Genomic DNA, 56,648 nt, shown 5'->3' on the forward strand with positions numbered 1-56,648 from the left:
GGCAACGATTGCGCAAGAATGGATGTGTGTCAGGCTGTGCTACATCACAGGTCGGCGCACAATTCGCGTCGATTCCGACAGCGCGTAGTTCAGCGGCGATAATCCGATAGCGCAGCCAAAACGCCCGCGCCGCATCCTGCGCCGTTTCTGCCTGATCCAATGGCGGCAACCATTCGCGCCAATGCGGGCTGCGCATCCGCTGTACGCGTCCGCCCTCTTGATCAATCAGGACAAGAGCATCGCGACCCACGGTATCCCGCAGGTCATTCGTCAGACGTCGAAGTTGGTCTGGCGTGTCGATATTGCGGGCAAAGAGGATAAAGGCCCAAGGGTCCGCATCCTTGAAAAACCCGCGTTCCCAATCCGTTACCTCGCCCCCCTCAGGTGCGAGGATAAACGCCCCATGCGCCACTTAGCGCACCACGACAGGTACGCAGTCTGTGCCTTCAGCGGTCAGAGCCGCACAGAACCGACGAGCATCCGACAGGTCAGCAAAGTTCATCGCCCGCAGGCGGAAGAACGTCCGACCACCACGTTCGGCCTGTTGGATCACGCGGTCTTTGTTCGCCATGAAATCAGGGAAACGGTCGTTAAAACGGACCCACTCGCGGGCTGCAATCTCAACCGAGTCATAAGCACCAAGCTGAACAAGGTTCGTGCCAACGGGGATCGCAGTGGTGGTCACAGTCGCATCCGTCGCCACAGTGCGCGGTGCAGCAACAGGTGCCGCCGCTGCCGCGGCCAGCGCCGCCGCAATTGGGTTCAGACCTTCGGGACGTGCCATCGGACGCGGTGACCGCGACACACCGGGGACAGAGGCAGGAATGATGTCAGCGATTACCGCAGAGGATACGCCATTGATCGCAGTTTCAACGGGCGGCACGGCAGATGTATCGACAGCTTCCATCGGTGTCGCACCCGCAGCCAATTGATCTGCCATCGCGAGGATGTCGTCAGCACTCAACGGTTGGATACCGCTGGCAGAGAGGTCAGTCACAGCAACGCTTGGTACACCAACAGCGTCAGCTTCGGGCGCAGGTGCGCGGGTATCGACACCGTCAGGGATCACTTCGCCCGCTTCGGCGGTGGGCATAATAACCAAATCTTCGGCAGGGAGTGCCGCCATCTGCGGCGCAAGCATCAGGGTTTCTGCATCCTCGGGCGCAGCGGCACCACCCAGTGCAGCAACAGCATTGACCGATAGACCAACATGATCAGCGATATCACCACCGGGATTGCTGGGCGCGGTGCGCATCGCACCTTCCATCGCCCGCACCACAGGAACACCCGTCACATCGCGCATCACGAGCTTGTAGCCCCATACACCAATACCAATAACGAGACCGAGGGACACCAATCCCCCAGCGACGTTCACGAGTTTACCCGTATCGAGTGCACGCCCGTTTTGCGGGGCGTTCATGTCTGAGTACGCTGCCATCGTTGCCTCATCGCCGTCGGGTTTCCGTCTGCCCCGACGATCCATTTTGGTTGCCTGCTTTGCCGACAATCGGACGCTTTAGCGCATCTCTTCTGCCGGTTTGACGCCCAAAATACCCAATCCGTGCGATATGACAACCGCTACGGACTTGATCAGTGCGATTTTCGCTTGGGATGTTGCAACATCGCCCTCTTGGAAGAACCGCAATGAGGTATCTTCGTTGCCCTTGTTCCACAGGCCGTGGAAGTCAGAAGCCAGTTCATAGAGGTAAAACGCGATCCGGTGCGGCTCATGACCTTTGGCTGCGATTTCAACGAGACGCGGCCATTCAGCGAGCTTTTTGATCAGCGTCACCTCAGCCTCGTGGCCAATCTTGGTCAGGTCAGCACCCTGAAGCGCGGCGTCTGACACATCAACGCCCGCCTCGGTCGCTTTCCGCACAACAGAGTTAATCCGCGCGTTGGCGTATTGAACGTAGAACACTGGGTTGTCTTTCGACTGTTCCAGCACCTTATCAAAGTCAAAGTCCAACGGCGCGTCGTTCTTGCGGGTCAGCATGTGGAAACGGGTCACGTCAGCGCCCGCTTGTTCAACCACGTCGCGCAGGGTCACAAAGGTCCCTGCCCGTTTCGACATCTTGAACGGCTCGCCGTTTTTGAAGAGCTTCACCAACTGGATGAGTTTGATGTCCAGCGGCACGCGATTGCCAGAGAGCGCCGCAACAGCCGCCTTCATCCGTTTCACATAGCCACCATGGTCGGCACCAAAGACGTCGATCAACTGATCAAAGCCGCGCTGCACCTTGTCGTAGTGATAGGCGATATCGGGTGCGAAATAGGTCCACGCGCCGTCCGATTTCTTAACCGGACGATCAACGTCGTCGCCAAAGTCGGACGATTTAAAGAGGGTCTGTTCGCGCGGCTCCCAATCCTCGGGCAGTTTGCCCTTGGGGGGGTCCAGAACGCCTTCATAGATCAGGCCATCACCGCGCAACTGATCAATCGCGCCTTCGATTTTGCCTGTGCCGTAGAGCGCCTTTTCGGACGAGAACACATCCATTTTCACGCCGAGCAGAGCAAGGTCGTCGCGGATCATGTCCATCATCGCGGCGGTCGCGAATTCACGGATATCGGCGAGCCACACTTCTTCGGGCTGACCGAGCAGGCTGTCGCCGTATTTCTCTTTCAGCGCCTGACCAACGGGGATCAGGTAGTCACCGGGGTAAAGACCTTCGGCGATATGCGGCTCTTGGCCGTTCGCCTCGCGGTAACGTTCAAAGGCAGAGCGCGCTAGAACATCGACCTGTGCACCACCGTCGTTGATGTAATATTCGCGGGTCACGTCGTAGCCCGCATAGGCCAAGAGCGACGCTAGCGCGTCACCAAACACCGCGCCACGAGTGTGACCGACGTGCATTGGACCTGTTGGGTTGGCCGACACGTATTCGACGTTTACCTTAATGCCCTTACCCAAAGCCGACTGACCATAGGTCGCATCGGTCAGAGCCGCCGACACAATCTGCGGCCAAACCGCAGCCGCCAGACGCATGTTCAGGAACCCCGGACCAGCCACATCAGCACTCTCGATCCGCGGATCCGCGAGCAGCTTTTCAACAAGAGCCGTCGCAATCTCGCGTGGGTTCTTACCAGCAGGTTTTGCCAATACCATCGCGGCGTTCGTCGCCATGTCCCCATGCAGCGCATCACGCGGCGGTTCGACCGCAACGTTGGCAAAGTCGAGACCAGCAGGCAGCACGCCGTCGGTCACGAGGGTATCGAGGCAATCAATGACAAGCGCACGGATATCGGAAAACAGGTTCATTTTATCGTCTTTCTCGGGTTCGAGGCGGGTTTACCACGCAATGCGCTAAGGTCAACGGTCAAGCGATCTTACCACTTGCCAACCCTATCCAGTAGAGCGATGATTCAGCATGATACGTTTTACTGTTTCGCTCATTGCTTTTGTTGGTTTAATCACCCTCGGGTTAGTGTCCTACATCAGGATCGAACTCGCGTTCCCCGGGATTATGGCCTTTACTCGCTGGATTGGCGAACCCGATGTAAAAGCTGCCTATGAGAATATCAGCCACGTCCACGGGCTCTTTGCGACAACGCTCTTCCTTCTGTCGGCTTCATTCCTTGCCTTCTCCGCAGGTATGCGCGGCGCACCGCTCGGCAAACTGTGGGGCAATACGGCGCTTATCATCGCGCTCATTCAATTGCTGCTCGCGCTGTGGGAAACAGGGGCGATGCTATGGCCTACTAGTTTCCCGATTTATCCGCTTCGTCTGGAACATTATGCAGAGATCAAAGACTTCTCCGCTGGGGCCATGTTCCTCTCCGAAGATTACTTTCGGATGACGGCTCTCACACTCACCATCCTCGCGAGCGCCTCTAACGTCTGCACATCGAAACCCTACAAGCTCGGCTCGGCCCTCCTTGCGGTCATTACCCTAATGACCTTTGGTCTCTTTAACTTCTTCCGTTTGCACACGGGCGCTGACATTGGATTGTCGCTCTTTATCGTGCCCGAGGTCATTCTTTTGGCAATCCTCGCGATTGTCATGATCGACCCGATGCGTCCTGACGAACCACACCTGACTGTCGGCATCGGGTTGGTTCTGATCACAGGCATGGCCTTTGACCTCGTGTCGACTCTGGCGGACGATATGTACCTCGGGCGCAGCTATTATTTCATCGCCAACAACCATCTTGCTCAGCACGGTCTGATGCTCTTTGCGTTTTTTGCCGCTTGGTTTCGATGGAAGCTACCTCAGGGTCCGCAGTGGTGCCTGTGGGTCCACTCTGGCGCACTCGGATCTGCACTCTTGCTGACCTACCTCCCGATGATGACCATTGGGCAACGAGGCGGGATGCGGCACATGCCAGACTCCACCGATGAGTTCCCCGTTCTCCATCTCACGTCGAGCATTGGGTCCGCGGTTCTGGTCGTGGTGATCCTCTTGGGCCTTTTTGCCCCGCGCCTGTTTAGTTCACGCAGGTAAATCGTCGGGCAGGTTCGGGCGCACTTTGGATGCTTCGCTCTCTAGACTACCGGGCGGCAACATTGAGATGATCTGCACATCTGGCGCACCCTTGATCTGATCATCGCGGCGAATGAACCTAATATCCCCCGACGCACTGACCCGCGCGATCAACACCGCATCAGGCCGCTTTTCGCGCCAATGATCGGCAGTGAATTCTTCGGTCAAACGGGTGACACGGAACAGCCACCCGTCGCGCATCATCGTCTCTAGATCGCGCATGGTCTTTTCAGGGCCAAAGGGTTTGCCGCCCAAACTATTGGGTAAGGCGTGCCGCGAACTGTCGCTCTTTTCGCGCTGCACCTGATAGACCCGATCCCGCCCGAATTCAGGGCCAAGGTCGGTCGCGACAAGGGTGTTATACGCATCGTTGTCGGTCGCCGCGATGATCGTCTGATAGCCCACCCATTCCAAACGATCCTCTGCAGCCTCTGACAGGATATCACCTGTAAACGTGGGCACGCCAGCGGATCGCGCATGACGTAAATGGATGTGGTTAGGGTCAGTGATCAGCGCCCGCACATCTGCCTTTTTCAACGCCTCAGCAAGCCCCGTCGCCCAACGCGATCCGCCCGCGATAATAACCCCCGGACGTTCGCCGCCCGTCAGCCCAAGGAACCGCGCAAAAGGCGCTAGCGTAAAGCCGTGAAGAACCACGCTCGTCGCGACGAGGACAAAGGCGAGCGGTGCAACCACCGCGCCATCCTCAACCCCGATCTGCGCAAGGCGATCCCCGAACAGCCCCGCGACCGCGACCAGCACCACGCCACGCGGTCCAGTGAAGGCGACCAACACACGTTCCCGCCACGGCACATCCGTGAAGGCTAATGAGGTAAGCACGGCCACAGGTCGCGCGATCAAAATTACCGCCACTACAAACAGCCCCGCATGCCAATCAAGCCGCCCAAGCGCCGCAAAGTCGAGGTTCGCCGCGAGCAGGATAAAGACGCCCGACACCAGTAGAACCGTCGCGTGCTCTTTGAAACGGCGCAGCTCAACGTAAGACGGCAGTTTGGCATTGGCGATCCAGATACCCATGATCGTGACCGTCAACAGCCCGCTTTCGTGAAGAACCGTGTCTGCGATCGCAAAAACGGCCAACAGCACGGTAAAGATCACGGGGACCTTCATGTATTCGGGCACCCACGCCCGTTTAAACGATTTCGACACGCCCCAGCCTGCCAAGAGGCCCAAGGCCGTGGCTATCCCAATGCCCGTGATGAACTCGAATGTCGCGGCCCCGCCGTCCGATGCGGTCCGCGCAACCACGACGACTTCGAACGCGAGAACGGCGGCCAATGCGCCGATGGGGTCGTTTAGGATCGCTTCCCACTGGAGGAGGTTCGCAGGCCGTTTCGACAGTCGTGCCTGCCGCAGTAAAGGCGCGATGACGGTGGGGCCAGTAACGATCATGATCCCGCCAAAAACGGCAGAGGTTTCCCACGACAGTCCCGCCGCATAATGCAAGGCCGCCGCAGAAGTGATCCAGCCCATTGGCGCACCGACAAAAACCAGTCGCCGCACACCTTTGGCCGCGTCCGACAGAGAGTGGCGTTCTAACGTCAAACCGCCTTCGAACAAGATAATTGCAACCGCAATCGCGATCATGGGTGAGAGGAGCGCGCCAATATCGCGGGACGGATCAAAGATGCCCAATACGGGGCCGACGATGATCCCAGCGAGCAGCATCAGAACAATTGCTGGCATTCGTAGCCGCCACGCCAACCATTGTGATCCGACCCCCAAGGCGCCAACGAGTGCGAACGCCATCACTGGGGCCATCTGCCCCACTGTCCCTTCAACCGACATTTGTAACGCGCGTCCTCTCGATTATATCCGATCCGGTCAGACGCGCATGTTCCTGAATGGCAAAGCGGTCTGTCATACCTGAGATATAGTCGCAGACGATGCGGGCAAGGTCCGTCTCTGAACCGACATTCTCTAAATCCTTCCGCCATTGCTTCGGCAGATGGGTCGGGTCCGCCATAAAGAGCGGGAACAAATCCTTGACGGCGGCGGTGACATGGCGGCGCATTTCAACCACGCTTGGGTGGCGATACATGCGTGTAAACAGAAACTTACGGATCACTTTTAAATCTTCCCACAGGGCGGGAGAGAACTGAATCATCATCCGTCCAGCATGGCGCACGTCCTCGACCGAATGAGCATCGAGTTCTGCCAGATTGCGCTGACTGACCGCGATCACGTCCTCGACCAAAATGCCAAAGAAACGGCGCAGGGCTTCGTGACGGCGGCGGTAATAGTTGAGGCCCGGATACTTTTTATCGACCTCTGCCCAGCAGTCATGAAGGATCGGAAGGTCCGCCAATTCATCGGTGCTGAACAGCTCTGCCCGCAGACCATCGTGCAAGTCATGGTTGTTGTAGGCAATGTCATCTGACAGCGCCGCAACCTGCGCCTCAGCGCTCGCATGGGTGTGGAGTTCGAGGTCATGCAGCGCGTTATATTGCTGGAGCGCCCACGGAACGTCGCCCTCAACAGGCCCGTTGTGTTTCGCGATCCCCTCAAGCGTTTCCCAAGTCAGGTTCAGACCGTCCCATTCCGCATAGTGACGTTCCAGACTTGTAACGATCCGAATGGCCTGCGCGTTATGGTCAAACCCACCGTAGGGGGCCATTAACTCGTGCAGCGCATCCTCGCCCGTGTGACCGAACGGCGGGTGGCCGAGATCATGCGCGAGCGCGACCGCCTCTGTCAGCTCCTGGTTCAGACCCAAGGTGCCCGCGATCGTCCGTCCGACCTGCGCCACCTCGATTGAGTGGGTCAAACGGGTGCGGAAATAATCGCCTTCGTGTTCGATAAAGACCTGCGTCTTGTGTTTCAGCCGCCGAAACGCGCTCGCATGGATGATGCGGTCACGGTCCCGCTGGAACGGGGAGCGGAAATGGCTCTCTTCTTCGGGGTAAAGACGTCCGCGTGTTTTCGTCGGATCTGTCGCAAAAGGCGCACTCATGTGATCTGCCCTGCCTTGTTGTGTCTGCCTAGGATCTCTATATTTGAAACACGCTGCAACTTATAGGCCTGAAAATGCTCAACCTCCCGCCCAACGTGACCCAACGTGCCTTTGAACGACTGGCCGAAATCGGCGCGGCTGATCAGGGCAAGGCCCTGCGCATCGCGGTTGAAGGCGGCGGCTGTTCTGGGTTTCAATATCAGATCGAATTGGATGAACCTGCGGCGGATGACCTGATCCTTGAGGGGGCTGGTGAAAAAGTCGTGATCGACCCGACGTCGTTGCCGTTCCTCGCTGGTGCCACCATCGACTTTACCGAAGAACTGATCGGTGCCCGCTTTGCCATCGACAACCCCAATGCGGCCTCGTCGTGTGGCTGCGGAACCTCGTTTTCCATGTGACAAAGCCCTTGCGCCTGAAGGCTCTAGCGGGGACAACAGGCGCAACGCAGGAGGCAGCCCATGAAAATCGCGACGTTCAATATCAACGGGATCAAAGCGCGTTTTGAACGGCTGACTGAATGGCTGGAAGAGAGCAAACCCGACGTTGCGATCTTGCAAGAGATAAAATCAGTCGACGAAAACTTCCCCCGCGAACATTTTGAGGACATGGGCTACCGCGTTGAAACCCATGGACAAAAGAGCTTTAACGGCGTCGCGATCCTGTCCCGCCTCCCGCTCGAGGATGTGACCCGCGGTCTGCCCGGCGATGACAGCGACGAACAGGCCCGCTGGATCGAGGCGACCGTGATTGGCGACAAAGAAGCCGTCCGTATTTGTGGCCTCTACCTGCCCAACGGTAACCCCGCACCAGGTCCCAAATTCGACTACAAACTCGCATGGATGGAACGCCTCTACGCCCGTGCGCAAGCACTGATGGCGGATGAGATGCCCGCGTTCATGGCGGGTGATTACAACATCATCCCGCAGGCCGAGGACGCAAAGCGCCCAGAGGCATGGACCGAAGACGCGCTCTACCGCCCAGAGAGCCGCGCCGCGTTTCGCCGTATCCTGAACCTCGGCTTTACCGAAGCCTTCCGCGCCCGCACCATTGGCGGCGGCCACTATAGTTTCTGGGATTATCAGGCGGGTGCATGGAACCGCGATGACGGCATCCGCATTGACCACTTCTTGATGACACCGCAGTGCGCAGACCTCATGGTCGATTGCTACATTCAGAAAGACGAACGGGCCAAGGATAAACCCAGCGACCACGTTCCTGTCTGGCTCGAATTGGACGCCTAAGCCGTCACATCGTAGTTATAGAGCCAGTCATACCGCCCCAAAAACAGGTTCGGTGTGAGTTGCGCCATAGTCCGCAGACCCGCATGAGCCACGCGGCGTTTGATCCCTGTAAGGTGGTAGTTCACCGCATTGCGGTTCGCCGCCTCAATCGCACGATTGACCCGCGACCGCCGTTCCGCTTGATACGCCTTGAGGCCGAAATGAACGGACGGATCATCGTCCAGACAACGCGCCATGACAAAGGCATCCTCTAGCGCAAGGTTTGCACCCTGCGCCATGAACGGCAACGTCGGATGCGCAGCATCGCCTAATATCGCACGACTGTGATCGTGCCAGACCTTGGCCACGGGATGACGGAACAGACCCCAGCGACGTACGGTCTGCATCTGGTCAAAGAGATCAAAGAGACTCTGGTGACAATCGGAAAAAACCTCGCGCAGCACGTCAGGTTCGTCAAAGAAGTTCCAGCCCTCAGCGGCCCATTCCTTGCGCTCTTGCACGGCGACGATATTCATGCGGCCGCCCACCAGTGGATAGGTCACGACGTGTTTGCCCGCTCCCATCCAGATCTTTACCTCGGGCTGGGATGACGGCAACTTGACCACAGACCGCCACGCGACCTGCCCGGTGAAAAACGGCTTATCCTCACCGTTCAGGATCGGACGCACCACGGAATGAAGACCATCGGCACCGACGATCAGATCGCCCTCTGCTGTATCGCCGTTGGAAAACCGAACATGGGTCTCACCAACCTCGACCGCCTTAGCGTCCAAGGTGATTTTGACTTTAGCCCGTTCGCAGCCTTCGGCCAAAAGGTCCAACAAATCAGCACGGTGGAAAAATCGATAGGGCTGACCGGGGAGTCGCGAGAGATCAAACCGCCCGATCACCTCGCCGGTCATCGCATCCATCGGCAATAAGGCTGAGGCGGAAATGCTGCGCTGATCGGCAATCGCGCCCAGACCCAAGGCCGCGAGAACAGCGCCGCCATTGGGCGTGATCTGCAACCCTGCGCCCACTTCGCGCAATTCGTCGGCCTGTTCGAAAACCTGAACCTCTGCCCCCGTGCGGGCAAAGCAAAGGGCGGCCGCGAGACCCGCGATGCCGCCCCCAATGATAACGACCCGCCGGCCGGAATTTGCGCCGGTGGTCATGCCTTAGTCGTCGCGGTGAACTTTTTCGCGGCGCTCGTGGCGTTCTTGTGCTTCGAGCGTCATGGTCGCGATCGGACGCGCATCCAGACGTTTGAGGCTGATCGGTTCGCCGGTCATTTCACAGTAGCCGTATTCGCCGTTGTCAATCCGACGGATCGCAGCGTCGATTTTCGACACCAGCTTGCGCTCACGGTCACGGGTGCGCAGTTCCAGCGCACGGTCGGTTTCTTCAGACGCGCGGTCAGCAATGTCTGGAATGTTCCGTGTGCCCTCTTTCATGCCAGTGATCGTGTCACGGCTTTCTTCGAGGATATCGTTTTTCCACGCAATCAATTTACGACGAAAATACTCGAGCTGACGCTCGTTCATAAACGGTTCGTCCTCGGCGGGACGGTAATCTTCCGGAAGAAAATTCTCGGCTTTCATCGAACTACCCTTAATCGCGCTGTCGGCCGTCGTGTTGGGTTCATCGGCCATCAGCCACTCCCTCTAACTCGCGCCCTCCTTTACTCTCTCAGTACAGGAGTGTCACGCCCGAAAATGGTAATTTCGTCAATGGTTGCAGGTCGTTTTCGTCGTGATACTGTCACACGACTTTGAAGGGACGGACGACAATGCAGTTCAACGGAACCGATTCTTATGTGGCTGGCGACGATCTTAAGGTTGCGGTGAATGCCGCGGTCACGCTGGAACGTCCGCTCTTGGTCAAGGGGGAACCGGGAACGGGTAAAACGGAACTGGCTCGTCAGGTCGCTGCGGCGCTAGGTCTGCGGATGATCGAATGGAACATCAAATCGACCACCAAGGCGCAACAGGGTCTTTATGAATATGACGCGGTAAGCCGTCTACGGGACAGCCAGTTGGGCGACGAACGTGTTCACGATGTGAAGAACTACATCAAAAAAGGTAAGCTCTGGCAGGCGTTTGAGGCCGATGAAAAGGTCGTCCTTTTGATTGATGAGGTCGATAAGGCCGACATCGAATTTCCGAACGACCTGTTGCAAGAACTCGATCGGATGGAGTTCCATGTCTATGAGACGGGCGAAACGATCCGCGCCACCAACCGCCCGATCGTCATCATCACCTCGAACAATGAAAAGGAACTGCCCGACGCGTTTCTGCGCCGTTGTTTCTTTCACTACATTCGTTTCCCCGATGCCGACACGCTGCGCCAGATCATCGCGGTCCATCACCCCAATATCAAAGCCGACCTTTTGTCGACAGCCCTCACCCGCTTCTTTGAAGTGCGCGAAACCCCTGGGTTGAAAAAGAAGCCATCAACCTCTGAAGTGCTCGACTGGCTGAAACTCCTCCTCGCCGAAGACCTCAGCGCCGAGGATCTGCGACAGGATTCGGGCAATGCGCTGCCGAAACTGCACGGCGCGCTGCTGAAAAATGAACAGGACGTTCATCTTTTCGAACGACTCGCCTTTATGGCGCGTCGGGCGCGCTAAGGCCTCGATTCAACATCTAGCGGCACGATTGTTGCCACGCACTACGATAGTGGCGCGGCTGCGACACGATTTCGCCAAATTGGTAAACAATTGCCATTTTTCGCGTGATTTGTGGCAGCACGACGCCTTTTAGTTGTCGTGTTGCGTGAGGCTCGCCTTGGTAAAACCCCTTTGCGATCTGAATGCGGCCCCACTCCTTCGGCAGGTTAGGGTTGTGGGTAAATTGAGGAGAGCACTTTGACCAAGGCAAAAATGCCGGTCGAATGCCGCCAGTCCCCCCCCGCAATGGTTGCGGATCGGGCTAGGCTGTGGACCGTTAAAGATCACCAGACCGCGCAATCGCGCCTGTCTGGACTGTTACAAACAATTGGCGCCACCCTACTGGGCGCCAATGCGACCTGTCTGCCCAAAGGAGGCCTGCTATGAGAGCTGCCTACCTTATGGCCGTGACAACGCTAACCGCCTGCACACCGATGCCGCAGACGTTTGAACCGACCCGTGCGCTGAGCATGGAGGATCACCTGCCGCCGATGCGGACCTTTGCGAATAACAACGTCTCTTTGCCGACCCGCCCGAACAGCGAACTGCTGCGCGATTTCCTCGACCTCTCGTTCCGGATGGAGAGCGGTCGCCCGATTGCGACGCTCACACGGTTCGAAGGCCCAATTTCGGTGCGTGTCACTGGCCCCGCCAATGCGACCCTCGTCACCGATTTGCGCGCGCTTTTGGCGCGGATGCAAAACGAGGCGGGCATCGACATTTTCCTCACAGGTGCGCCAGAGGCCGCCATCACAATCCAAGCCATTCCTCGGGCCGAGCTAACCCGCGCCGTCCCACGCGCCGCTTGTTTCGTGGTGCCCCGCGTATCGAGTTGGGAAGAGTTCAAACAAGTGCGCCGCACGCCGCAAGTCGATTGGACCACTCTGGAACGCCGTGACCGCGCGACCGTCTTTGTACCTGCTGATGTGGCCCCACAGGAAATCCGCGACTGCCTGCACGAAGAACTAGCCCAAGCCATCGGCCCGCTCAACGATCTCTACCGCCTGCCGGATTCGATCTTTAACGACGATAACATGCATGCGGTGCTGACCAGCTTTGATATGCTGATGCTCAAGGCCTATTATTCGCCCGAACTGCGCAACGGCATGACCCGCGGTGAAGTCGCCGCGCGCCTGCCCGCTATTCTGGCTCGGTTGAACCCCGCCGGTGAACGCAGCGACGGTCGGCCCGTCAACGACACGTCCCGCGATTGGATTGACGCGATGGAAACGGCGCTGTCCTCTGGAACACCCGCTGGTGGACGAACCGCCGCGGCAGAGCGCGCTGTGAACCTTGCGCGCAGCTATGGATGGTCGAACACCCGCGAAGGCTTTGCCAATTTCGTTTATGGTCGCCTGCAAGTCGGGCGCGACCCTGCCCTCGCCCGTGCCGCGTTCGAGGCAGCAGACCGCGCCTATCGCGCCAGCGCCGAAACCCGTTTGCAACGCGCCCATGTGGCGGTGCAGCTCGCGGCGTTCTCTCTTTCTGAAGGGGACAACATCCAGACCCTGCAGATCACGAACGAAGCGATCCCTATTGCCGCCGCCCATGAAAACGCGGCCCTACTTGCGACTCTCATGATGTTCAAAGCAGAAGCTCTGGACAACCTCGGTCGTGCGTCAGAGGCGTCCCAAACCCGCATGGACAGTCTTGCGTGGGCGCGGTATGGATTTGGCTCTGATCAAAATGTCAGGACCCGATTGCGCGAGGTTGCCGCACTCGATCCAAGATAAGGAGAAACGCCCCATGCTTATCCCCATTTTCGGCCTGCTTCTCGGTGCCATTTTCGGGGGCCTACGGGCAAAGCTACGGGGCGGATCCGCCCTCGACATCCTGCAATGGGCTGCGGTTTATGCGCTGATCCTCGGCACGATCGCGCTGTTCATCATGATCGGGATCGACCGCAGCTATCGGCCATAATCGATGTTTCTGCCGTTTTTCGAAACCCTTCGGAAAGGCGGCGTGCCGGTCTCGTTGCGGGAGTTTCTGTCGTTCCTCGACGGGCTTGCCGCAGGGATCGCCACATATGACGTGGATGCGTTTTACTACCTCGCCCGAGCTGCGCTGGTAAAAGACGAACGCCACCTCGACAAATTCGACCGCGCTTTTGCAGCCAGTTTTGAAGGGCTAGAGAGCATCAGTTTCGACGATATGGTCGAGGCGATGGACCTTCCCGAAGAGTGGCTCCGCAAGCTCGCGGAAAAGACGCTGAGCGAAGAGGAAAAAGCCGAAATCCAATCGCTCGGTGGGTTTGAAAAGCTGATGGAGACGCTGAAACAGCGGCTCGAAGAACAAAAAGGCCGCCATCAGGGTGGATCGAAGTGGGTCGGCACAGCGGGCACGTCGCCCTTTGGAGCCTATGGCTACAACCCCGAAGGCGTCCGTATTGGTCAGGACAAATCACGCCACCAACGCGCCGTAAAAGTCTGGGACAAAAGAGAATTCAAGAACCTCGACGATAGCGTCGAACTTGGCACCCGCAACATTAAGGTTGCTCTGAAACGTCTGCGCAAATGGGCGCGTGATGGGGCGGCGGATGAATTGGACCTTGATGGTACGATCCGCGCCACGGCAGAGCACGGCTATCTCGACGTGCAGACCCGTCCCGAACGACGCAACGCGGTGAAGGTGCTGCTGTTCTTTGACATCGGCGGCTCAATGGACCCGCATATCAAGGTGGTCGAAGAACTCTTCAGCGCCGCACGGAGCGAGTTCAAACACCTCGAACATTTCTATTTCCATAACTGTCTCTACGAAGGCGTTTGGCGCGACAATGCCCGCCGTTGGAATGCGCAAACGCCGACATGGGACGTTCTGCACACCTATGGTCCCGACTACAAATGCATCTTTGTCGGTGACGCCTCGATGTCCCCCTATGAAATCGCCTATCGCGGCGGGGCCAATGAACATTGGAACGAAGAGGCAGGACAGGTTTGGCTCGAACGGGCGCGGAATCAGTGGCCCAATCACCTGTGGATCAACCCTGTTCCGGAACGGCTTTGGGGATATACTCAGTCCATCGGAATGATCCGCGACATATTTGGTGCTGACCGCATGGTGCCAATGACGCTCGAAGGGATCGAACGCGGCATGAAGGCGCTGGGATGAGCAGGCTAAACCGTTTCTTTACCAAACACCGCATTGCCATTGTGGGCTTTGCGCTGGCTGTCGTTTTGCTGGGGTTTTTCCTCGTCAAATTCGTGCTCGACATGCTGTTTTGGAATGATCCCGCCCATCGACGCGTTGATCCTGCGGAATGGATGACACCTGGTTTCATAGCGCACAGTTGGCATGTGGATAGCCGCGACCTTGCCACCGCCATCGGGATTACCGAAAAACCCGAAGGCCGACCAACGCTCGAAGATATAGCGGAGATGCGCGGTGTCCCCGTGGCCCAAATCATCGCCGAAGTTCAGGCCTTTTTGGCGGAGAACGCGCGGTGACCGAATGGGTTTTGGGGCAAGTCGCGGTTTATGGTGCGTGGATCTTGTTCATTGTAACCTTCCTGTCGTGCCTCGCCCTACCGATCCCAGCCTCTCTTGCGATGATGGCGGGTGGCGCGTTTGTCGGCGCGGGTGATCTGAGCTACCTCGCGGTCTCCTCTGCGGCCTTTGGTGGCGCGATGGTGGGTGATCAGACGGGCTATATCATCGGCAAACATGGTGGCCGCCACATCCGCCATAAGATCACCAGCCACCCGAAACGCGCGAAGCTGTTTCAACAGGCCCAAGATCTCACCCACAAACATGGCGGCATAGCGATTTTCCTTAGCCGTTGGGCGCTCAGCCCGCTGGGGCCATATGCCAATGTCGCGGGCGGGATCGTGGGGATGAACCGTCTGCGGTTCACCATCTGGGGCGCCGCAGGCGAGGCTGTTTGGGTTTTCATCTACATCACCCTCGGCCTCTTGTTCGCGGATCAGATCATCTATGCGGCAGAAGTTGCCTCTGACCTCTCGGGCCTTCTGGTCGCGCTCGTCCTCACGTTAGGCATTGGCCATTGGCTGTGGAAACGCTGGCGCGATCATCATCGACATGGTTAGGCTTGTCGCGGCGCGTGAGGCTCCCATATTTACACCATGCGCTATCTGATTTTCGTCCTCCCGATCCTCTATGCCCTCGCTATGTGGCATTTCTCGTCGTGGCGTCTGCGGCGCGAGCTGGATGCGAAATCGACGGAGCTCGCCGATCCTGCGCTGAAACCTGTAACCGATAGGTTGGCCAAGGCTCTCGATATTCCAAGGGTGCGGGTCTTTGTCTACGAAATCCCCCAGATCAACGGTCTGGCCGCCCCTGACGGACGGATTTTCATCACCCGTGGGTTCCTGCAAAAGTTCCGCACAGGTGAGGTCACGGGCGAAGAGATCGCCAGTGTGATCGCCCATGAAATGGGTCACGTGGCCTTGGGCCATTCGCGCCGCAGGATGATAGATTTCAGTGGACAGAACGCACTGCGGATGCTGCTGATGGGGATCCTCGGTCGGTTTATTCCCGTGATCGGGCCGTGGCTCGTCAATACGCTCCTGTCGCTCTTAGCCGCGAAACTGTCCCGCCGTGATGAATACGAGGCCGACGCCTATGCGACCGCGCTCTTGCTCAAGGCGGGGATCGGGGCCGACCCACAGATCAGCCTGTTTCAGAAACTCGAACGGCTCTCTGGTGGCCACGCGAACCAAATCCCTGCATGGCTATTGAGCCATCCAAAGGCTGAAGAACGCATTGCCGCCATCCGCGACAACACGGCAAAGTGGGCCTAATCCAGCGCTTTCCCCAAACGGGGCAACCGCGCTTTTTTCATCAAGGACCGCATGGTCCAATCCTCTGCTGACAATCGCCGCGCCTCTGCCAGAACGGCATCTGCTGCCGCTTGGACTTGTGCGGGATGATCGAGCCAGAGGGAATAAAGGAACCCGTCAGGGTCCAAACGCGACAACCCCTCTTCGGCCAATACATGTTTCGGGAAATCTTTGGCGTTGATCGTCAAGATCGCATCACACGACCCCGCAATCGCAGAGGCCAGCACATGAATGTCATTCTCGTCCGAGAGCCACAGCCGTTGTTCGACATGGGGCGCGACAGGGACAATCGCCCGTGGGAACCGTGCGGACAACAGCGCGATCTCGCCCCGCGCAATGGCCTCTGCCCCTTCGCCGAGCTTGGGCGTTGCGCGTGCCCATTCTTCGAGGATGCGATCCGACCAGCGGGGTTCAAACAGCCCCTGCGCCGCGACGCCCAGCACCACTTCCCGCATGACCGTGGGAAACAGAACGCAGGCGTCGATCAGAACTCTCACAGGCGGAAAAAGACGGATTTCAGATATCCGCTCTCTGCGAGTTGCGGCATCATCGGGTGATCGGCACCTGCATAGCCTGTGTGGATGATCTGCGCAGAGCGCCCTGCCCGACCGATCCCACGTGCCGAGGCATTGCGGAATTTCGACAAGTCCGCTGCGTGCGAACAGGAACAGAGCGCAAGGTATCCGCCCTCACGCACGAGAGGCGCAGCGAGACGCGCCACACGTTCATAAGCCCGCAAGCCAGCCTCAAGCGACTGTTTCGACGGGGCAAAGGCAGGTGGATCACAGACGACCACGTCAAAGGTTTCGCCTTCTTCGGCCAAGGCCGCTAGCACGTCAAACGCATCGCCCTTGCGGGTTGCGAATTTCGACGACACACCCATCGCCTCTGCGCCTTGTTCGGCGAGCGATAGCGCCGCAGCTGATCCATCAATCGCCAGCGCACTCTCTGCGCCGCCAGCAAGTGCAGCGAGCGAGAACCCACCGACGTGCGAAAACACGTCGAGCACTTTAGCGCCCTTGCAAAGACCAGCATTGAACGCATGGTTCGGGCGTTGGTCATAGAACAGGCCCGTTTTCTGGCCGCCCATAACGTCTGCCATATAGATCGCACCGTTCATCGGCACGGGGATCGGCGCTGTTGGGGCGTCACCCGCAACGACCTTCATTTCCTCAGGCAGACCTTCGAGGCCGCGTGCACGACCAGAGCCGTTCATGATCACGGTCTTAATGCCAACGACCTCTTGGAGAGCCGCTGTAAACTCAGGCACCAAACGATCAGCCCAAGCTGCGTTCGGCTGCATCACAACAGTATCACCGAAACAGTCGATCACAACGCCAGGGAACCCGTCAGCCTCAGCATGAACCAAACGATAGAACGGTTCCGCAAAAACACGTTCGCGATGGTCGAGCGCCTTTTTCAGGCGCGCCGCAATCCAAGCCTGATCAATCACCGCCGATGTATCACGATCAAGCATCCGCGCGATAATGCGCGAGTCTGGATTAAACGCCACAAGGCCGAGCGGTTGCCGTTCGGCATCCTGCAATTCGGCAATAGCGCCCGCCTCGATCGCCTTGGTGCGGCGGTCGGTGACGAGGTCGTTAGAGTAAACCCACGGGAAGCCAAAGCGGATCGCTCTGGCGTCAGCTTTGGGCATGAGGCGCACAATAGGCAAAGAGGACGGCATATTCATGCCGCCCTCCTACTCTGTTTCGTTTGCCTCGGAAAGGCTGTTAGTGCGTCAGAACCTGTGCAAGCGCGCCAACAAGGTAGTCCTTAACGAACATCCGCTCGGAATAGCCGCGGGCATCCATCGCCAGCACATCATCAGGGTGCGGGCTATCTAGGACGAGGCGCACATTGCGCGGACCTTCGATCACGTCACCTGTATTGGCATTGCGCACTACAAGGACAAAGTTGATGTCGTAGTCGCCCTGATAAGAATAACGGGTACGCTGGGTCAGGCCATGGAACCGCGTCAGCGTCATTTCAGCAACAACAGGCACCTGACCACGCAGACGTTCCGCACCATCTCGAGCGGCCTCTTCGAAAAGAACGCGGAGTTGTTCGTGACGCGTGCCGCCAATATCCCCACGCCACACGATGTCGGCTACAGGCTTAATCGAATTTGCCTCAGAGACGGAAAGTGTCTCGGGCACAATGATCTGAACGTTCCGCACGGTGTAGCTCGGCAAAGCCTGCTCACCCACAGACGGCAACGGCGCCTCTAGCGTTGCATTTCGGGTTACACCATTGTCACTCACACACCCAGCAACAAAGAACACCAGTGCAGTTGCCAATACTGTTTTCAAAAGTCGCATCTTCAGTCCCTTCGGCAGCCATTCGGCCACTCTTCTACCATTAAGGTTTGATTAACTATCCATTCGAATAGCGGCACAACTGTGGCGGGAGTGGTCTGATTTCGTGAAACTTCGCTTTCACGGCACCGATGGGTTTTCTGTTGTCATGATAGTTGTTAGCGTTAACATATTGTGCTAAACGGCCCGTCGAGAGAGAGACCGCAGGAGAATCCAATGTCCCTTCACCGGACGCTAGTCGAGGTAACCGACCGTATCCGCGCGCGCAGTGAAAACACGCGCAGCACCTATCTGGACCACATGTCAGCCGCTGCTGCCCAAGGGCCGCGCCGTGCCCACCTCGCCTGCGGAAACCAAGCTCACGCCTATGCTGCGATGGGTGAAGACAAGGCAGCGCTCGTTGACGACCGCGCCCCGAACCTCGGCATTATTACTGCTTACAACGATATGCTCTCGGCGCATCAGCCGTATGAAACCTACCCCGCCATGATCCGCGATATCGCCCGCAAGGTCGGCGCGACGGCGCAGGTCGCGGGCGGTGTGCCTGCGATGTGCGATGGCGTGACCCAAGGCCAAACGGGAATGGAGTTGTCGCTCTTTTCCCGCGACGTGATCGCGCTGGCTGCTGGCGTTGGCCTATCGCACAACACCTTTGATGCCGCGCTTTACCTTGGCGTCTGCGATAAAATCGTGCCCGGCCTCGTGATGGCTGCGGCGACTTTTGGCTATCTCCCTGCGGTGTTCATCCCCGCTGGACCGATGACCTCTGGCCTGCCGAACGACGAAAAGGCCAAGGTCCGCCAGAAATTCGCAACAGGTGAAGTGGGCCGTGACAAACTGATGGAGGCTGAAATGGCCTCTTACCACGGTCCGGGCACCTGCACCTTCTACGGCACCGCGAACACCAACCAAATGTTGATGGAGTTCATGGGCCTCCACCTCCCCGGTTCGTCTTTCGTGAACCCGAACACGCCATTGCGTGATGCACTCACTGTTGCGGGCGTTGAACGTGCGGCGCAGATTACATCGCTGGGCAACGAATTTACGCCCGCCTGTGACGTGCTGGATGAACGCGCCTTTGTGAACGGTATCGTGGGTCTGATGGCAACGGGTGGGTCAACGAACCTCGTTCTGCACCTGCCTGCGATGGCCCGTGCGGCGGGGATCATCCTCGACCTCGAAGATTTCGCTCAACTGTCCGAAGCGGTTCCGCTCTTGGCAAAGGTCTATCCAAACGGCCTCGCTGACGTGAACCACTTCCACGCGACGGGCGGTCTTCAGTTCATGATCTCCGAGCTGCTGAACGCTGGTCTGTTGCATGACGACGTGACCACGATCGCGGGCAAGGGACTTGAGCGCTATACCCAAGAACCGAAATTGGCAGACGGTCGCGTGCAATATGCTGAAGGCCCCAAGGAGACGCTGAACGACAAAATCCTCCGCCCTGTGGCAGAGCCGTTTAACGCGCATGGTGGGTTGCAGCAACTCACAGGCAATCTTGGCCGTGGGGTGATCAAAGTTTCTGCCGTCGCCGAGGACCGCCAAATCATCGAAGCCCCTTGCCGCGTGTTCCACGAACAGGCCGACGTGAAAAAAGCCTTTCAGAACGGCGAGTTCACGGGGGACACGGTGGTTGTGGTTCGCTTCCAAGGGCCGTCCTCGAACGGGATGCCTGAATTGCACTCGCTGACGCCGACCCTCTCGGTTCTGCAAGACCGTGGGTATAAAATGGCACTGGTGACCGATGGCCGTATGTCGGGCGCGTCGGGCAAAGTGCCTGCCGCGATCCACGTTTCGCCTGAGGCCGCGAACGGTGGTCCGCTCGCCTATCTGCAAGACGGTGACATTGTTCGCCTCGACGCAAAGGCTGGCACGCTCGAGGTGATCGGCGTGGACCTGTCCACTCGCACTGCCGCTACGCCTGACCTTTCGGCAAATGGCAACGGCGTTGGCCGCGAACTCTTTGACGTTTTCCGCCGCAATGTCGGCCTCGCTTCTGACGGTGCTGCGGTCGTCCTCTGACCGCGCCCATTCATTCAACAGGATTAAACATATGACCCCTGAAGCTGCATCCATCGAAGCCCGCAAAATCTGCGAACTGGCCCCCGTTGTTCCCGTTCTCGTCGTGGACGACGCAAGTACCGCTGCGGATCTCGCTCGCGCCCTCGTCGCGGGTGGTCTGCCTGCGCTCGAAGTGACACTGCGCACGCCTTCTGCCCTTGATGTCATCCGCGAGATGGCAACCGTTCAGGGTGGCGTTGTTGGTGCGGGCACCCTCCTCACCGCGAAAGACGTCGAAGCGGCCAAGGCTGCGGGCGCGACCTTTGGCGTGTCGCCGGGTGTGACCGACGAACTGCTGGACGCGTGCGAGGCTAACGACCTGCCGCTCCTCCCAGGGACCGCAACCCCGTCGGATGTGATGAAGCTCTATGCGCGCGGCTATACCGTAATGAAGTTCTTCCCAGCCGAGGCAAACGGCGGCGCCCCTGCGCTCAAGGCGATTGGCGCACCGATCCCGCAGGTCAAATTCTGCCCCACTGGTGGCATCAGCATGAAGAACGTCAACGACTACCTGTCGCTATCCAACGTGCTGTGCTGCGGTGGATCGTGGGTCGCACCTGCGAACCTCGTCAAAGCTGGCGATTGGGCTGGGATCGAGGCATTGGCCAAAGAGGCCGCCGCGCTCGCCCGTTAATCCCTATTGGGTGATAACCCGAGCAGACCGTCCGCCGCGCCGCGCCGGGCGGTCTGTTTTTTCCAGAGCCGCCTTGAGCGTCACCGTCATCGGGTGATCTGCTGGCTCGTCCGCGTGCCGCTCTAGCAGCTGACGCACGAAATCATCGGTGTCCTCTTCGACAGGCACCTTGAGAACCCAGCCAAGGAAAATCGTCCGGCAATCGTCGGCACCAATGCCGTCGATGTTATAGGACTCGCGAATAACGCCTACAGGGTCGAGTTTGTCTTTTGACATGGTCCATCTAATCCAACAAACGGGTGATAACCGCATCCGCCTCTGCCGCGGCTGCCTCCATCGTCTGAAGTAAGCTGTCGGTGTCCGCACATCCGGTCTCCCGCAAGATAAAGCGCCGACCGCCTTCGCCAAGGTCTTCGGGATGTAAAACACCCCCCGTGAGAAGTCGAGCCGCTGCCTGCAGTTGCCAAAATAGCGCGGCAGAACGTGTTAGGGCCGCTTCATCCGCGGCATCCAGCCATCCAGAGGCGACACCAGCCGCGATCTGTTCGGTCACGGTGCGTGCTGCACTCCCCGCTCGCAAGGCCGCTGTTTGGGCGCAAAGTTCCACATCCTGCAACCGTCCCGCCCCAATTTTTGCATCCCAATCACCCTGAGGCGCTTTGGCCTCGGCGATGCGACGGCGCATATCGGCCACATCGGTCAATACCGTCTGGCCCGTCGATTTTTCGTTGAGCACCGCGAGGCGGAGTGCCTCGACCTCTGCGCCCAGTTCCATGTTCCCCGCAACAGGTCGCGCCCGCGTCAGCGCGAGGTGTTCCCATGTCCACGCCTCTGTCCGCTGATAATTGTCGAACGAGGTGATCGACGTCGCGACAGGCCCCTGCCGCCCTGATGGGCGAAGCCGCATGTCGACCTCGTAGAGCCGCCCGTCTGTCATCGGTGCAGTCACAGCGGTCAAGAGCGCTTGGGTCAGGCGGGCGTAATAGGGGCGCGTCGCAAGAGGGCGCCGCCCGTCGGACATCTCAACGCCCTGATCATCGTAGATCATAATCAGGTCGAGGTCTGATCCCGCATTGAGCCGCGCAGCCCCGAGCGATCCCATGCCAAGGACCACAGCCCCCCGCCCCGGAGGAGTGCCATGTTTCGCGCTGAACTCTGCGACGACCAGCGGCCAAAGCCCCGCGATCACGGCCTCAGCCAGTTCGGCGTATTGGCGCCCGCTTTCTTGGGCATCAATCAAGCCGCGCAGATGATGCACGCCAACGCGGAAGTGCCATTCCTTCATGAACCGCCGCGCCATATTCAGCTGCGCCTCATAATCGGGTGCCTCGGACATTGCACGGGCGAGCAACCGCGACAGTTCTTCTACTCCCGGCCAAGGGGCAAAGAACGACCCGCCGATCACCATGTCGAACACGTCAGAGTTCCGCGACAGATATTGCGCCAGCGCAGGCGCCGTCGAACAAATGTCCACGATCAATTGGGTCAGCGACGGGTTCGCATCAAAGAGCGAAAACAGCTGAACGCCCGCAGGCAATCCGCGCAAGAACCCGTCGAATTGCAACAGCGCCTCATCGGGCTTTGCCGCCTCTTTCAAGCGACCGAAAATCTCTGGCTTCAGACGTTTAAAAATATCGACCGCGCGTTCTGACCGGAACGCAGGGTAGCCGCGCCACTGGGCTTCCATCTCTGCGCCAAAATCGTCCTCGGGATTTGCCGCCTGACCCGGGGCAAAGAACCCTTCGGTCAGGGTGTGCACCTCTTCGCACCGTTGGGTCAGTTCGGCCCGCAAGTCTGCAACGTCGCGATCCATAAAGGCCGCGAGCCGCGCCCAACCTTCTGCCGAATTTGGCAAAGCATGGGTCTGCTGGTCGTTGATCATCTGAACGCGGTGTTCGACCTCACGATGGAAACGATAATGATCATAGAGCGTTACAGCGTCTTGCTCAGGCACCCACCCCGCTGCCGCAAGCCGTTCCAGCCCGCGCCGTGTTTCGCGCACCCGCAACTTCGGATCACGTCCACCCGCAATCAATTGGCGAGTCTGGGTGAAGAACTCGATCTCTCTGATCCCGCCACGACCGAGTTTGATGTTATGCCCATCAAGGTTCAGCGCCCCATGTAGCCCCTTATGGTCACGGATTTTCAGCCGCATGTCATGGGCATCCTGAATTGCCGCAAAATCGAGGTGCTTGCGCCAGACAAACGGGCGCAGGGTTTCAAGAAACTTCGCCCCGCCTTCAAGATCGCCTGCGGCTGGACGCGCCTTAATGTAAGCGGCACGTTCCCACGTCCGACCGACGGACTCATAATAATGCTCAGCCGCGATCATCGGGATACAGACGGGCGTGACGCTGGCATCGGGACGTAAACGCAGGTCGGTGCGGAACACGTAACCTTCAGCGGTGTTATCCGACAAAAGCGTGGTCATCTTGCGCGTCACACGGATAAAGGCCGCCCGCGCGTCATGGTAATTGCTGTCATCGAAACGCTCTTCGTCAAAGAGCATAATCAGGTCGATGTCAGAGGAATAGTTCAACTCTCCCGCGCCGCCCTTGCCCATCGCCAAAGCAACCATACCGCCCGCCGTTTCAGCGGCCTCATTAGTTAGGCCAGGGATTTTCCCGCGCCCAATCTCATGCGCTACGAGGGTCTTTAGACACACATCGACAGAGGCATCCGCGAAATCAGAAAGCGCTTGGGTGACCGTTTCCAGCGGCCATACCCCACCCAAATCAGCCAAACCCGTCAGCAGAGCCACGCGCCGTTTCGCTTGCCTCAGGCCAGAAGACAGTTGATCAACCGAAAGTGCTGCGACCTCGGTCAAGACACCCTTAAACGCCGCCTCGGGGTCGTCAAAGGCAGGCACGATCCACGCCGCTTCTTTCTTCATCAGGTCGAGCAAATAGGGGCTGCACCCGCCTGCCCCTTTGACCAAGGGCACCAGCCCCGCTGGGGTGTCGGGCAAATAGCCGATAGCGTCCTCTGCACGATCAGGATCAAATGGACGGGGGGTGCGGGTCAGTCGGGATTCGAAGGTCATGGGCACACTGTCATAGGCCATTGAATTTTCGTCAATTCCCCATTCAACTGCCTTGATCAGAGGCAAAGCGGAGAAAGTGATGAGCAAGAGCCTGAAACGTGTGACCAAAGCGCTCCATGACGCGGGTCTCAACATCACGCCCGTCGAATTGGGCGAAGCCCGCACCGCCGCCCAAGCCGCAGAGGCCGCTGGCTGCACCATCGACCAGATTGCCAAATCGATCATCTTTCAGGGTGAAACCTCGGGCGAGGCGATCTTGTTCCTGACCGCAGGAGGGAACCAAGTCTGCGCGGATAAGGCCACCGCACTTGCAGGCGAACCTTTGGGGCGTGCCGATGCAAACCTCGTGCGGGCGCAGACAGGCTTTGCCATTGGCGGTGTGTCCCCTGTCGGCCACCTAAACCCGATCCGTGCGTTTTTCGATCCGCGCCTGTCGGAATTCACCGAAATTTGGGCCGCAGCGGGCACCCCGCGCCATATCTTTCCCATCGCCCCTGCCGATCTTTTGCGGATCACAGGCGCAAATTCTGCCGATTTCACGAAATAATTTCTGAACGGGATCAATCCCTTAATCGCACAACCGGAAATAAATGTGAAAATCTTTAACATAGACCCTTGAAGGTGGGGTTGGGCATTCCGATATCGGTGATGTGAAACGGATTAACATCACCCCCGAAACGGAGCCCTTCAATGTCTGATACCTTTACGACCCCTCACCCGACCGCACCGAAAGGTGGCTGGTTCTCGCGGGCCGAAACTTGGCTCGACGAACGCGGCAAAGGCGCTTGGATAGCTGCTATGGTCCTTGGCTTTATCTTTTTCTGGCCGGTCGGCCTCGCCCTTCTTGCATATATGATCTGGAGCAAACGCATGTTCAGTGGAAAATGTTCTAACCGCCGCAAGGCACACTCTCCCTTTGGTTCGCACGCGGCCTACCGCACCTCTGGCAACTCCGCGTTCGACGCTTACAAAAACGAAACGCTGCGCCGCCTTGAAGAGGAACAGCAGGACTTTGAGGCCTTCCTTGAGCGTCTGCGCGAAGCCAAAGACAAATCGGAATTTGATCAATTCATGGATGACCGTGCGCGTGCCGCTCGTGCGCCCAAAGAAGAAGACGAAACCGTCTAATCCAATTACCCTCGGGTGGCCGCTCCCCTCGGCCACCCACCCTCTGACCATGAAAGCGATACAATGACCTACGGCCTTCCTGATCCTCAGATGCGCGCCGATTTCTACGACGGTGTCACCGCCAAGCGCGCGATTGCGTGGGTGATCGACACGGCACTGATCCTCGGCACGGCAATCGTTCTGATACCCTTTACGGCTTTCACCGCCCTGTTCTTTTTCCCTGTGTTTTTGTTTGTGGTGGGGTTCATCTATCGCTGGTCAACCCTGTCGGGCGCGGGCGCCACGTGGGGGATGCGGATGATGGGCGTCGAATTGCGTGACAGCGACGGCCACCGCTTGGACAGTCGCACCGCGTTTTGGCACACCGTTGGCTATACCGTCTCGATCGCAGTCTTCCCACTGCAGCTCGTTTCGGTGCTGATGATGCTCCTCTCTGAACGGAACCAAGGTCTGACAGATCACATTCTAGGCACTGCCGCTATAAACAGAATGCTTTAGTCGTCGTAGAGACTTGGACAAACAGCGCGAGGTTGCTAACCTCGCGCAAATTCTTTGCGATCCGAGTATTAATGCGCCACACGCTCCCGATAGCGCCCCAGTTTTATGTGACGGCCCCGCAGCCCTGTCCGTATCTCGACGGACGGATGGAGCGGAAGCTGTTCACTGCACTTCAGGGCGACGGCGCGACAAAGCTCAACGATGCACTGTCCAAACAGGGCTTTCGTCGGTCGCAAAACGTGCTCTACCGCCCATCTTGCTCCGACTGTTCGGCCTGCATGTCCGCCCGCATCAGGGTTGCGGATTTTGCACCATCCAAAAGCCAGCGCCGCGTGATCAAACGCAATAGGTCCCTCGCCCGCCGTGCGACCAGCCCTTGGGCAACCGAAGAACAGTTCGATCTGTTCCGCACCTACCTCGACAGTCGTCACGCCACGGGCGGCATGGCGGACATGGACCTCTTTGAATTTGCAGCCATGGTTGAGGAAACGCCAATCCGCACGCGGCTCATCGAATATACCGATGTCACGGACGACGATCGCGCCCTGCGCGCCGTCTGCCTGACCGACATCCTCGATGACGGGCTGAGCATGGTTTATTCCTTCTTTGACCCAGAGCTAGAGCGTCAATCGCTCGGCACCTATCTCGTGCTTGATCATATCGAAATCGCCCGCGAAATGGGTCTTCCTTATGTCTACTTGGGCTATTGGGTGCCCGGCAGCCCTAAGATGGGTTATAAATCGAACTATTCCGCGCTCGAGATTTTTTATCAGGGCGCATGGCAGGACATCGGCAATCCCGACGATTACGAGGCAACGACCCATCCGCTCTCGATCGATCCGATTGCGGAACAGGTGTCACGTATTCAACTGCCCGATAGCAAAACGGTGCGCTGATCACGCACCGCTCTTTTAGTTTGACTGTCGCCTAGATTATCCGACCGCAATCGGCTCTAGGATATCCCCGAACAAGAAGTCAGAGGCTGAAAGGTCATCTGCGTTCATGTTTTCCATACGGATCATCAGGTCGCCATATTCAATGATCGCGGCGCTTTCGTCTTGGGACAGCATAAGGTCGCCGAATGAGCCGCCAAGGATCTGCACCTTATCCTCACCGATGGTAAAGTCGCCGATCACGTCCGACCCGTCACCATCCGCAAAGTCAAAGATGTCATTGCCCGCATCACCAAACAGCGCGTCGTCGTCGATGCCACCTTGGATAAAGTCGTCACCGACCCCGCCGTGGATCGTATCGCTGTCATCGCCGCCGTAGATGGTATCGTTGCCGCCACCGCCATAGATGTCATCGTCATCGTTATCGGGGGCCAGATCAGGTGTTTCACCTGCATCAGCGATCTCGAGGATTTGCACCTCATCAGGGCCTTGGCCGCCATAGATCACGTCGTCACCAGAGCCGCCGTTGATATAGTCGGCGCCTTCACCCCCGATGATCATGTCCTTGCCAAAGTTGCCGTAGAGCGTGTCGTTGTCAAAGCCGCCGTCAATGCTGTCGTCGCCCTTACCGCCCCAAACTTGGTCCGCGTCATCGCCCGTGATGATCGTGTCAGCGCCGTTGCCGCCCCAGACCGTATCCATATCGTCTGTTGGATCGGTGTCTGCGGTGAACACACCTTCATAGGCCATGTCTGGCGTGCCGCTCACAGTACCAAGGGCGATATCGGCAACCACGACCTCGGTCGCCAGATTGCCCGAAGTGTCAATCACATCATTGCCTGCGCCGCCCGTCACAACATCGCTGCCATTGCCGCCGTTGATGGTGTCATCATCCGCACCGCCGTGCAGTTTGTCGTCACCGTCGCCACCGTAGATCAAATCGTCGCCCGAATTACCGAGCACCACGTCATCACCAGCATCACCGTAGAGCACGTCATTGCCCATGGCACCCCAAATGCTGTCGTCGCCCGTGCCGCCGCTGACCGTATCGTCGCCGCGACCACCATAGAGCGCGTCATCACCAAGGTTGCCGTTGATCGTATCATTGCCAGCCCCGCCCGAGACGTTATCCGCCCCAGCACCGCCGCGCATGATATCGTTGCCAGCGCCGCCCTTCAGCAGGTCGCCGCCTTCGCCGCCAAAGACCTTATCGTCACCGAAGCCGCCGTAGATCGAATCTTGACCGTTGTTGCCGTTCAGTTCGTCATTGCCGCCTTGGCCATAGATAATATCGTTGCCCACACCGCCCGAGACGAAATCATCGCCCGTGCCACCGCGCACAGTGTCAGCCCCCGCGCCCGCGTCGATCACATCGTCGCCATTAAAGCCGCGCAGGTCGTCATTACCGCCATACCCGTTGATCTGATCGGCAACCGCGCTGCCGTTGATCGTTTCGCCATCTTCGGTGCCATCGAAAACCGCGAGGTCCGCATCGACGTTGACGCTAAAGTCGTCAATCGGGGTGACGGCGATATCCGTTAGGTCTTCGCCATCGACGGTCAGCTCCAATTTCACCAGACCATCGGTTGATTCATATTCGAGCGTCACAACGCCCGTGTCGGAATAGACATAGAGCGTATCGCCCGTCTGGGTCGGCCCAATACCGACGATCTCTTGGGTGCCTTGCGGGATGACGTTGTCATCGGCATCGACCAGCGCAACGAACAAATCGGTCGCCCCATCGGTAGCAAGTGACGGTTCTTCCCAGATAAAAACGCTCGTCCCTGCCGCGTTTCCAATATCAACCGCGGGGACCAAATAGGTCACACCAACTGCGGTAACGGCCTGACGTGCAGCAATCAGATCATTAATCAAAGTCATTCTAAAATCCCCCACGATTAAACAACCATAGGGACCATGCCTCATTTTCGACACAATCGTAAAGAAATTCCTAACGCGGTGGCTCTGCCGCCCTCACAAATCATGTGAATAACTCGGATTGGCCTGAACTGAGAAACAATCTCGCCCAAAGCCCTGCGATTTAACGGCCCGTTAACCAGTTCACGCCCCAAGCGGTCCCTTATCGATTCGACCCCACCCGCGACAAATTGAAAGAAAGTTGCGAAAAATGCCCGCCTCACGACATTTTCTCTATGAGACAGGTTGACCTCGCTTTTCCGGCGTGCATAAGGTTCGCGCACGCAATCGAAAGGCCCGAGGGATGAAAAACCTTCTAGTAGTGGTGGGAAAATGGCGCATGGGCCGGTAACGGTTTTACCATAACGGTTCCCCATGCGCCCCCGAAAATCTCGGGGGCTTTTTTGTATGAAAACGACGTTAAAAGTAACGACGACGCAGGATAAGGAAGAACGAAGATGTCTCGTCAGATGACCGGCGCTAAAATGGTTGTTCAAGCTCTGAAAGATCAGGGTGTGGACACGATATTCGGTTACCCCGGCGGCGCCGTGCTACCGATCTATGACGAAATTTTCCAACAGAGCGACATCACCCACGTTCTGGTCCGTCACGAACAGGCTGCGATCCACGCCGCCGAAGGGTATGCGCGCTCGACCGGTAAGGTTGGCGTTGCCCTCGTGACCTCTGGTCCGGGTGCGACCAACGCCGTAACGGGTCTGACCGACGCACTGATGGACTCGATCCCGATCGTTGTTTTCTCGGGTCAGGTTCCGACCTTTATGATTGGTTCGGATGCGTTCCAAGAGGCCGACACCGTTGGCATCACCCGCCCCTGCACCAAACACAACTGGCTGGTCAAAGACACCGCTCAGCTGTCGGGCACCATCCACGAGGCGTTCCACATTGCGTCCTCGGGTCGTCCGGGTCCGGTTCTGATCGACATCCCGAAGGATGTTCAATTCGCGACCGCCGAATACACCGAAAAGACCAAACGCAAATCACACTACCAGCCACAGGTTAAGGGTTCCATCGAGGGCATCAATGACCTCGTGAAGCTGATGGAGAAATCCAAGCGCCCGATCTTCTACACTGGTGGCGGCGTGATCAACTCTGGCCCAGCGGCCTCCCAACTGCTGCGCGAATTGGTTGAGGCCACTGGCTTCCCGATCACCTCGACCCTGATGGGTCTGGGCGCTTATCCTGCGTCTGGCGACAAATGGCTCGGTATGCTGGGTATGCACGGCCTCTATGAAGCCAACATGGCGATGCACGACTGTGATCTGATGATCAACATCGGCGCACGTTTCGACGACCGTATCACGGGCCGCATTGATGCTTTCTCGCCAAAGTCGAAAAAGGTTCACATCGATATCGATCCGTCCTCGATCAACAAGGTCATCCACGTTGACCTCGGCATCGTTGGCGATGTTGCCCATGTCCTTGAGGACATCCTGAAAGTCTGGAAATCCCGTGGCCGCGTGACCGAAAAAGAAGGTCTGGCGAAATGGTGGACCCAGATCAACGAATGGCGCAAAATCGACTGCCTCGCCTACACGGGCTCTGAAAAGACGATCAAACCGCAATATGCGCTGCAACGTCTCGAAGAACTGACCAAAGGCATGGATCGTTACATCACGACCGAGGTTGGCCAGCACCAGATGTGGGCCGCACAGTTCCTCGGCTTTGAAGATCCGAACCGTTGGATGACCTCGGGCGGTCTGGGCACGATGGGCTACGGTTTCCCTGCGTCGATCGGCGTTCAGATGGCACACCGCGATGCTCTCGTTATCAACGTCGCGGGCGAAGCGTCGTGGCTGATGAACATGCAAGAAATGGGCACCGCGATGCAGTATCGCCTGCCTGTTAAACAGTTCATTCTCAACAACGAACGCCTCGGCATGGTCCGTCAGTGGCAAGAACTGCTGCACGGCGAACGCTATTCGTCGTCGTGGTCTGAATCCCTGCCCGACTTCGTCAAACTCGCCGAAGCGTTCGGCGCCAAAGGCATCATCTGCAAAGACCCCGCTGACCTCGACGACGCGATCATGGAGATGATCAAACACGACGGTCCTGTGATCTTTGACTGCCTTGTTGAGAAACACGAGAACTGCTTCCCGATGATCCCATCGGGCAAACCGCACAACGAAATGCTGCTTGCTGCAGATGCTGCGGCGTTCGCCAGCGGCGCAACCCTAGTTTAAGGAGGACTGACGATGTCTGCACTACGGATCAAAAAAGGCTCCTCCTCTCACTCGGCTTATGACCTACGCTCAACCTATGGCGACACCGTTGAACGCCATACCCTTGCGGTCACTGTAATGAACGAACCGGGCGTCCTTGCCCGTGTGATCGGCCTGTTTTCGGGTCGCGGCTACAACATAGAGAGCCTCACCGTCGCCGAAGTCGACCACGAAGGTCACAAGTCGCGCATCACTATCGTCACCTCTGGCACGCCGCAGGTGATCGTTCAGATCAAAGCCCAACTGGGTCGCATCATCCCCGTGCTTGAGGTTCATGACCTCACCGCCGAAGGACCGAGCGTTGAGCGTGAACTGGGCCTCTTTAAGGTCGCAGGCAAAGGCGAGCAGCGTGTTGAGGCGCTCCGTCTTGCCGATATCTTCCGCGCCAGCGTGGTCGACACAACCCTGCAGAGCTTTGTGTTCGAACTCACTGGCACGCCCGAGAAAATCGACGCCTTTGCTGACCTGATGCGTCCCTTGGGTCTGGTCGAGGTGGCCCGCACGGGCGTTGCAGCCCTCTCGCGCGGCGATCACTAAATTCAGAAAGGGCGGGATCATATCCCGCCCTTTTTTGACGCTGAGGGACAATACGTCCTTTCTGCTTGAACCTACGGCCAAGCCCCTGCACTGTGCCCGCAATACGCGAACAAGAGGCAGTCATGGCACCCCGTAAAATCATCATCGACACCGACCCCGGCCAAGACGACGCAGTCGCCATTCTTTTGGCCCTTGGCAGCCCTGATGACATCGACCTACTCGGCATCACCGCCGTTGCAGGCAATGTGCCTCTGCCCCTCACGCAAAAAAACGCGCGGATCGTCTGTGAACTCGCAGGTCGTCCTGACGTTAAGGTCTATGCGGGCTGCGATGCGCCAATGAAACGCAAGCTGGTCACGGCAGAACATGTGCACGGCAAAACGGGACTCGACGGTCCGCAATTGCCTGATCCGACCATGCCGCTGCAGGACCAGCACGCCGTTGATTTCATTATCGAAACCCTGCGCAATGAACCCGAGGGCACGGTCACGCTCTGCCCTATCGGGCCACTAACGAATATCGCGACTGCCTTTGAACGCGCCCCCGATATTATCCCGCGCGTGCAGGAAATCGTCCTCATGGGCGGTGCTTATTTTGAGGTGGGCAACATCACACCCGCCGCAGAGTTCAACATCTACGTTGATCCCGAAGCCGCCCAGATCGTGTTTCAATCAGGCGTCCCCCTCGTCGTCATGCCTTTGGACGTGACGCATAAGGCGCTGACCACGAAATCCCGCATCGATGCCTTCCGCAATATGGGCACCCATGTCGGCACGATGGTTGCGGAATGGACCGACTTCTTTGAACGCTTCGATATGGAGAAATACGGCTCCGAAGGTGCGCCACTCCACGATCCCTGCACCATCGCCTATCTGATTGATCCACATCTGTTTTCTGGCCGCTACATCAACGTTGAAATTGAAACGCAGTCCGAATTAACGCTCGGTATGACCGTGGCTGATTGGTGGCGCGTAACGAGCCGCAAACCGAATGCGTTGTTCATCGGTGATCTTCACGCCGAAGGCTTCTACCGTCTGCTGACAGATCGGATTTCACGCCTATGACCACCTCTATCACGCTCGCGGGTCCCGACGCGCTCGACCGTGTGCTTTCGCTCGTCGAACGCAACCATGCCGAAATCGGTATCCCATCAGATGACGAAGGTCGTCGCCGCGCCATCACCCCATTGCTGAACGGTTCGCCCCACGGTGCGATCTGGCTCATCGGACCGCAACGTGCGCCCTTAGGCTATGTGCTGGTGACCTTTGGCTGGTCGATCGCGCTTGGCGGGATGGAAGGCTGGGTCGATGAGACGTTTATCCGTCAGTCCGTGCGCCGCCGTGGCATCGGAACCGAGGTGCTCCATGCCGTCGCGGTCGCCTTGGGTCAAGGTGGCGTCAAAGCCCTGCATGCTCGTCTGCCTTCGCCCGATCCATCGCTGATCGCCTTTTGCGAACGGGTTGGTTTCCGCCAGCGCGACGGGCTGTTGGTGCTGACCGATACGCTCTGATCTGGTTATCGTAGCCCCGCGCACCATATAAACCTCATGCAGCTTTTCGCCTTTGATAACAGCTACGCACGGCTCCCCGCGCAGCTTTACACCCGCCAGACCGCGACACCCGTTCGTGCGCCTCAGTTCTTTGCCCTGAACGACGCGCTCGCCCGTGATCTTGGCGCCGACCCCAAAGCCCTCCGCGCCAACGTCGATGTCTTTGCGGGCAACGCGGTGCCCGATGGTGCCGACCCGATCGCCCAAGCCTACGGCGGCCACCAATTCGGCCAATGGAACCCAGGGCTTGGTGACGGTCGCGCGCTCCTCTTGGGCGAGGTTTTCTGCGACAAAGGCCGCTTTGACCTCCAACTCAAAGGATCAGGCCGCAGCCCCTATTCCCGCGCTGGCGATGGCCGCGCTGGCCTCGGCCCTGTGATCCGCGAATATCTTGTGTCAGAGGCAATGAACGCGCTTGGCGTGCCGACCACCCGCGCCCTCGCCGCTGTGACAACAGGCGAACAAATCCTCCGCGAAGGCCCCGTCCCCGGCGCGATCCTCACCCGCGTCGCCTCTAGCCATATCCGCGTTGGCACCTTCCAACTCCAAGCCTTTCGCGGCGACGAGCAGGCGTTACGCGCGCTCTACGATCACACCCTTGCCCGCCATTTCCCCACCGCTGAAACGGTCGAGGATGTCGTCACCCAAATGATGGAGCGTCAGGCGGACCTCATCGCCCGCTGGGCGTCGCTCGGCTTTATCCATGGGGTGATGAATACCGACAATATGACCGTATCTGGCGAAACCATCGACTACGGTCCTTGCACGTTTATGGACGCCTACCACCCAGCGACAGTGCTATCATCCATAGACCGCATAGGGCGCTATGCCTATGCCAACCAGCCGCATATCGCCATCTGGAACATCGCCCAATTCGCATCGAGCCTCGTCCCCATGGCCCCCGATCAAGACGCCACTGTCGAGCGTTTGAACGCTATGATGGGTGACTTCGCTGACCTCTACCGCAGCGCATGGATCCGCCATTTCGCCCCGAAACTCGGCCTTACCGCATCGGATCAGGCAGAACCCCTCGCCCAACGGTTCCTCAAGATGATGGAGGATACAGGCGCGGACTTCACCCTCACCTTCGCCAACCTCGACCAACCGCTCAACCATAAGGACTATGCCGATTGGCGCACCGATTGGATGACCGCAAAACCCGACCTCGCCCTCGCCGCGCAAACGAACCCGCAGGTCATCCCACGCCTCCACCGCATCGAAGAAGTCATTCGCGAAGCAACAGAGGGCAACCGCGCGCCCTTTGACGCGATGCTCTCTGCCGTCACCGCACCATTCACTGAGAACCCCGATTTCGCTCGTGCCCCCGAACCGCACGAACGGGTCACGGCCACCTTCTGCGGCACCTAAGGCTCCTTTGTGCCCCAAATATCCCGGGGGTCTGGGGGCAGCGCCCCCAGCGCATCAAATCGAGACCGCCGACAGCAACTGCTCCCGCGCCAAACTCGCTTTCCCCTCGTTCAGCACGACATCGCCACGGTTGAGCGCATAGAATTCATCCGCGAGGTTAAAGGCGAAGTCGAAATACTGTTCGACCAGAACCACTGCAATCTCACCCTCATCGCGCAACTGGGCGATCACGCGGCCGATCTGCTGAATGATATTGGGCTGAATGCCTTCGGTTGGCTCGTCCAAGAGCAACACGCGAGGTCGTGTGATCAGTGCACGCGCGATTGCCAACTGCTGTTGCTGCCCGCCAGAGAGGTCGCCGCCACGGCGATGCAGGAACTCTTTGAGGATCGGGAAAAGCTGGAAAATTTTATCGGGCACGCCGCGTTCAGACCGATCAAGGCAGGCAAACCCGCTTTCCAGATTTTCCTGCACGGTCATCAGTGGGAATACTTCGCGGCCCTGCGGGACATAGGCGATCCTTGCCCGTGCGGCACCAAATGCGGTCAGGTGCGGCAGGTCTTTACCGTCTAACCGAATAGCCCCTTTGTCATAGGGATGACGCCCCGCAATCGCCTTGAGGAGCGAGGTTTTTCCAACGCCATTGGTCCCCATGACCGCTGTCACCTGTCCCGGCTTTGCGGCCATGGTGATGCCGTTCAAAATCTGGCTTTGCCCGTATTTCAGTGTGAGATTTTCAATTTCGAGCATCTTAGCGTCCCAGATAAACTTCAATCACGTCAGGGTTTTGGGTCACGTGATCGAGCGAGCCTTCGGCCAAAACCGATCCTTCGTGGAGCACGGTTACCTTGCAGTTCAGGCGACGCACGAACTCCATATCATGTTCGACAACGACAACGGCGCGGGTCTTCGCCGCCCGAACAAGGAGGTCGGTCGTTTGTTCCCGCTCCGCAGGCGTCATCCCTGCCGCGGGTTCATCGACCAAGAGCAAACGTGGATCTTGGGCCAAGAGCATCCCGATTTCCAACCATTGTTTCTGACCGTGTGATAGCTCTCCTGCAACACGGGTTAGCTGATCACTCAGCCCGATTTCTGCGGCGAGCGCTTCAATTCGCGCGGCCCCATCTGCCGTCTTGCAATAGAATAACACATCAAACGGACCTCGCTTGTTTTTCAGCGCCATCGCGAGGTTTTCACGCACGGTCTGCGCCTCAAACACCGTGGGCTTTTGGAACTTACGACCGATGCCCGCGCGGGCGATCTGGCTTTCGCTCATGCCTAAGAGGCTGATGGATTTTTCGCCCCAGATAACCTTGCCCTCGTCGGGTTTGGTCTTGCCCGTGATGATGTCCATAAAGGTGGTTTTACCCGCCCCGTTCGGCCCGATCACCGCCCGCAATTCAGGCTCTGCAATCGCAATGGAAAGGTTATTGATCGCACGAAATCCGTCAAAGGTGACCGAAACGCCCGAAACTTCGAGGAGACGTTTGCTCATTCCGGTTTTCCTTCTTCTGCGCGCCATGCCCCCTCGGATGGACCATAGTCAGAGTTGCGTTTGACCGCGACGAAATCGAACAGGCCGCCGATACCTTGAGGGAAAAACAGCGTGACCGCGACAAAGGACAGGCCCAGCAAGACAAGCCACCAGTCGGTCCAGACGATTTTGTAGAAACCGAGGTTGATCGCAGGTGCGCTGCCGCCTGTGAACCACGACGACAAGAGCGAGACGAGCGTTGCGCCGATCACAGCACCATAAAGCCGTCCGCGCCCGCCAATCGCCACCCAAACCGCGAGGTAGATGGACGCAATCGGTGCGATCTCTGCAGGGTTAATGATGCCTGCTTGCGGGTAATAGAGGGCGCCAGCAATGCCCGCGACCATCGCCGTGATCGTAAAGACAAATAGCTTATACGATTCAACGTGATACCCAAGAAACCTCACCCGCGCCTCATCATCCCGAATGGCCCGAATGACGCTGCCCATTTTGCCCGATGTGACAAAGGCAAAGAGGACATAACCGAGGCCAAGCGCGACGGCAGAAGCCCAGAAAAACCAGATCGACACGTCGTCTTGGGATGCGGAAACACCGGGGATGTTTTGCAGACCCGAGAGGCCGTTATTCCCGCGCAAACCGCTGTCGTTTTGGAACAGGTAGAGCGACAGCGCGAGGGTCATCGCTTGGGTCAGGATGGAGAGATAGACGCCTGTAACGCGGCTGCGGAAGGCCAGCCAGCCAAAGACCAGCGCGAGCAATCCGGGAACGATCAGGATCGCCAAAAGCTGGAGCGGTAGCGAATGTGCAAAGCTCCAGATCAGAGGGAAATCGCTGCTGCCAACGACGCCGAAAATCTGCGTTCCGATGGCGTCAGAGACCTCTTGCGGTGTTGCGGGGAGCGGTTGGTTCGCCAGCGAACCTGCGACGATTTCTTCGGTGCGGGCATACATGAGCCACATGCCAATCGCGTAGCCACCGATCCCAAAGAACGCAAAGTGACCGAGGCTGAGGATACCGCAATAGCCCCAGACCACATCCATCGCGATGGCGATCAGACAGAGGCAGAGCGTTTTGCCCAATGTTTTGACGAAGGATGTCGAGATCAGGCCATAGCCCGTTGCCTCTGCCATCACGGTCACCGCGAGGGTGAAGAGCGACAGGACCAAGAGGAACACAAGGACCGAACGATTTGTTACAAGGAATGATTTTGTCATGGCTCAGTTCCCTGCCGCACGGCCTTTGAGGGCGACGATGCCTTTGGGACGGAATTGGATGAAAATGATGATAAAGAGGATCATGTAGGTCTGCGCGGCGAGCGTGTTCGACGGATTGAAAAACTCGATCCCTTTTTGCAGGAAGCCAATCAGCGAGGCCCCCGCAAGCGTGCCCCAGACGTTCCCGACGCCACCAACGACGACAGTCATGAAGGACTGCACGATGTAGTCAGCCCCCATCTCGGACGTGACTTTGGCGTAGAGGCCGATGGCGACGCCCGCTATGCCTGCGATCCCTGAGCCAAGCCCGAAGGTGAGCATATTGATGCGATCTGGATTGATGCCCATCGATGCTGCCATCCCTGGGTTCTGGGTCACTGCGCGGACCTCTAGCCCCAGACGGGTCTTTTTCAGGATGAACAGGATCAGGCAGAGGAACATCACGGCGAGCACAAAAATCGCGATGCGGATGTAGCTGATCGCCACCACGTCGTTGAACACCAGCGCACCATCCAACCACGACGGCGAGGTCAGCGGGCGGGCCTGCGTGCCAAAGATGTTCTTTGCGATTTGTTGCAGCGCAATAGAGATACCAAAGGTCGCGAGGAGCGTTTCCAGCGGGCGTTTGTAGAGGTGGCGAATGACCAAGCGCTCCATCGCGACGCCAGCGGCAAAGGTGACGATAAAGGCCACGGGCAGTGCAACGATAATCGACACGGTGTAATCAGGGATCACCTGCTGGATCACATAGCCCGTATAGGCGCCCATCATGATAAATTCGCCATGGGCCATGTTGATCACGCCCATCACACCGAAGGTCACAGCAAGACCGATCGCAGCTAGGAAATATATTGACGCCAAAGAGATCGCATCGAGCGCGAGGTCAGCCGTCTGCATGGCACCCACCTTTAGCTCGATCCGTTTGATTGCAGCAGCGGCGGCATCGGTGACGGCCTGATCCGCCTCGTCGTATTGGATGTAGAACACATGGGCCGCAACAGCCGCCTCACGATCCGCCATCGTGACGAAAGGCGCGGCAAGCCCTGCATCAACAAGCCCCTGATAGGCACGAACGCGCTCTGCAGGATCAGACATGGCCGCAACTGGCACACCGGCGATCTGGCCATCCACGATATTCGCGATCAGGGCGGATTTCAGGTCGTCTTCGGTCACTGTGGGCTGCGCCAGCCCAGCAGCGGCAAGCTCTGCATAGGCGGTATTCACATCGAAATCAGGGCCGACCTCGCGGATTGCTGCGATATTGGCACCTTCGGGCAACGTGGCCGCAACACCCGTGGTCGTAGTCAGGGTTTGGTTCATCACCGCGCGCACGTCGACGCTCACATCGGACGATAGCGCCTCAATCGCCGCAACACGATCCTCGCGCAACGGCGCAAAGCGAGCGGTAAGCATCATCAACAGACGTTCTTTGCGGGCCTGCAAACCAGTGTCAGGCTCATCGGCAATCGACGCGGCAAGAGGCGCAAGCTGTTCGGCAGAGCCATCGCGGCTGATCGCATCCAATGCAGCGGCACGACGATCATAGTCAGGATCGAGCAGTTGATATTGAACCAAGGCAGAGCCGATCACACCACGCACACCTGCGTTCGGTTTGATCTGCGCCATGACAGATTTGGGCGCAGTGCCTACGGCTTCACCCGTTGAAAGGTCGATCAACGTGATCGGATCAGAGCCTTCGACATAGTAAAACAGGCCAGTCTCTTCGTTCTGCCAAACGTTCTTTTCCTGCCACGCCTGAAGAAACGCGGGGACTTCGGGCAGATCGCTGTCGATCAACGCAGTAATGGCTTGATCCACAGTGCGGCGAGACGGTTTGGCGATGTCATCGGAATAGGTTTGCAGGACAGATTGTAGGTCCTGAGCGGCAGCGGCGGCGGCCAAAAAGAAGATGGACAGAGCCATCACAACGGCGCGAAGCATCGGCGCGTTCCTTATGGGGTAGTCTTTGGGAGGGAAGGTTCGGGATGGAGGACGCGCCCCCACCCCAAATGTCAAAACCTTAGTAGTTCGAGGTCAACTGAACGCAGGTCTGAGTTTCGGTGTTATACATACCGCATTTCAGGTCGATCCAGTCGGATTCCAGAACAGCGGATTCTGGCAGGAAGTCGGTCCATGCGTCACCAGCCACTTCGGTGGTTTGGCTGATGATGTCGAACTGGCCGTCCGCCTGAATTTCACCGATCAGAACTGGTTTGGTCAGGTGGTGGTTCGGCAGCATGACAGCGGTTCCGCCCGTCAAGTTGGTGAACTCTTGGCCCGGAAGCGCGTCGATGATGGTGTCAACGTCGGTGGTGCCAGCCTCGGTCACAGCGTTCACCCACATGTTAAAGCCGATGTAGTGCGCTTCCATCGGGTCGTTCGTCACGCGGGCGTCGTCACCGATAAAGCCGTGCCATGCCTCGATAAAGGCTGCGTTTTCAGCGGTATCCGCCGACATGAAGTAGTTCCAAGCTGCCAAGTGGCCAACGAGGTTGGTGGTATCAAGGCCAGAGAGTTCTTCTTCACCGACGGAGAAGGCAACAACTGGGATGTCTTCAGCAGAGACGCCTTGGGCTGCGAGTTCTTTGTAGAAGCCGATGTTTGCGTCGCCGTTGATGGTCGAAATTACGCCAACCGATTTACCGTCAGCGCCCAATGCGACAACGTCGGACACGATGGTTGCCCAGTCCGAGTGACCGAACGGGGTGTAGTTCACAAAGATGTCTTCAGCGGCGATGCCTTTGGACTGAAGATAGCTTTCGAGAATGTTGTTGGTGGTGCGTGGGTAGACATAGTCAGTGCCCAGAAGCGCGAATTTCTCAACACCAAGCTCTTCGAGGAAGTAGTCAACCGCAGGGATCGCCTGCTGGTTCGGAGCAGCACCCGTGTAGAAAACGTTGCGCGAGGATTCTTCGCCTTCGTATTGAACGGGGTAGAACAGGAGGCCATTCAGCTCTTCGAGCACTGGGAGAACCGATTTACGCGAGACCGAGGTCCAGTTGCCGAAAATCACATCCACGTCGTGAACGGTCAGCAGTTCACGTGCCTTTTCCGCAAAGAGCGGCCAGTCGGACGCAGGATCGACCACGACGGCTTCGATTTCACAGCCCAGCAGACCGCCCTTTGCATTCTGCTCTGCGATCAGCATCAACATGGTGTCTTTGAGAGTGGTTTCAGAAATGGCCATCGTGCCAGAGAGGGAGTGCAGCACGCCAACCTTGATCGGGTCAGCACATTCGGCCAGAGCGGAGCCTGCACCTGCGATCAGAGCAGCGGAGGAAAGTGCGGGCAGCATGATTTTTTTAAACATTTAAAGTGTCCCCTGTTTGAGACCCATCCGCGGCCCGTGACCAGTGGTCAAATCGGGTCAAAACGCATATAGTAAGGCCTCAGCTTTGTTGCTGGTGTCGCGCGGGGTCGGTTTTCTGCCAGGATTGCGTCCCCGTGCGGCGATTTCGAGCGGCGTTATCCGTCGCCCGAGAAAGAGGAGATGCTGCAACGCGGCACATCACAATTCTCATCAAATCCAGAAAATCAAAATTCAACGCAGGTGGTCACTTTTTAATCACAAATGAGTGCCTTGGTTAATTTTTAATCAGAACAAACGTCAACAATCGATCCATTTCACAGGCGAATGGTCCGAAAAACATAGTTAGTCACGCCTTAACTGCCTCATCTCTGCCATTATTGAGGTATACACTTACCTAACGTCACTCTAGTGGATTTGAGTAAAGCGAGACCGCCATGCCAGCAGATCAACTGAAAAAAGCACCGACACAGAACAAGCCGCAGACAGAAACAAACAGACAAATACCTGTCGCCGACGAGACAACCCACCTCATTCGTGACTTTGCGAGCCTCTAAGACGCGATCATAAATGAACAACCCTTGGGTGTTTTCCGTTTTGAGGCACATCATGTGGGGTGTTAGCCTTATGGATACGGCAGCTTATCCCAATGCAGCGTTTCAGCACCGATCCGGATGACATACCCCTGAACTTAGGGAAGACCGACAACCATAAAGAGACACCTAGGCCCAATGGCACTTAAAACCACCTTCGCGATTTCCAGCAATAAGACGCCAGATGACCTGCGCGACTCCCTGCTGTTTCGCGATCTGGATGGGTCTCAACTTCTCAGGTTGCGCGCTAAAATTGCGAGCCACCCGTCTCGACACACCCTTATCTACGTCGCTTTTACTTCGATTTGGGTCATAGGTCTGGCTTTGGGGGCTGGGGCAACAGACCTATCGAAAATCGCGATCTATTTTGTGCCGCACACGGCGCTTTTCGTGTTGGTGCTAGGCGTGCTCATCTATCCCATCCGTATGATATATTGGCCAATTCTTGCCTTCATCGGCATTTATCTGGCTCAAGCAATCATACCTACCTACATCCTGCCGCTTGACGAAACATCGGACAGTATCGCCCGCATGTTCTGGGCTGGTTTAGGGGTGAACTTATTTATCGGTGGCCTCGTCGGGTTCTTGTTGCGACTGGTGCTGAACTTCCTCAACAACCGCCTTGCCCCCTACACGGTCGACCTTACGATTTCAGTTCTGACTGGTGTGGTGTTCTCCATCGTTTCGGTCACGACAATCTCAACGCTCACCAGCGTCTTTGCGTCGTCTTTCCCAGAGGCTATCGCAGCACTTTCACTCGATAACGAGTTCCTGCTCCAAGCAGCGATCCGTTGTGGCTATGGCGGCATTGTCGTGTCCACCTTCTTTATTGGGATGATCCAATTCCCACGGCCATCGGATGTCCTCTGGGCAACGCCGTTTGTCTTGAGCTTTGGTGTGCTCGCCACATTGGGCCGGTATGGGTTTCAACTGCACGTCGCCCTCGATGCCATCGCGCTCTGTGCAATTTTTGCTGTTGTTCTACCGATCCGATTGGTTGTGCCGACCCTAACAACAGGGATGCTGATCTACGCATCTATGACTGGCGCGATCGTGACGCCTCCGACGATCACCTCACAATCCGACCTTGTCATAGAAGTTTATGCGGTCATCGCCCTCGGCATCATCATTTTCGTACTCGGCCTACGCAGCCATGGGCTGCACCTTCAAGATCAACAAGTCAGCTCGCTACGACGTCTAAACACTGTTCGGAACTATGCGGGCGTTGGTGTCTTTGCTGTTGATCTTACATCACGCATGGTCTCGGTTGATCCCGTAACACAGCGCATGCTGGGCGTTCCGCAAAATTTCGATATTGCATCTATGATGCGAAAATTCGGCGATCACGAACAAACCGAACTGCGGCGCATGATGTTCCAACGTCCGGGCGAGACGACGACCCTCCTCGCCCGCCTTCGCGAGGCCCCAGGCAGCAATCACCGTCGCGTTATTCGCCTCTTCCTGTGGTACGAACGCAGCTTTGACAACCTACCCGTCGTCTATGGCCTCGTGGTCGACGTGACTGGCGAACACCTGCAAGAACGCGCGCTCAAGGAAACCTTGGCCGAATTGTCGATCCGTCAAGATCAGCAGAAACAGATGTTCTCGATCATCAGCCACGAATTACGGACACCTGCGTCGGTGATTTCGATGCTTATCGACGACCTTAACGATGACGAAGCGGACCAAGAGCACCTCGCCAAACGCCTGCGCGAGGCAACAGACCAACTTCTCGGCGTTTTGACCGACATGCGTCAGGCCGTGAACCCAGAAAAGAACCTGCCAATCAACCCTGTCCCGTTCGTCCCAGCCGATCTTGCGGAATCGATCCGCAATACGTTTGAAATGCAGGCTCAGGCGAGCGGCATCACGATCAGACTTCGGTTCGGCGAAGGCGCGAACGAGATGGTCTTGGCCGATAGCGTTCGGATCAAACAAATCCTCGGCAACCTTATTCGTAACGCAATCATTCACTCACGCTGCTCTGCAATCACTGTGACCTATCGGTCGTCGATCGGTGACAATTTGAACGACCGCACAGGGGTTTGGTCAATCACCGATAACGGCATCGGGATCGCAGCCGAAGAAGTCGAACGCCTCTTCCAACCGTTCCAACGTGGCGGCGAAGATGCCCGCAACCGTGCCGATGGCTCGGGCCTTGGCCTCTACATCGTGCGGACAACTGCGCAGCTCTTGGGTGGCAGCGTGACCTACTTCCCCGCCCCCGAAGGCGGCGCGGGCTATCACGTTCGGATCGCTGAACCACTCGCCTCGGCAGAGGATCTACGTCAGGTCGCCCATATGGACGACGACACGGTCGACTTTGGCTCGATGTATGTTCTCTTGGCAGAAGACAATGCTCTGGTCGCCGAGGTTACCAGCGCGCGCCTTCGCAAATTCATGGGCCGCGTCGAAGTGGTCGGCTCTGGCCGTGAGGCGCTAGACCTCATCGCCCAAGATCCGCCTGATGTGGTCGTCACAGACCTCTTTATGCCCGAAATGTCGGGCGATGAACTGACACGCACCCTGCGCGCCAATGGTTTTACCAAACCGATCATCGGCCTCACCGCGGCGGTCGTTGGCGATGACATGCGTCAGTTCGAAAAGGCAGGCGCGTCGACCGTCATGACTAAACCGCTCGACGACACAGCGCTTATGCGGTTCCTTCGCAAACAAAGCGCAGAACAGGATGACGAGACACCTCAGGCAGAGTAACCTGCAGGCATGACATCCCTTCGTACGATTTCGGGCATTGGCCCCGCGACTGAAACAGACATGATCCGCGCAGGCATACCTGATGCCGAAACCCTAAGGGCGCTCGGCGCCCATGATGCCTATGCACGGATGATCGCCAAAGGCACCCGCCCCCACTTCATTGGCTACTATGCACTTCACATGGCCCTCCAAGGTCGCCCATGGAACGACTGCAAAGGTGCCGAGAAAGAAGACCTGCGGACCCGCTTTGACGCGCTCCTCGCCTCTGATACCCCAGACCGCCCGTCAAATGACCTCGCCCGCTTTTTGTCAGATATGGGCCTCGCCTGATCCTGCCTTTGTGCCGCAAATATCCCGGGGGTTTGGGGGCAGCGCCCCCATAAACGAACAAAGCCCGCACAACCGTGCGGGCCTTGCCGTTAATCAAATCTGAACAGTGGCGATTAGCCGACCAGTTCGAGACCCGAGAAGAAGAATGCGATTTCTTCTGCAGCAGCTTCAGGCGAATCCGAACCGTGTACCGAGTTCTCACCAACCGATTTCGCGAACTCTGCGCGAACGGTGCCAGCAGCAGCGTCAGCTGGGTTGGTTGCGCCCATGACTTCACGGTTTTTCAGGATAGCGCCTTCGCCTTCGAGAACCTGAACAACAACCGGTGCGGATGCCATGAATTCGCAAAGTTCGCCGTAGAACGGACGCTCTGCGTGTACAGCGTAGAATTTGCCAGCCTGAGCAGGTGTCAGGTGGATGCGCTTGGATGCGACAACGCGCAGACCAGCGTCTTCGAATTTAGCAACGATTTTGCCGGTCAGGTTACGCTCGGTTGCGTCCGGTTTGATGATCGAAAGGGTGCGTTCTACAGCCATGATAGCCTCACTTGCGTCGGCCCCATCAGGGGCGGGTTAAGAATTGGCGCTGCCCTAACATGTGTTAGCGCACAAGAAAAGCCGTGATTGACCGCGCCTCTTAGGTCAGGCAATGACGCATCTATGCTACGTTTAGATGACATCAGTTATTCGATCGAAGGGCGGGTCCTCATAGACCACGCCACCGCCGTCATTCCCACAGGCCATAAAGTTGGCGTTGTGGGCCGCAATGGGACGGGGAAAACCACTCTTTTCAAACTGATACGGGGTGAACTGCACCTCGATACAGGGACCATCGAACTGCCCAAAGGCTGGAAGATCGGCGGCGTGAGCCAAGAGGTTCCTGGAAATGAGGTCTCTTTGATCGATACGGTGCTTGCCGCCGATATCGAACGATCAGCACTTTTGTTGGAATCAGAGACTGCAACTGATCCGGCCCGTATCGCCGACATTCAGACCCGCCTCACCGATATCGACGCATGGAGCGCGGATGCCCGCGCCTCGTCCATCCTCAAGGGTCTGGGTTTTACCGACGACGAACAGAAAATGCCCTGCTCTGCCTTCTCGGGCGGGTGGCGTATGCGCGTGGCACTGGCGGCGGTTCTTTTCTCGGAACCAGATCTGCTCTTGCTCGATGAACCGACCAACTACCTGGACCTCGAAGGTGCGCTCTGGCTCGAGAACTATCTGACCCGCTATCCGCATACTGTTCTGATCGTCAGCCACGACCGCGAGCTTTTGAACCGCTCGGTCACGGGTATTCTGCACCTCGATAGCAAGAACCTGACCTATTACACAGGCACCTACGACAGCTTTGCCCGCCAACGCGCTGAACAGCGCGCTGTGCTGATGCAAGCCGCCAAGAAGCAAGACGCCAAGCGCGCGCACCTTCAATCCTTTGTCGACCGCTTTAAGGCGAAGGCAAGCAAGGCAAAGCAGGCGCAATCCCGCGTTAAAATGCTCGAAAAGATGGAGAGCATTCGCGTGCCAGAGGATGCCGCTCGCACGGTCTTTACCTTCCCAACGCCGGAACCGCTCTCACCCCCGATTATCCGTGTTGAGAACGGCGCTGTCGGCTATGACGGCACCGCGATTTTGACCCGCCTGAACCTACGCATCGATCAGGACGATCGTATCGCGCTCTTGGGACGCAACGGCGAAGGCAAATCGACCCTGTCGAAACTGCTCTCGGATCGTTTGCCTTTGATGGAGGGGGATAAACACTCGTCCTCCAAACTCCGCATTGGTTTCTTTGCCCAGCATCAGGTTGATGAGTTGCGCGTTGAAGAAACGCCGCTCCAGCATATCGCGCGGGCGATGCCTGACGTTCAGCAACCAAAACTGCGTGCCCGCCTTGCAGGCTTTGGCCTCATGGCAGCCCAAGCCGAAACCGAAGTTGGCCGTCTCTCTGGCGGGCAGAAAGCGCGCCTTTCGCTCCTTCTAGCGACCCTCGACGCGCCGCATCTCTTGATCCTTGATGAGCCGACCAACCACCTCGACATCGAAAGCCGTGAGGCTCTGGTCGAAGCGCTCACCGCCTACACAGGCGCGGTGATCCTCGTCAGCCACGACATGCACCTCCTAAGCCTCGTGGCGGACCGCCTCTGGCTGGTCAAAGACGGGCGGGTGACCCCCTATGAGGACGATCTCGACGCCTATCGCAAACTGCTTTTGTCCAGCGACAAGCCAAAGGCCGAAAAGCCCGTCGCCGAAAAACCCAAAGCGGAAAAAGCAGACCGCAACACTATCCTCGCGCTCAAGGCTGAAGTGCGTAAATGCGAAGAGCGCGTGAACAAGATCAACGAAATTCGGGATCGCGTTGCCTCAGAACTCGCGGATCGGTCGATTTACGAAGACGTAAACGCGGTGAAACTCGCTGGCCTCAACCGCAAGTACGCCGAAGCCAATGCTGCCATCGACCGCGCAGAGGCCATGTGGATGGACGCGCTAGAGGCCTTAGACAAGGCCGAAAATCCGACCTGACCCCCTGCCTTTGTGCCTAAAATATCCCGGGGGTGCAGGGGGCAGCGCCCCCTGCCCTTGAGGCTTTCCCCTTTGTCCATTTGATCAAACCCGTTAGAACAGCTCTATGACTGATTATATCGCCGCCTTCACCACGCTTTTCGTGATTATTGACCCCATCGGTTTGACGCCGCTTTTCGTGGCGCTCACCCACGGGGCATCTGCGCAATTGCGCCGCAAAATTGCTCTCAGGGCCTGTATTACGGCTGCGGTGATCCTGTTTTGCTTTGGTATCTTCGGTGAGGCGCTCTTGGGCTTTGTCGGGATCTCCATGCCTGCCTTCCGCATCGCGGGCGGGGTTCTGTTGTTCCTGACCGCGCTCGAGATGTTGTTCCAGAAACGTCAGACCCGCCGTCAGGGCCACACCGATGATGCGGCAGAGGATCATATCGATGACCCCTCCGTCTTTCCGATTGCCATCCCCCTGATCGCGGGCCCCGGTGCCATCGCCACCATGATCCTTTTGACGGATCAAGCAGAGGGCATCGGTGGATTTGCGGCAGTGATGGGCGTGATGCTTTCGGTCCTGCTGATCGTTTTCATCTTATTCCTTGTTTCCAACATGTTAGAGCGGATTCTGGGGCGCGTCGGAGTGAACGTCGTGACTCGCATCCTCGGGATGCTGTTGGCCGCATTGGCCATTCAGTTCATTCTTGATGGATTGCGCTCTTTCGGATTGGCGCCCTAAGACCTATCTATTGGTCTATGGACACAAACGACCAGCTTCGCCTCTTGTATCTCGGCATCCTCGTCACCGTCATTTTTGGCGGTGTGATGATCCGTTCGCGTCATAGGCTCGGCAAAGTTGCTCAGCAGCTTGGGATTTGGACGTTGATTTTTGGCGGCGTGATCCTCGCCGTATCCAGCTACCAAGGCGCAGGCTTTATGCCGTTTCGCACGCAATCGACGCTGTCCGATGGACGCATCGAATTAGCAATCCAACCAGATGGTCATTACTACATGACCGCGCTGGTAAATGGTGTCCCGATTGAATTTGTCGTCGATACGGGTGCTACGCATGTGGTCCTGAACCAAGCGGACGCAAAACGCATTGGCATCGACCTCAATGAGGTGACCTACATCGGCTCGGCCAACACGGCCAACGGCGTCGTTCGCACAGCACCAATCCGGATTGAGACACTAACCATCGGCGATTTCACCGACCGCAATATCCGTACGGTCGTGAATGGCGGCCCGATGGAGGGATCGCTGTTGGGTATGAGCTACCTCAACCGTTTCCGCAAAATCGAAATTAGCCGCGGCCGACTGATCCTCACCCGTTAGGTCTCGTAATCAGGGTGCTGATTGTTGGTCTTTTTCACGCTTTCTGCGTTGATATAATCCTCATCGCAGGTGTGTTCCGTGAGGCTCGGCAATTGGCTGAGCAACGGTGACTTCGATTCAGCCCCCCAAGCGAACTTCAGTTTCACCTCGTCGGACTTATCAAAAACCGAAATCGCCATCCAAAACGACTGCCGATTATCACGTTTATAATTCAAAGTGGTCCCGCACTCTGAACAAAAGCCCCGCGAAACACCCTCAGAGCTTTTGAAAACCGATGGGACACGACGGGTCCACGTCACAGCATTGACAGGAACACCGATCCAAGCCCCAAGCAGGCTCCCCGTCGCTTTCTGACACATCCGGCAATAGCACACGTGTGCGTTATTCATAACTGATGTCACGCGGAACCGGACTGCACCGCACTGACACCCACCAGCGTGAAGATTAGACATTTTTGCCTCCGCTAGCATTTGTCGTCTCTAGTCGGGCTGACTTTCGGCTTTCTTTGTCCAACGGCCATCTTCTTGGGCCCAATATTGGGCCGAGACGTTTTGCGAGGTTAGGCCTTTCCAGGCCTCTCGCGCCAGTTGAACCAGACCATCATCGAATCCCGAAAATATAATCATGCTCCGTTCAACCTTAGTAACATCTTCTGCAGAGATTGTCGCCCCATCGACGCAAACTATGCAATTCGGTTCATTTAGTGCTGGACGACCATCGCTTGTTAGCAAGATCGGTTGATGGGCGTCATGAGGACCACCCGCCAAACCATGTGCCAAGAAGGCCGTATCGCCACAGTCCCAGAGGGCTGCATCCAATGCCGCCATGCGATCCGCGTTGGTGCCGCGCACTTCGACCCGCCAGCCCTGCTCTCTTGCCTTGCTCAACAACAGGGGCAAGGCTTGCTCGAGTGAGCTTTCGGTGAGGTGGTAGAAATAGGCGGCACCCACCGACTTAGGCCTCGTAGTTGTCAGCGATAAGACGGTTCAGCGCCATGACACCCCAGCCAGTCGCGCCCTTCGGGGCGAGAGCCGTGTCCGCTTTGGTCTGTGCAGTGCCCGCAATATCGATGTGGCACCACGGCATGTCGTCTTGGATAAAACGTCGCAGGAATTGCGCTGCTGTGATCGACCCACCGTCGCGACCACCGACATTTTTCATATCCGCCTTAGCCGATTTCAACATTGCGTCATAGGCAGGGCCCATCGGCATCCGCCATGCGCCCTCGCCCTCGTTCGCTGCGGCCTTCAGCAGTTTATTCGACAGCTCGTCACTGTTCGAGAACACACCCGCATTTTCATGGCCCAGCGCGATGATGATCGCACCCGTTAGCGTGGCGAGGTTGATAACGCCCGTCGGTTTGAACCGCTCCTGCGCATACCAGAGCACATCGGCCAGAACCAAACGGCCCTCGGCGTCGGTGTTGATCACCTCAATCGTGTCACCCTTCATCGAGGTCACGATATCGCCCGGACGCACCGCGTTACCCGACGGCATGTTCTCAACCAGACCAACGAGGCCGACCACATTCGCCTTGGCCTTACGCAGGGCGAGCGTTTTCATGACGCCAGCCACAACGCCCGCGCCACCCATGTCCATGGTCATATCTTCCATGCCAGCGGCCGGTTTGATGCTGATACCGCCCGTATCGAACACGACGCCCTTACCGACAAAGGCAAGGGGCGCCTCATCCCCGCCGCCGTTCCATTGCATGACGACGACCTTGGACGGGCTGTCCGATCCTTGCCCAACGCAGAGGAGCGACCCCATGCCCAGCTTTTCAAGATCAGCCTCTTCGAGAACTTCAACGGTCACGCCCAGCGCACTCAGATCACTAAGTTTTTCGGCAAAGGTGGTGGTGGTCAGGATGTTTGCAGGCGCATTCACCAGATCGCGAGTAAAGAAGGTGCCTTCTGCAACAGCCACCAGAGGTGCATAGGCTGCCGTCGTTTCGTCAGCATCTTTGACCATGACTGTGACAGCGCCATAGGCTGTTTTGTCACCCGTCTTGTGATCCTCAAACACATAGGCACGCATCGCGATGCCAAAGGCGAGTTCTTCAGGCTTGTTCACCGCTGCGGCCAGAACCGTCAGATCGCCCTTACCCATCGCCTTGGCAATGCTCGCACCCGCCTTGCGGTGTTCTTCGGCCGAGGCACGGCGCGGCAGTTTCACGACCAAGAGCGCCTCAGCCGCGAGACCAACAGGCCATGTGACCTCAGCCAGATCGCCTGTGCCCAGTTTTGCAAACCGATCAGAGGCAACCAAGCGCTCTACCGCTTTGCGGCATAGGGTGTTCACCTTACGCGCACCGATGTCCATTTTACCGTCTTCGGTCACGAAAATCGCAATCCGACTTTCTGTCGTCGCGAGCGCATCAGTGGTCAAAGGCGCAAAGGAAATCTGGATCGGGCTAGTCATTTGGTGAACTCCTGAAAGCTGTCTTTCGGCAATAGGTAGCTTGCCTTGTGGTGAATGACCAGAATACGGTTCAATCCCCCCAACAAATCGGTTAGCGTCTTGGCGATAATGAATAACTGGCATCCGGGGGGACGCATTGGCTCGATTCGACAGATACCTGCTGTCGCAATTGCTGACTCTCTTCGGCTTTTTCTCGCTCGTATTGGTCTTTATCTATTGGATCAGAGCGGCGGTCGAATTGTTCGACGAACTGATATCTGACGGACAAACAGCAAAAGTGGTTTTGGAACTCACCATGCTCACCCTTCCGGGCGTGGTGCAGATCGTCTTGCCATTGGCCGCAGTGGTGGCGAGCATCTACGTGATGAACCGCATGACCTCTGACAGTGAATTGGTGGTTATGCAGGGCACAGGATTTTCGCCCGTGCGCCTGATCCGTCCTGCGGTGATCTTTGGCGTGATCGTGACGGTCCTGACGATGGTCGCCTCGCATTTTCTGGTGCCAACCGCTGCGCTCATCACCAATCAACGCCAAGCGGAGATCAGCCAGAACCTCGCCGCGCGGATGCTGGTCGAAGGGCGGTTTCAATCGCCCACCTCTGGTTTGACGATCTACATCCGCGATATCAGCCGCAGCGGAGAGTTGTTGGACCTGTTCCTCTCAGATACCCGTGATGATGCAGAGAAGATGACCTACACCGCGTCACGCGCGTACCTCGTGAAAACCGACAATGGCCCGCAGCTGGTGATGATCGATGGTATGGCGCAGGCTCTCAACACTCGCACCCAGCGCCTGAGCCTCACACGGTTCGCAGATTTCACCTACGACCTTGGCGATCTCGTCGACTTCACACCTCGCTTAACAAGGTCGAGCGGTGAAGTGACCTCTCTCGAACTACTGATGGCAACGCCTGAGTTGCAGACTGAGACCGGCAAGTCTGCGGGCGAATTGATCATGGAAGCCAACCGCCGCAATGCGCGTGCGCTCTTGGGCCTCGTCGGGGCTGCGATTGGCGCTGCGTCTTTGCTCGTCGGTGGGTTCAGTCGCTTTGGGGTTTGGAAACAGGTGATGCTGGCCATTGCCCTGATCATCGTTGTCAAATTCGCGGAATCGACCGCTGAGAACATGATGCGCACGATGCCCGAAGCATGGATGGTGCCTTATCTGCCGATCTTTGTGGGCATAGTGATCACTATGGTTTTGCTGACCATCGCGACCTACCCCGCGCGGTTCCGTTTTCCCAAAGGAAGGATCGCAGCATGATCCTTCACCGATATTTCGCTCAGCGCTTTATCTTTGTCCTCGGCGGCGTGATCGGTGTGTTCGGCCTCTTGATGGCGTTCGTTGAGTTGGTCGAACGTCTAAGAACCCTGCGCAATGTCGATGTATCCTTTGGGCAGGTGGTGCAATTGGCGCTCCTGAACCTGCCTGACTCGCTCTATCGGATTATCCCTCTTTTGGTGATCATCGCGACGATCTGGCTGTTTCTTGGTCTTGCGCGATCATCTGAACTTGTCGTCACACGTGCTGCAGGCCGTTCGGCACTTAGGGCACTCGTTGCGCCCTGTCTCGTCGCCTTCACATTCGGCCTCATGACCATCGGGATTTTCAACCCCATCGTCGCGAGCACCTCGCGCGAATTCGATGCACGACTGAGCACCCTCACTGGCGAAGGCAGCAGTTTTACCGTATCCTCGGACGGATTGTGGCTCCGCCAAGGGTCAACGAACGGGCAAACGGTGATCCGCGCAGACGCGACGAACCTTGACGGCACGGAACTGTCTGGGGTCACGTTCATCACCTTCACCCTTGACGGTGGTCCAGTGCGTCGGATTGAGGCTACGTCAGCCCGTCTGACACCTGGCCAATGGGACATCACAAACGCAAAAGTCTGGCCTCTGGCTGACGCTGAAAACCCCGAAGCCGTCGCGGAATACCACGAGACGTTCCAAATCCCATCGTCCCTGACCGTTGATCAAATCCGCGACAGTTTCGGCAGTCCGACCTCTGTTCCAATCTGGGAACTTCCCGCCTTTATCGAACGGCTCCGGACAGCAGGATTTAGTGCACGTCGTCATGCGGTTTGGCTGCAGTCTGAACTGGCGATGCCTCTCTTCTTGGTCGCGATGGTTTTAATCGGCGCGGCCTTTACCATGCGCCCGCAACGCGGCGGTAAAACGGGGCAGATGATTCTATGGGCTATTCTGATCAGTTTCGGGCTTTATTTCGTTCGGAATTTTGCGTCTATTTTGGGCGAGAACGGGCAAATCCCGATTGCCTTGGCTGCTTGGGCTCCGCCCTTTGTCGCCGTCGGTTTTGCCTTTGGCCTACTACTGCATCTGGAGGACGGGTAATGCGTCGCCTCGCCCCGCTTATCCTCGCCGCCCTTCCCTTTGCAGGAGCAGTTGCCGCCCAAGACGCGGCAACACTTATGGAGGACAGCGTTTCAATCACCGCCGACAATCGACTGATCGCATCGGGCAATGTTGAGGCATTCTTTGACGGCACAACGCTCTCTGCGGCTCGAATTACTTATGACGAGGCAACGGATCGTCTGATCATTAACGGCCCCATTTTCATCAAGGCCGCCGATGGCACAATCCTCACAGCCGAGAGCGCGGACCTAGACCCCAAGCTGCAAAACGGTCTTTTGCTCAGCGCCCGTATGGTCCTGAACGAACAGCTTCAACTGGCTGCGAACCGTATCGATCGGGTTGACGGTCGCCTCACCCAATTGACCAAGGTTGCCGCGACATCGTGTAATGTCTGCGACGGGCGCCCACCATTGTGGGACATACGCGCATCTCGGATTGTCCATGATCAAGATGCCAAGGAACTATACCTCGACAACGCGATATTACGTGTTCGAGGCGTGCCTGTGTTTTGGCTGCCTACGATGCGGCTCCCTGATCCTACGCTTGATCGTGCGACCGGGTTTCTGGCACCGAGCTACCAGTCGAACAACCTGTTAGGCCTTGGTGTCCGCACGCCTTATTTTATCAAGATCGGTGATCATCGCGACCTAACCCTGACCCCTTTCTTGAGCGCGGAAACCCGCACCCTCGAAGCGCGGTATCGGCAGGCCTATTTGAATGGTGACATCGAAATCAACGCCGCCGTGAGCCGCGATACCATCGATGATGGAGCGACACGGGGTTACGTCGAATACGCGGGCGATTTCGCACTTCCACGCGACTACTCGCTGAGCTTCAATGGCATCGTTACAAGTCACGACGAATACCTCGCCCAATATGGCTATTCCTCTGCGGATTATCTGAAAAACGCACTAACGGTCGCGCGGATCGAACCGCAGTCCTTTGTGATGGGCGAAGTGGCGATCTATCACACGGTCAAAGACGGTGAGACTGACGCCGATATTATTCCCGTTGTCGTCAGCGTAAGCACTGAAAAGCAGCTCAACTACGCCTCGGGTGTCTTGACCACAGGCATCGATGCGGACCTTCAACTGCGATACGGTCACGACAACACAGGCGCAGATCGCGATGTATTTCGGATCGGCGCATATGCGGACTGGAACCGAAACTGGGTGCGCCCCTCTGGCATCGTGATCGAAAGTGATGTGGGTATTGCGGCAGATGCCTACGAGTTCAACAACGATCCGGCGAATGACACGGCGTTCCGATTGGTCCCCTCGGCTTCGGTCACCCTGCGTTACCCAATAGCACGCACCGAGCGCGATGGTTCTGTGAACTTGCTAGAGCCATTATTGATGCTGGGGTGGTCCGATATCATTGGCGATACCGTCCCGAACGAAGACAGCGGCACCGCCGATTTTGACGAAGCGAACCTGTTTAGCCTGTCGCGTTTCCCTGGTGACGACCGCGTGGAAACAGGCGCGCAAGCTGCCTATGGCATATCATGGCTTCACATTGCGCCGCAGGGCTGGAACGCACGGCTTTTGATGGGACAGGTCGTGCGTGACGAACCCGCCGAATTCTCGGCATCGTCGGGGCTTTCAGGCTTGGGATCTGACTTCCTTCTCGGTGGGCAATTGTCCCTCGCAAATGGGCTCCACGTTCATGGCCGGACGCTGATCGACGCAGACTGGGGTGCTGGCAAATCCGAGTTGGGCGTTGGATGGGCAAATGATCGGATCGACCTCACGGCTGAATACCTGTGGCTCCCCGCCGACCTTGGCGAAAGCCGCACTGAGGTGACGTCTGAGTGGGCCTTGGATGCGGGCTACATCGTCAATGACAACTGGAATATAGGGTTCAACGGGCGCTACGACATCGATGCAGATAGCCCTGTTGACGCGGAAATTCTCTTGGGATGGCAGAACGAATGCGTGAAAGTCGAGTTTTCGGCCTCGCGCAGCTATACTGTTTCCTCTACTCTTGAACCAACAACAGACTACGGATTGACCGTGGGGATCGCAGGCTTTGGCACCTCGACATCGGGTGTCGCTCCCCGTCGGGTCTGCACGAACTGAATGAGGCACCTATGCGTTTGCTGAAAAACCTGATCTGCGCCGCCGCTCTTTTGGCGCCAATCTCTGCATCGGCTCAAGGTTTGTTTTCTCCTGCGATCAGCGTCAATGACAGCGCGATCACACGCTATGAAATTGACCAGCGCGTGAAACTCCTCGTTCTCTTCCGCACGGCTGGTAACCTCGAAGATCTAGCCCGCGAACAGTTGATCGATGAACGTCTGCGCATGTCATATATGCAGCGCGAAGGTCTGAACCTTTCGGACGACGGCCTGAAAAACGCGATGACCGAATTCGCAACCCGCGGCGGTCGTACTTACGAGGAATTCCTCGACAACATCGCGGCAGCAGGCGTCGCAGAACAAACCGTGCGCGATTTTGTTGCTGTGAACACCCTATGGCGCGAACTGATCCGATCGAAATTTAACCGTCAGGTTACGGTCACCGAGGCAGAGATTGACGCAGCACTGGCGAGCAACAGTACGAACCCTGCTTCGCTTCAGGTTCTGATCTCTGAAATCATTATCCCCGCTCCGCCTGAAAAGGCCGAAGAGGTCGCAAAACTCGCCGAAGACATCAGCCAGATGACTTCGGTCACGGAATTTTCCGCAGCGGCCCGCCAATATTCGGCAACCCAGTCCCGCGATGACGGCGGTCGCCTTCCGTGGCAGAGCTTGACCGAACTGCCCGCGGGTTTGCACGGGCTTTTGACTAACCTCGAACCGGGTCAAGTCACCCCTCCGCTGCAACTCGAAAACGCTGTGGCGCTGTTGCAGTTGCGCGACCTGCGTGAGGTGCCGAACGCAACGGTCGCTACATCGCAGTTTGACTATGCGGTCTTCACCATTCCCGGTGGCCTGACCGAGACAGCCAAGGCCGAAGCGGCCCGCATCGATGCAGAGACAGACAGCTGCGATGACCTCTATGGCATTGCCCGCGACCTCCCCGAGGATCGTCTGACCCGCACGACCGCAACGCCATCCGAAATCGATACCGATATCGCCTTGGAACTTGCAAAGCTCGACGCTGGCGAAAGCTCCGCCATCCTGACCCGCAACGACGGTCAGACCCTACTTTATGTGATGATGTGCAACCGCATTCCTCAAGTGGCCGAAACAGTTGATCGCGACCAAGTCGAAAGCCGCCTGCGCAGTGAAAAACTCGCTGGCTACGCGGATGCTCTCTTGGCTCAGTTGCGCGATACAGCCGTGATCAGCAGCCAATGACCATCGCGATCAGCTGTGGCGAACCCGCAGGCGTCGGCCCCGAGGTCGCCGCCAAAGCTTGGGCCGAGCTTCGCAATGACATGCCGATGCTCTGGGTTGGTGATCCGAGCCACCTCCCCGCTGGCACCCCGCATCAGGTAATCTCTGACGCGAGCGAAGCCGCATCTATCAGCCAAGCCGCCCTGCCCGTTCTGGCTCGCGATTTCGGCCCTGCGCTTACCCCAGGCATTGCCAATCCCGCCCATGCCGCTGGTGTGATTGCTGCGATTGAAACAGCTGTAGATCTGGTCACCTCTGGCCAATGTTCTGCCATGACCACCGCGCCAATCCACAAAAAGGCGCTCGCGGACGGTGCAGGCTTTGCCTACCCGGGCCATACCGAATTCCTCGCCGCTCTGGGCAAGGTCGATCAGGTTGTGATGATGCTCGCCTGTGACCAGTTGCGCGTGGTGCCGACAACGATTCATATCGCGCTCGCTGATGTGCCCAAAGCCTTCACCGCTCGCCTTCTGACCGATACCGTCCTCATCACCCACGCGGCCTTGCGGCGCGACTTCGGCATTGATCGCCCGCGCCTCGTCGTCGCTGGCCTGAACCCTCATGCGGGCGAAGGCGGCAAGATGGGAACCGAAGAGCTTGATTGGATGAACGACACCATTGCGGCGCTCCGTGCCGAAGGCATCGATCTGCGCGGCCCGATGCCCCCTGACACCATGTTCCACGCCCG

53 protein-coding genes (2 of these 53 running past the window's edge) are annotated in these 56,648 nt (G+C 57.6%); 31 read left to right on the top strand and 22 right to left on the bottom strand.

Features of this window, described 5'->3' with window-relative positions; genetic code table 11:
- The 3 genes from AC1QQ2_RS01920 to argS all read right to left on the bottom strand — a co-directional run.
- Positions 1 to 412: the beginning of a glycoside hydrolase family 3 N-terminal domain-containing protein gene (locus tag AC1QQ2_RS01920; protein WP_479711870.1), read on the bottom strand. It extends 575 nt beyond the left edge of the window; the window shows 412 of its 987 coding nt (coding positions 1–412); its start codon is at positions 410 to 412; its stop codon lies off the left edge, out of view.
- Positions 413 to 1,438: an SPOR domain-containing protein gene (locus AC1QQ2_RS01925; RefSeq protein ID WP_105236363.1), complete on the bottom strand. Its 1,026-nt coding sequence runs from the start codon at positions 1,436 to 1,438 to the stop codon at positions 413 to 415.
- A gap of 78 nt (positions 1,439 to 1,516) precedes the next feature.
- Positions 1,517 to 3,259: an arginine--tRNA ligase gene (gene argS, locus AC1QQ2_RS01930; RefSeq protein ID WP_479711871.1), complete on the bottom strand. Its 1,743-nt coding sequence runs from the start codon at positions 3,257 to 3,259 to the stop codon at positions 1,517 to 1,519.
- Between the two features lie 109 nt (positions 3,260 to 3,368).
- Here argS and AC1QQ2_RS01935 point away from each other — a divergent pair, with 109 nt between their 5' ends.
- Entirely contained in the window at positions 3,369 to 4,442 is a 1,074-nt protein-coding gene (locus AC1QQ2_RS01935; protein WP_479711872.1) for a hypothetical protein, read from the top strand.
- Here the strand turns inward: AC1QQ2_RS01935 and AC1QQ2_RS01940 are convergent.
- Positions 4,431 to 6,290, bottom strand: coding sequence for a cation:proton antiporter (locus AC1QQ2_RS01940; RefSeq protein WP_479711873.1), 1,860 nt, complete (start codon positions 6,288 to 6,290; stop codon positions 4,431 to 4,433). The genes AC1QQ2_RS01935 and AC1QQ2_RS01940 overlap by 12 nt on opposite strands.
- Positions 6,280 to 7,455, bottom strand: a complete 1,176-nt coding sequence (locus AC1QQ2_RS01945) for a deoxyguanosinetriphosphate triphosphohydrolase (RefSeq protein WP_479711874.1) — start codon at positions 7,453 to 7,455, stop codon at positions 6,280 to 6,282. The genes AC1QQ2_RS01940 and AC1QQ2_RS01945 overlap by 11 nt, the downstream gene beginning before the upstream one ends.
- A 74-nt stretch (positions 7,456 to 7,529) precedes the next feature.
- Here AC1QQ2_RS01945 and AC1QQ2_RS01950 point away from each other — a divergent pair, with 74 nt between their 5' ends.
- Both AC1QQ2_RS01950 and xth read left to right on the top strand, forming a co-directional pair.
- Positions 7,530 to 7,856, top strand: coding sequence for a HesB/IscA family protein (locus AC1QQ2_RS01950; protein WP_067548831.1), 327 nt, complete (start codon positions 7,530 to 7,532; stop codon positions 7,854 to 7,856).
- 60 nt (positions 7,857 to 7,916) lie between these two features.
- Positions 7,917 to 8,699 (top strand): exodeoxyribonuclease III, encoded by a 783-nt coding sequence (xth, locus tag AC1QQ2_RS01955; RefSeq protein ID WP_479711875.1) that lies wholly within the window; start codon positions 7,917 to 7,919, stop codon positions 8,697 to 8,699.
- Here xth and AC1QQ2_RS01960 read toward each other — a convergent pair.
- Together AC1QQ2_RS01960 and dksA are read right to left on the bottom strand one after the other, a co-directional pair.
- Positions 8,696 to 9,853, bottom strand: a complete 1,158-nt coding sequence (locus AC1QQ2_RS01960; protein ID WP_479711876.1) for an FAD-dependent monooxygenase — start codon at positions 9,851 to 9,853, stop codon at positions 8,696 to 8,698. The two genes, xth and AC1QQ2_RS01960, sit on opposite strands and share 4 nt — an antisense overlap.
- Positions 9,854 to 9,856: 3 nt before the next feature.
- Complete coding sequence (gene dksA, locus AC1QQ2_RS01965; protein ID WP_067549703.1) at positions 9,857 to 10,279, bottom strand: RNA polymerase-binding protein DksA; 423 nt, start codon at positions 10,277 to 10,279, stop codon at positions 9,857 to 9,859.
- Between the two features lie 188 nt (positions 10,280 to 10,467).
- On the opposite strand from dksA, the gene AC1QQ2_RS01970 reads away from it, so the two are divergent.
- The 7 genes from AC1QQ2_RS01970 to AC1QQ2_RS02000 all read left to right on the top strand — a co-directional run bounded on the left by AC1QQ2_RS01970 (position 10,468) and on the right by AC1QQ2_RS02000 (position 16,102).
- The gene (locus AC1QQ2_RS01970; protein ID WP_105235273.1) at positions 10,468 to 11,307 is read left to right on the top strand and encodes an AAA family ATPase; all 840 of its coding nucleotides are present in this window, start codon (positions 10,468 to 10,470) and stop codon (positions 11,305 to 11,307) included.
- A 422-nt stretch (positions 11,308 to 11,729) separates the two neighbouring features.
- Positions 11,730 to 13,079 carry a DUF2927 domain-containing protein gene (locus AC1QQ2_RS01975; protein ID WP_105235275.1) on the top strand — a complete coding sequence of 450 codons (1,350 nt, stop codon included), beginning with the start codon at positions 11,730 to 11,732 and terminating at the stop codon, positions 13,077 to 13,079.
- 13 nt (positions 13,080 to 13,092) lie between these two features.
- Complete coding sequence (locus tag AC1QQ2_RS01980) at positions 13,093 to 13,266, top strand: hypothetical protein (protein WP_167668774.1); 174 nt, start codon at positions 13,093 to 13,095, stop codon at positions 13,264 to 13,266.
- 3 nt (positions 13,267 to 13,269) lie between these two features.
- Positions 13,270 to 14,454, top strand: coding sequence for a vWA domain-containing protein (locus AC1QQ2_RS01985; RefSeq protein WP_479711877.1), 1,185 nt, complete (start codon positions 13,270 to 13,272; stop codon positions 14,452 to 14,454).
- Entirely contained in the window at positions 14,451 to 14,789 is a 339-nt protein-coding gene (locus tag AC1QQ2_RS01990) for a hypothetical protein (protein WP_479711878.1), read from the top strand. Before AC1QQ2_RS01985 ends, AC1QQ2_RS01990 begins: the two co-directional genes overlap by 4 nt.
- Positions 14,786 to 15,388 (top strand): DedA family protein, encoded by a 603-nt coding sequence (locus AC1QQ2_RS01995; RefSeq protein ID WP_479711879.1) that lies wholly within the window; start codon positions 14,786 to 14,788, stop codon positions 15,386 to 15,388. The genes AC1QQ2_RS01990 and AC1QQ2_RS01995 overlap by 4 nt, the downstream gene beginning before the upstream one ends.
- Positions 15,389 to 15,424: 36 nt before the next feature.
- On the top strand, positions 15,425 to 16,102 hold the full coding sequence (locus AC1QQ2_RS02000; RefSeq protein ID WP_479711880.1) for a M48 family metallopeptidase: 678 nt from the start codon (positions 15,425 to 15,427) through the stop codon (positions 16,100 to 16,102).
- Here the strand turns inward: AC1QQ2_RS02000 and AC1QQ2_RS02005 are convergent.
- From AC1QQ2_RS02005 to AC1QQ2_RS02015, 3 genes are read right to left on the bottom strand one after another with little or no spacing between them, the layout of a single operon-like run.
- The gene (locus AC1QQ2_RS02005; RefSeq protein ID WP_479711881.1) at positions 16,099 to 16,638 is read right to left on the bottom strand and encodes an RSP_2648 family PIN domain-containing protein; all 540 of its coding nucleotides are present in this window, start codon (positions 16,636 to 16,638) and stop codon (positions 16,099 to 16,101) included. The genes AC1QQ2_RS02000 and AC1QQ2_RS02005 overlap by 4 nt on opposite strands.
- Positions 16,635 to 17,834, bottom strand: a complete 1,200-nt coding sequence (locus tag AC1QQ2_RS02010) for an RSP_2647 family RNA methyltransferase (protein ID WP_479711882.1) — start codon at positions 17,832 to 17,834, stop codon at positions 16,635 to 16,637. The genes AC1QQ2_RS02005 and AC1QQ2_RS02010 overlap by 4 nt, the downstream gene beginning before the upstream one ends.
- Positions 17,835 to 17,874: 40 nt before the next feature.
- Positions 17,875 to 18,462: a DUF6778 family protein gene (locus AC1QQ2_RS02015; protein ID WP_438986636.1), complete on the bottom strand. Its 588-nt coding sequence runs from the start codon at positions 18,460 to 18,462 to the stop codon at positions 17,875 to 17,877.
- A 213-nt stretch (positions 18,463 to 18,675) separates the two neighbouring features.
- Between AC1QQ2_RS02015 and edd the strand changes: the two genes are divergently transcribed.
- Entirely contained in the window at positions 18,676 to 20,481 is a 1,806-nt protein-coding gene (edd, locus tag AC1QQ2_RS02020; RefSeq protein ID WP_479711883.1) for a phosphogluconate dehydratase, read from the top strand.
- Between the two features lie 31 nt (positions 20,482 to 20,512).
- Positions 20,513 to 21,154 (top strand): bifunctional 4-hydroxy-2-oxoglutarate aldolase/2-dehydro-3-deoxy-phosphogluconate aldolase, encoded by a 642-nt coding sequence (eda, locus tag AC1QQ2_RS02025; protein ID WP_479712002.1) that lies wholly within the window; start codon positions 20,513 to 20,515, stop codon positions 21,152 to 21,154.
- Between the two features lie 3 nt (positions 21,155 to 21,157).
- On the opposite strand, the gene AC1QQ2_RS02030 is transcribed toward eda, so the two are convergent.
- Positions 21,158 to 21,430 (bottom strand): hypothetical protein, encoded by a 273-nt coding sequence (locus tag AC1QQ2_RS02030; protein WP_067548875.1) that lies wholly within the window; start codon positions 21,428 to 21,430, stop codon positions 21,158 to 21,160.
- A gap of 7 nt (positions 21,431 to 21,437) precedes the next feature.
- On the bottom strand, positions 21,438 to 24,197 hold the full coding sequence (locus AC1QQ2_RS02035; RefSeq protein WP_479711884.1) for a [protein-PII] uridylyltransferase family protein: 2,760 nt from the start codon (positions 24,195 to 24,197) through the stop codon (positions 21,438 to 21,440).
- Positions 24,198 to 24,276: 79 nt separating this feature from the next.
- On the opposite strand from AC1QQ2_RS02035, the gene AC1QQ2_RS02040 reads away from it, so the two are divergent.
- The 4 genes from AC1QQ2_RS02040 (at position 24,277) to AC1QQ2_RS02055 (ending at position 26,719) form a co-directional block, all read left to right on the top strand.
- Positions 24,277 to 24,744 (top strand): YbaK/EbsC family protein, encoded by a 468-nt coding sequence (locus tag AC1QQ2_RS02040; protein ID WP_479711885.1) that lies wholly within the window; start codon positions 24,277 to 24,279, stop codon positions 24,742 to 24,744.
- A gap of 143 nt (positions 24,745 to 24,887) precedes the next feature.
- A complete protein-coding gene (locus AC1QQ2_RS02045; protein WP_479711886.1) occupies positions 24,888 to 25,325 on the top strand; it encodes a DUF2852 domain-containing protein in 438 nt (145 codons plus the stop codon).
- Between the two features lie 63 nt (positions 25,326 to 25,388).
- The gene (locus tag AC1QQ2_RS02050) at positions 25,389 to 25,823 is read left to right on the top strand and encodes an RDD family protein (protein ID WP_105235287.1); all 435 of its coding nucleotides are present in this window, start codon (positions 25,389 to 25,391) and stop codon (positions 25,821 to 25,823) included.
- 71 nt (positions 25,824 to 25,894) lie between these two features.
- Positions 25,895 to 26,719 carry an arginyltransferase gene (locus AC1QQ2_RS02055; protein WP_479711887.1) on the top strand — a complete coding sequence of 275 codons (825 nt, stop codon included), beginning with the start codon at positions 25,895 to 25,897 and terminating at the stop codon, positions 26,717 to 26,719.
- A gap of 36 nt (positions 26,720 to 26,755) precedes the next feature.
- Here AC1QQ2_RS02055 and AC1QQ2_RS02060 read toward each other — a convergent pair whose 3' ends face one another.
- The gene (locus AC1QQ2_RS02060; protein ID WP_479711888.1) at positions 26,756 to 28,597 is read right to left on the bottom strand and encodes a calcium-binding protein; all 1,842 of its coding nucleotides are present in this window, start codon (positions 28,595 to 28,597) and stop codon (positions 26,756 to 26,758) included.
- 494 nt (positions 28,598 to 29,091) lie between these two features.
- Between AC1QQ2_RS02060 and AC1QQ2_RS02065 the strand changes: the two genes are divergently transcribed.
- From AC1QQ2_RS02065 to AC1QQ2_RS02085, 5 genes are all read left to right on the top strand, one after another.
- On the top strand, positions 29,092 to 30,834 hold the full coding sequence (locus AC1QQ2_RS02065; RefSeq protein WP_105235290.1) for an acetolactate synthase 3 large subunit: 1,743 nt from the start codon (positions 29,092 to 29,094) through the stop codon (positions 30,832 to 30,834).
- 12 nt (positions 30,835 to 30,846) lie between these two features.
- Positions 30,847 to 31,410, top strand: a complete 564-nt coding sequence (ilvN, locus tag AC1QQ2_RS02070; protein WP_105235291.1) for an acetolactate synthase small subunit — start codon at positions 30,847 to 30,849, stop codon at positions 31,408 to 31,410.
- 122 nt (positions 31,411 to 31,532) lie between these two features.
- A complete protein-coding gene (locus AC1QQ2_RS02075) occupies positions 31,533 to 32,474 on the top strand; it encodes a nucleoside hydrolase (RefSeq protein WP_479711889.1) in 942 nt (313 codons plus the stop codon).
- Positions 32,471 to 32,920, top strand: a complete 450-nt coding sequence (locus tag AC1QQ2_RS02080) for a GNAT family N-acetyltransferase (RefSeq protein WP_105235293.1) — start codon at positions 32,471 to 32,473, stop codon at positions 32,918 to 32,920. Before AC1QQ2_RS02075 ends, AC1QQ2_RS02080 begins: the two co-directional genes overlap by 4 nt.
- Positions 32,921 to 32,956: 36 nt before the next feature.
- Positions 32,957 to 34,327 (top strand): protein adenylyltransferase SelO, encoded by a 1,371-nt coding sequence (locus AC1QQ2_RS02085; RefSeq protein WP_479711890.1) that lies wholly within the window; start codon positions 32,957 to 32,959, stop codon positions 34,325 to 34,327.
- Between the two features lie 54 nt (positions 34,328 to 34,381).
- On the opposite strand, the gene urtE is transcribed toward AC1QQ2_RS02085, so the two are convergent.
- The 5 genes from urtE to urtA form a co-directional block, all read right to left on the bottom strand.
- Positions 34,382 to 35,077, bottom strand: a complete 696-nt coding sequence (gene urtE, locus AC1QQ2_RS02090; RefSeq protein ID WP_479711891.1) for an urea ABC transporter ATP-binding subunit UrtE — start codon at positions 35,075 to 35,077, stop codon at positions 34,382 to 34,384.
- A gap of 1 nt (position 35,078) precedes the next feature.
- Complete coding sequence (gene urtD / locus AC1QQ2_RS02095; RefSeq protein WP_479711892.1) at positions 35,079 to 35,822, bottom strand: urea ABC transporter ATP-binding protein UrtD; 744 nt, start codon at positions 35,820 to 35,822, stop codon at positions 35,079 to 35,081.
- A complete protein-coding gene (urtC, locus tag AC1QQ2_RS02100) occupies positions 35,819 to 37,036 on the bottom strand; it encodes an urea ABC transporter permease subunit UrtC (protein ID WP_105235297.1) in 1,218 nt (405 codons plus the stop codon). The genes urtD and urtC overlap by 4 nt, the downstream gene beginning before the upstream one ends.
- A 3-nt stretch (positions 37,037 to 37,039) precedes the next feature.
- The gene (urtB, locus tag AC1QQ2_RS02105) at positions 37,040 to 38,977 is read right to left on the bottom strand and encodes an urea ABC transporter permease subunit UrtB (protein ID WP_479711893.1); all 1,938 of its coding nucleotides are present in this window, start codon (positions 38,975 to 38,977) and stop codon (positions 37,040 to 37,042) included.
- Between the two features lie 79 nt (positions 38,978 to 39,056).
- On the bottom strand, positions 39,057 to 40,346 hold the full coding sequence (gene urtA, locus AC1QQ2_RS02110; protein ID WP_479711894.1) for an urea ABC transporter substrate-binding protein: 1,290 nt from the start codon (positions 40,344 to 40,346) through the stop codon (positions 39,057 to 39,059).
- Positions 40,347 to 41,074: 728 nt separating this feature from the next.
- Between urtA and AC1QQ2_RS02115 the strand changes: the two genes are divergently transcribed.
- Both AC1QQ2_RS02115 and AC1QQ2_RS02120 read left to right on the top strand, forming a co-directional pair.
- Positions 41,075 to 43,651 (top strand): hybrid sensor histidine kinase/response regulator, encoded by a 2,577-nt coding sequence (locus AC1QQ2_RS02115; protein ID WP_479711895.1) that lies wholly within the window; start codon positions 41,075 to 41,077, stop codon positions 43,649 to 43,651.
- Positions 43,652 to 43,660: 9 nt separating this feature from the next.
- The gene (locus tag AC1QQ2_RS02120; protein ID WP_479711896.1) at positions 43,661 to 43,981 is read left to right on the top strand and encodes a TfoX/Sxy family protein; all 321 of its coding nucleotides are present in this window, start codon (positions 43,661 to 43,663) and stop codon (positions 43,979 to 43,981) included.
- A 113-nt stretch (positions 43,982 to 44,094) separates the two neighbouring features.
- Here AC1QQ2_RS02120 and ndk read toward each other — a convergent pair whose 3' ends face one another.
- On the bottom strand, positions 44,095 to 44,517 hold the full coding sequence (gene ndk / locus AC1QQ2_RS02125; RefSeq protein ID WP_067548927.1) for a nucleoside-diphosphate kinase: 423 nt from the start codon (positions 44,515 to 44,517) through the stop codon (positions 44,095 to 44,097).
- Positions 44,518 to 44,640: 123 nt separating this feature from the next.
- On the opposite strand from ndk, the gene AC1QQ2_RS02130 reads away from it, so the two are divergent.
- The 3 genes from AC1QQ2_RS02130 (at position 44,641) to AC1QQ2_RS02140 (ending at position 47,823) form a co-directional block, all read left to right on the top strand.
- Complete coding sequence (locus tag AC1QQ2_RS02130) at positions 44,641 to 46,500, top strand: ABC-F family ATP-binding cassette domain-containing protein (RefSeq protein ID WP_479711897.1); 1,860 nt, start codon at positions 44,641 to 44,643, stop codon at positions 46,498 to 46,500.
- A gap of 106 nt (positions 46,501 to 46,606) precedes the next feature.
- Complete coding sequence (locus AC1QQ2_RS02135; RefSeq protein ID WP_067548935.1) at positions 46,607 to 47,227, top strand: MarC family protein; 621 nt, start codon at positions 46,607 to 46,609, stop codon at positions 47,225 to 47,227.
- Positions 47,228 to 47,244: 17 nt separating this feature from the next.
- Positions 47,245 to 47,823 carry a retropepsin-like aspartic protease family protein gene (locus AC1QQ2_RS02140; protein WP_479711898.1) on the top strand — a complete coding sequence of 193 codons (579 nt, stop codon included), beginning with the start codon at positions 47,245 to 47,247 and terminating at the stop codon, positions 47,821 to 47,823.
- Here the strand turns inward: AC1QQ2_RS02140 and AC1QQ2_RS02145 are convergent.
- Genes AC1QQ2_RS02145 through AC1QQ2_RS02155 form a run of 3 tightly spaced genes read right to left on the bottom strand, consistent with a single transcriptional unit; the run spans position 47,820 to position 50,244 of the window.
- A complete protein-coding gene (locus AC1QQ2_RS02145; protein ID WP_479711899.1) occupies positions 47,820 to 48,293 on the bottom strand; it encodes a GFA family protein in 474 nt (157 codons plus the stop codon). The genes AC1QQ2_RS02140 and AC1QQ2_RS02145 overlap by 4 nt on opposite strands.
- Before the next feature lie 9 nt (positions 48,294 to 48,302).
- The gene (locus tag AC1QQ2_RS02150; RefSeq protein ID WP_479711900.1) at positions 48,303 to 48,773 is read right to left on the bottom strand and encodes a DNA polymerase III subunit chi; all 471 of its coding nucleotides are present in this window, start codon (positions 48,771 to 48,773) and stop codon (positions 48,303 to 48,305) included.
- A gap of 4 nt (positions 48,774 to 48,777) precedes the next feature.
- Positions 48,778 to 50,244 carry a leucyl aminopeptidase gene (locus tag AC1QQ2_RS02155; RefSeq protein ID WP_479711901.1) on the bottom strand — a complete coding sequence of 489 codons (1,467 nt, stop codon included), beginning with the start codon at positions 50,242 to 50,244 and terminating at the stop codon, positions 48,778 to 48,780.
- A 136-nt stretch (positions 50,245 to 50,380) separates the two neighbouring features.
- Between AC1QQ2_RS02155 and lptF the strand changes: the two genes are divergently transcribed.
- The 5 genes in view from lptF to pdxA are tightly spaced (at most 11 nt apart) and all read left to right on the top strand, a layout consistent with a single transcriptional unit that may run on beyond the window.
- Positions 50,381 to 51,508 (top strand): LPS export ABC transporter permease LptF, encoded by a 1,128-nt coding sequence (gene lptF / locus AC1QQ2_RS02160; RefSeq protein ID WP_479711902.1) that lies wholly within the window; start codon positions 50,381 to 50,383, stop codon positions 51,506 to 51,508.
- Positions 51,505 to 52,599, top strand: coding sequence for an LPS export ABC transporter permease LptG (lptG, locus tag AC1QQ2_RS02165; protein WP_479711903.1), 1,095 nt, complete (start codon positions 51,505 to 51,507; stop codon positions 52,597 to 52,599). Before lptF ends, lptG begins: the two co-directional genes overlap by 4 nt.
- On the top strand, positions 52,599 to 54,698 hold the full coding sequence (locus tag AC1QQ2_RS02170; protein WP_479711904.1) for an LPS-assembly protein LptD: 2,100 nt from the start codon (positions 52,599 to 52,601) through the stop codon (positions 54,696 to 54,698). The genes lptG and AC1QQ2_RS02170 overlap by 1 nt, the downstream gene beginning before the upstream one ends.
- Before the next feature lie 11 nt (positions 54,699 to 54,709).
- Positions 54,710 to 55,921: a peptidylprolyl isomerase gene (locus tag AC1QQ2_RS02175; RefSeq protein WP_479711905.1), complete on the top strand. Its 1,212-nt coding sequence runs from the start codon at positions 54,710 to 54,712 to the stop codon at positions 55,919 to 55,921.
- On the top strand, positions 55,918 to 56,648 hold the 5' portion of the coding sequence (gene pdxA, locus AC1QQ2_RS02180) for a 4-hydroxythreonine-4-phosphate dehydrogenase PdxA (RefSeq protein ID WP_479711906.1). It continues 232 nt past the right edge of the window; 731 of the gene's 963 nt are visible here — the first part of the coding sequence; it begins with the start codon at positions 55,918 to 55,920; the stop codon falls past the right edge of the window. Before AC1QQ2_RS02175 ends, pdxA begins: the two co-directional genes overlap by 4 nt.

Source organism: Aestuarium sp., assembly GCF_023253315.1.
In the GTDB taxonomy this organism is placed as follows: domain Bacteria; phylum Pseudomonadota; class Alphaproteobacteria; order Rhodobacterales; family Rhodobacteraceae; genus Marivivens; species Marivivens donghaensis.

Excerpts from the sequence above, each read along its gene's own strand:
- AC1QQ2_RS01925 (WP_105236363.1), bottom strand. The coding sequence starts at position 1,438 with ATGGCAGCGTACTCAGACATGAACGCCCCGCAAAACGGGCGTGCACTC.
- argS (WP_479711871.1), bottom strand. The coding sequence starts at position 3,259 with ATGAACCTGTTTTCCGATATCCGTGCGCTTGTCATTGATTGCCTCGAT.
- AC1QQ2_RS01935 (WP_479711872.1), top strand. The coding sequence starts at position 3,369 with ATGATACGTTTTACTGTTTCGCTCATTGCTTTTGTTGGTTTAATCACC.
- AC1QQ2_RS01940 (WP_479711873.1), bottom strand. The coding sequence starts at position 6,290 with ATGTCGGTTGAAGGGACAGTGGGGCAGATGGCCCCAGTGATGGCGTTC.
- AC1QQ2_RS01945 (WP_479711874.1), bottom strand. The coding sequence starts at position 7,455 with ATGAGTGCGCCTTTTGCGACAGATCCGACGAAAACACGCGGACGTCTT.
- AC1QQ2_RS01950 (WP_067548831.1), top strand. The coding sequence starts at position 7,530 with ATGCTCAACCTCCCGCCCAACGTGACCCAACGTGCCTTTGAACGACTG.
- xth (WP_479711875.1), top strand. The coding sequence starts at position 7,917 with ATGAAAATCGCGACGTTCAATATCAACGGGATCAAAGCGCGTTTTGAA.
- AC1QQ2_RS01960 (WP_479711876.1), bottom strand. The coding sequence starts at position 9,853 with ATGACCACCGGCGCAAATTCCGGCCGGCGGGTCGTTATCATTGGGGGC.
- dksA (WP_067549703.1), bottom strand. The coding sequence starts at position 10,279 with ATGAAAGCCGAGAATTTTCTTCCGGAAGATTACCGTCCCGCCGAGGAC.
- AC1QQ2_RS01970 (WP_105235273.1), top strand. The coding sequence starts at position 10,468 with ATGCAGTTCAACGGAACCGATTCTTATGTGGCTGGCGACGATCTTAAG.
- AC1QQ2_RS01975 (WP_105235275.1), top strand. The coding sequence starts at position 11,730 with ATGAGAGCTGCCTACCTTATGGCCGTGACAACGCTAACCGCCTGCACA.
- AC1QQ2_RS01980 (WP_167668774.1), top strand. The coding sequence starts at position 13,093 with ATGCTTATCCCCATTTTCGGCCTGCTTCTCGGTGCCATTTTCGGGGGC.
- AC1QQ2_RS01985 (WP_479711877.1), top strand. The coding sequence starts at position 13,270 with ATGTTTCTGCCGTTTTTCGAAACCCTTCGGAAAGGCGGCGTGCCGGTC.
- AC1QQ2_RS01990 (WP_479711878.1), top strand. The coding sequence starts at position 14,451 with ATGAGCAGGCTAAACCGTTTCTTTACCAAACACCGCATTGCCATTGTG.
- AC1QQ2_RS02000 (WP_479711880.1), top strand. The coding sequence starts at position 15,425 with ATGCGCTATCTGATTTTCGTCCTCCCGATCCTCTATGCCCTCGCTATG.
- AC1QQ2_RS02010 (WP_479711882.1), bottom strand. The coding sequence starts at position 17,834 with ATGAATATGCCGTCCTCTTTGCCTATTGTGCGCCTCATGCCCAAAGCT.
- AC1QQ2_RS02015 (WP_438986636.1), bottom strand. The coding sequence starts at position 18,462 with ATGCGACTTTTGAAAACAGTATTGGCAACTGCACTGGTGTTCTTTGTT.
- edd (WP_479711883.1), top strand. The coding sequence starts at position 18,676 with ATGTCCCTTCACCGGACGCTAGTCGAGGTAACCGACCGTATCCGCGCG.
- eda (WP_479712002.1), top strand. The coding sequence starts at position 20,513 with ATGACCCCTGAAGCTGCATCCATCGAAGCCCGCAAAATCTGCGAACTG.
- AC1QQ2_RS02030 (WP_067548875.1), bottom strand. The coding sequence starts at position 21,430 with ATGTCAAAAGACAAACTCGACCCTGTAGGCGTTATTCGCGAGTCCTAT.
- AC1QQ2_RS02035 (WP_479711884.1), bottom strand. The coding sequence starts at position 24,197 with ATGACCTTCGAATCCCGACTGACCCGCACCCCCCGTCCATTTGATCCT.
- AC1QQ2_RS02040 (WP_479711885.1), top strand. The coding sequence starts at position 24,277 with ATGAGCAAGAGCCTGAAACGTGTGACCAAAGCGCTCCATGACGCGGGT.
- AC1QQ2_RS02045 (WP_479711886.1), top strand. The coding sequence starts at position 24,888 with ATGTCTGATACCTTTACGACCCCTCACCCGACCGCACCGAAAGGTGGC.
- AC1QQ2_RS02050 (WP_105235287.1), top strand. The coding sequence starts at position 25,389 with ATGACCTACGGCCTTCCTGATCCTCAGATGCGCGCCGATTTCTACGAC.
- AC1QQ2_RS02055 (WP_479711887.1), top strand. The coding sequence starts at position 25,895 with ATGCGCCACACGCTCCCGATAGCGCCCCAGTTTTATGTGACGGCCCCG.
- AC1QQ2_RS02060 (WP_479711888.1), bottom strand. The coding sequence starts at position 28,597 with ATGACTTTGATTAATGATCTGATTGCTGCACGTCAGGCCGTTACCGCA.
- AC1QQ2_RS02065 (WP_105235290.1), top strand. The coding sequence starts at position 29,092 with ATGTCTCGTCAGATGACCGGCGCTAAAATGGTTGTTCAAGCTCTGAAA.
- ilvN (WP_105235291.1), top strand. The coding sequence starts at position 30,847 with ATGTCTGCACTACGGATCAAAAAAGGCTCCTCCTCTCACTCGGCTTAT.
- AC1QQ2_RS02075 (WP_479711889.1), top strand. The coding sequence starts at position 31,533 with ATGGCACCCCGTAAAATCATCATCGACACCGACCCCGGCCAAGACGAC.
- AC1QQ2_RS02080 (WP_105235293.1), top strand. The coding sequence starts at position 32,471 with ATGACCACCTCTATCACGCTCGCGGGTCCCGACGCGCTCGACCGTGTG.
- AC1QQ2_RS02085 (WP_479711890.1), top strand. The coding sequence starts at position 32,957 with ATGCAGCTTTTCGCCTTTGATAACAGCTACGCACGGCTCCCCGCGCAG.
- urtE (WP_479711891.1), bottom strand. The coding sequence starts at position 35,077 with ATGCTCGAAATTGAAAATCTCACACTGAAATACGGGCAAAGCCAGATT.
- urtD (WP_479711892.1), bottom strand. The coding sequence starts at position 35,822 with ATGAGCAAACGTCTCCTCGAAGTTTCGGGCGTTTCGGTCACCTTTGAC.
- urtC (WP_105235297.1), bottom strand. The coding sequence starts at position 37,036 with ATGACAAAATCATTCCTTGTAACAAATCGTTCGGTCCTTGTGTTCCTC.
- urtB (WP_479711893.1), bottom strand. The coding sequence starts at position 38,977 with ATGCTTCGCGCCGTTGTGATGGCTCTGTCCATCTTCTTTTTGGCCGCC.
- urtA (WP_479711894.1), bottom strand. The coding sequence starts at position 40,346 with ATGTTTAAAAAAATCATGCTGCCCGCACTTTCCTCCGCTGCTCTGATC.
- AC1QQ2_RS02115 (WP_479711895.1), top strand. The coding sequence starts at position 41,075 with ATGGCACTTAAAACCACCTTCGCGATTTCCAGCAATAAGACGCCAGAT.
- AC1QQ2_RS02120 (WP_479711896.1), top strand. The coding sequence starts at position 43,661 with ATGACATCCCTTCGTACGATTTCGGGCATTGGCCCCGCGACTGAAACA.
- ndk (WP_067548927.1), bottom strand. The coding sequence starts at position 44,517 with ATGGCTGTAGAACGCACCCTTTCGATCATCAAACCGGACGCAACCGAG.
- AC1QQ2_RS02130 (WP_479711897.1), top strand. The coding sequence starts at position 44,641 with ATGCTACGTTTAGATGACATCAGTTATTCGATCGAAGGGCGGGTCCTC.
- AC1QQ2_RS02135 (WP_067548935.1), top strand. The coding sequence starts at position 46,607 with ATGACTGATTATATCGCCGCCTTCACCACGCTTTTCGTGATTATTGAC.
- AC1QQ2_RS02140 (WP_479711898.1), top strand. The coding sequence starts at position 47,245 with ATGGACACAAACGACCAGCTTCGCCTCTTGTATCTCGGCATCCTCGTC.
- AC1QQ2_RS02145 (WP_479711899.1), bottom strand. The coding sequence starts at position 48,293 with ATGCTAGCGGAGGCAAAAATGTCTAATCTTCACGCTGGTGGGTGTCAG.
- AC1QQ2_RS02155 (WP_479711901.1), bottom strand. The coding sequence starts at position 50,244 with ATGACTAGCCCGATCCAGATTTCCTTTGCGCCTTTGACCACTGATGCG.
- lptG (WP_479711903.1), top strand. The coding sequence starts at position 51,505 with ATGATCCTTCACCGATATTTCGCTCAGCGCTTTATCTTTGTCCTCGGC.
- AC1QQ2_RS02170 (WP_479711904.1), top strand. The coding sequence starts at position 52,599 with ATGCGTCGCCTCGCCCCGCTTATCCTCGCCGCCCTTCCCTTTGCAGGA.
- AC1QQ2_RS02175 (WP_479711905.1), top strand. The coding sequence starts at position 54,710 with ATGCGTTTGCTGAAAAACCTGATCTGCGCCGCCGCTCTTTTGGCGCCA.